The following is a 40706-nucleotide window of genomic DNA, read 5'->3' on the forward strand; positions in this document are numbered from 1 at the left end:
ATACATGGTACGAAGGACGCCCTCGATATGCAAACGTGAATTCACTGTCGATTTCACTTGTTCGATGGTTGATAACAACGCAGCCAATCCTTCCAAAGCATAGTATTCACACTGCATGGGTATCAAAACGGAGTCAGCAGCGACAAAGGCGTTAATGGTTAATGTATTCAAAGCAGGAGGGCAGTCAATTAAAATAAAATCATAATTGGACTGGATGGGTTGTAATGCTTTGAATAAGAAAGTTTCCCGATGATTGCGCTCCATCAGGCTGACTTCTGCAACAGTCAAATCTTCGTTACCGGGAATTAAATCATATCCGCAAGTTGTAGCAAGGCATGCCTGCTCAGCCAGGCAATCGCGTAACAAGACATCGTTGGTTGTGTGAACCAACTGCCTTTTATCTACCCCACTACCCATCGTTGCATTACCCTGAGGATCTAAATCGATCAGCAAAACTTGCTGTTTGGATGCGGCAAGAGATGCAGATAAATTGATGGCCGTGGTTGTTTTACCTACTCCACCTTTTTGGTTGGCAATGGCTATGACTTTCGCCATAATTATTCCTTGTTCGTGTTGTTAATAAGCACGCAGCAACGCTCTCCTTCGATACCCGGGACAGCATATCTCTCAACTCGATATGTTTGATGAATCGGGACCAATTCAGTATCCGGAAACCGCCCTTTCATGGCTAACCACAAACCATCCTGAGCGACAAGATGTTGAGTCCATTTTATCATTTGTTCGAGACTGCTAAATGCTCTGCTTATTACTGTATCAAAACCTTGGTTTGGGTGGTAGTTCTCTACTCGAATTTGTATTGGTTCAATGTTCTTTATATTGAGTTGACGTTTTACTTCATTGAGAAAGCTAATTTTTTTCCCATTACTGTCCAATAATACAAATTGTAAGTCAGGTTTGGCAATAGCCAAAGGGATGCCAGGTAAACCCGGGCCAGTACCCACATCGATAATATGATTTCCCTTTATCCATGGTAAAATAGCCAGACTGTCGAACAGGTGCTTGTTGACCATGGTTTCAATATCACGTATTGCAGTGAGATTATATGTTTTATTCCATTTATTGAGCAGGAGCAAAAAATCCAGCAAGAGATCGCCGATGGAATCGAGTTTAAACTCGGCTAAACCCTTTTCAAGCAATGATCTTGTTTTCGTATTATCTATCATACTGGAAGCCGGCTCTTTTTCAGGTGAACAAGTAAAAGAGAGAGGGCCGCAGGGGTTACGCCAGAAATCCGCCCAGCTTGAGCCAAGGAAGTTGGTTTAATTCGGTTTAGTTTTTGAATGACTTCACTTGATAAACCTACAACGTCATTATAATCCAAAGTCTCTGGGAGCAGGGTATTTTCATGCTTGCGCAATTTCTCAATTTCTTGTTGCTGCCTGTCGATGTACCCGGCATATTTATTCTGAATTTCAATTTGCTCTGTTATTTCTTGCGGCAACTCAGGCAAATTCAAATCATCCATCATTAAAAGATGCTGATAATTTATCTCTGGTCGTTTTAAAAATTCAACGGCACGGCAATCGTGTTGCATTGGATTAAGCAAAGTCTCTTTAAACAAATCATTATGATGAACCCTCACCCAGCTGTTGTGTAACAAAGCTTGAGTTGATTCAATCGCTTCACGTTTTTTGGAAAAGCTGTCCCACCGTTCATCACCTACCAGGCCAAGCTGTCGGCCTTTCTCAGTCAGTCTTAAATCGGCATTATCTTCACGTAATAGCAAACGATACTCTGCTCTTGAGGTAAACATTCTATAGGGTTCTTGCGTTCCGCAAGTGATCAAATCATCGATAAGTACACCTATGTAGGCCTCATCTCTGCGTGGGCACCACAACGCTTGATCTTTGATTTGCAGGGCAGCATTCATGCCCGCAATAATTCCTTGTGCTGCCGCTTCCTCATATCCGGTTGTGCCATTGATTTGTCCGGCAAAAAACAAATTAGGAATGGCTTTGGTTTGCAAAAATGAGGTTAATCCACGTGGGTCAAAATAATCATACTCGATGGCGTACCCTGGTCTGGTGATGTGGGCATTTTCAAAACCCTTAATGGTGCGCACAAATTGCACTTGTACCTCGAAGGGGAGACTGGTAGAAATTCCATTAGGGTATATTTCTTCCGTTGTCAGACCTTCCGGTTCAACAAAAATCTGGTGAGATGTTTTATCAGCAAACCGAACAATTTTGTCTTCTATCGAGGGGCAATAACGAGGGCCAACTCCTTCAATGACTCCCGCATACATTGGCGATTTATCCAAATTATTTCTTATTATGTCATGAGTGGCTTCTGTGGTATGTGTAATGTGGCATGGAACTTGTTGAGGATGGTCTTTTGCCGTTCCCAAGTAGGAAAACACTGGAACCGGGGTATCACCTGGTTGTTCTACCATCTGGCTAAAATCAATGGTTCGTCTGTCAATTCGAGGAGGCGTTCCTGTTTTCAAACGTCCTACTGGTAAATCCAAATCGCGCAAGCTTTTAGATAACGCAATGGAAGGGGGATCCCCGGCTCTGCCTCCTGCGTATTGGTTCATACCGACATGAATCTTGCCACCCAGAAAAGTCCCTACCGTTAATACAACAGCGCGTGCTTTGAGCGTGAGCCCCATTTGGGTTACAACACCTGTAACCAAACCGCCTTCAATTTTCAAATCATCAACGGCTTGTTGAAATATGGTTAAATTAGCCTGTGATTGCAATTGTGTGCGAATGGCTTTTCTATACAAAACACGATCCGCTTGTGCGCGTGTGGCTCGAACTGCAGGCCCTTTTGAGGCATTAAGAATTCGAAATTGAATCCCAGCCTGATCGGCGGCTTTAGCCATTGCTCCATCAAGGGCATCAATTTCTTTAACCAGGTGCCCTTTACCAATGCCGCCTATGGCTGGATTGCAGGACATTTGTCCAAGCAAGTCTATGTTATGGGTCAATAACAAGGTTTTTACACCCAGGCGTGCTGCTGCAAGTGCCGCTTCTGTACCAGCATGCCCTCCGCCAACGACTATGACATCATATAATTGTTCAAGATTCATGTTTAACCATTAGTTATGCCAAAATTCTAAATTGGATTTTTGGATTTTCTGCAAAACGATCCAAGCCAACATATAAAAAAATGTGCAATTATACACTTTTTTGGCAATTGTCCCAAGATGTAATGAAGATTATGCGCTGGGATTATTTTTACTACTTAACAACAGGGGTTCACTGCTTGTGTCATCCAGCAGGTCGAGCCTGTCCTTTTCTTCTTCCTGTGTTTTTGCAGCGACGGCATCTAAAAGTGGTTTTTTCTCTTTAGGTTGAAAGAAACTTTGTTTTGCTTTGGAAGGCTTATTCCAATTATCCGGGTCTTTACAAAAAGCCTCATATTCTTTTTCATTAAAGGCTTTGACTTCATTTTTCGCGGGTTTGAAAGCAGCGTTGATCATTAAGTTGGTCGCCAAGGCAACACCAATTGTGGCGCCCAGGACGGCAAATCCAATTCCTAACGGTAAAAAAACGAAGCTGGCAAAAACAACGGCTGGTATAAACGATTCCAAAATCACCGAGCGTAGCAAATGCATGGTTTGAAAAACAACCATCTGCTTCTGGTATTCTGTTTCTGCCTTTAATTTTTTGATTTCCAGGAAGAGAAATTTTTTTTCATTATCATCCAAAGCGGGATTTTTTTCCAATAAGAGTTTAAATAACTCAACCTTATCATCATAGCCCTTTTTCGCTTCCTTGGCGGAGCAATGTGCTTTATAGACTTCCATACCGCCTTTCACGCCATTGTAAATTACTGTGAAAGCCAGGCAAAGCACAGCGCCTGTTATAGTGATTGCCAGTAAAGCCGGTCCGGAGATAGGGAAGAAAGGGGCGGCCAGTAATGCAAAAGCGAGCATGAGTCCGACAGCGTAAGCTATGCCTGCATATAAACTGACTTTTTGCAGGTCCCAATTTCTTTCAGATTCTTTTTGCGCTCGCATTAAACCTTGTAATTGCAATTCGTATTCTTGGATTATTCTAAGCTTTTCATGCTCTTTTCCTGGTTCTTCTTCTGCCTTGCTGATTAATCGCTTTAATTTTTTAATGTCTTCCTCATACGCTAACATTTCTTTGTAGTGGCGCGTTTTTTGCTCTTCGTAATCCCAAATGGCCAGGCTGATGTCAAAGACCAGCAGTGCTAAAGTCAATACATCACCCCAGGTTCCAAGAGCTCCTTTGCCAGTAAGCCAGAAAAAGCAAATCAAGTTTCCTGTTGCCCAGATAGAATCATTGAGCAAGGTAAATTTTCTTTGATCCCACTGGGTAAGGAATCGTTCTGTCCACGGTGTCTTTTTTTCCCTTTCGCTCATCCATGGGCCACTAATCGTGTGTTTGAGTAGCAAAAACATATTGAGGGAAAAGCGAAAATAATACAAAGCCCAACTCAGGGTACCTGTATAGGGATCAGGGGCTTTGACTACCTGGGTTGCCTGGCCGACATTAAAAAAGTCATCCGGTAATGCAGCGAGTATCACTTTAAGCAAGCTGGATGCCCAAACCCAATACAAACGCTTTTCATTAAACCAGCCCATCGATTCTTTGATGGTTTTGGTTTTGCGATCCATGGAATCGACTATCATTTCTGCCAATTCTTTACCCAGAAAAATGCTCAAGTATTTTACTGGATAGCCATCGCTGGCATAGCCATGCTCTGGCGAGGGGGCTCTTTTTTGTTCTTTGCAGACTTGATGATAATTAAGGTAGTCTAGCAGTTCTTCACATCGTTTAATGTGCTGCGTGTATGTTTTTATGTTTTCATATTTCTGATGTTCTTCTTCGTATTTTTTTTGCGTGAGTAAAAGCAAGTAGGCGACTTGCAAATCTCGTATTAGTTTCTTCTTGTCTTCTTCACTCATATAACGAAGCATGACTTCATCAGTATTTTCTATAATGGGCAGATAAAAACTCAGTGGTGCTAGAAAATCTCCTCCTTTGGCTTTGCTATTGTATTCAAGAAGTTCTTCTACTTTGTCTTCATAGCGTAGTTCAGATTTCTCATCAGTTTTGAGGGTTTTCAAGTAAGATTGAAGAATTAAACTACTGGTTGCCATAAAGTCATCTCTTTTTTAATTTTTGTTAATTACCTATATAAATGATACTATAAAAAGTAAATTTGTTCTTTTTTATAGCATAGTATTTATTTTGGGTACAAGATGAGTGCGATTGGCTTTACAGTATTGATACTAAAATTTGCAGGAATAGGGGTAAGGCGAGTTGCGGGTTATACAAGAGATCCAATCATGATGAGCTGAATCAAGAGGACTATTTTGGATAGAAATCACTCTGCCAGTTCAACTTCCTTCCTTAAATAAATATCATCAAAGCGTTTGATGTCGTCTTCACCCAGATAGGAGCCGCTCTGTACTTCGATAACATAAAGTGGTTCATTATGCGGATTACTTAATCGATGTAATGCGTTTTTCGGAATATAGGTGGATTGGTTTTTTGATAATCGGAATGTATTGTTTCCATTAACTACCTCTGCTTCACCGCCAACGATAACCCAATGTTCTGCACGATGCTGATGTGTTTGTAAAGAGAGTTTTGCACCAGGTTTAACCATAAGGCGTTTTACTTTAAATGAGGTGCCTTCAGCCAGTATTTCATAATATCCCCATGGTCTGGGAACACGTTGGTGATCTTGAGTTAAATGAGGATGATCTTTACGTAAGGAGTGAACCAAATCTTTCACTTGTTGCGAATAGCGTTTATCGGCAACTAATACGGCATCACTGGTTGCAACGATAATTTGGTCCTGAATTCCAACGGTTGTGACTAACAACTCTTCACTATTAATGAGACAATTGTGACTGTCTTGAGCGATGACATTTCCAATGAGAGTATTGCCTTGCTCATCTTGTTTGTTCGCGTCAGCAACAGCAGTCCAGCAGCCCAGATCACTCCATTGTATGGAAATGGGTATTACAACGGCCTTATCTGTTTTTTCCATGATGGCATAGTCAATAGACTCCTCTTTACATTGAGAAAAACAATCCAGATCAAGACGCAAAAAATCATGATGATGTTGGGCAAGGGTCAGTGCTTGTTGACTGAATTGGTAGATTTCGGCTTCAAATTGTTCTAACTCCTCAAGATATACCCCTGCACGACAAATGAACATGCCGCTATTCCAAAAATAATTCCCTTTACTCACAAATTGCGCTGCAGTTTGAGCGTCTGGTTTTTCTCTAAAACTCAAAACTTGCTTTATATCATTGGACAGAGTATTGCCGGCCTCAATATAACCATACCCGGTTTTGGGGCTATCAGGCGTTATGCCAAATGTCACTATCGCTTTGTTTTCTGAAGCAAATTGTCCTCCTTCTAACATGGCTGCCAGCCATGTGTCGTCATCAGCTATCCAGTGATCCGAGGGTAAGACCAGCATGACGGCATCCTTTCCTACTGTATTTGCTAAATAATGAGCTGCACAAGCTATCGCCGGAGCTGTATTTCTTGCACAAGGCTCAAGCAAGTAAGTGGTTTGCACGTTAAAATCTTGCAATTGATCCTGGCAGATAAAGTAATGAGCGTCATTACTCACGATAATGGTTTGATGACCAGGCAATCCCATTGCTCTTTTCATGGTTTGTTGAATTAAAGACAATTCGCCATTTAATTTTAAAAATTGCTTAGGAAAATTTTGTCTTGATAAAGGCCATAGTCGAGTGCCAGAGCCCCCGGCTAGAATTATTGGATAAAGAGGAGTCGTCATCACATTCCATATTGTGGCATAATTGGCCTGCATTTTAGCAGGAATTTTTAAGAGCAAGCAATTGTTCCAATTTTTTGAGGTTTTGCATTATGAAAAAAGCTGTCGTTTTGCTTTCTGGCGGTTTAGATTCAACGACTTGTCTCGCGTTGGCTAAATCTCAGGGGTTTGCTTGTTATGCATTAAGTTTTTCATACGGCCAGAGGCATTCCGCAGAACTGTGTGCCGCAACTCGAATAGCGAAACATATGGATGTGGCTGAACACAAAATAGTTACACTGGATACCGCTTTATTTGGTGGATCCGCTTTGACTGATTCATCTATTGAAGTACCTGAATTCAAAGAAAGTACGGAAATACCAGTCACCTATGTTCCTGCCCGTAATACTATTTTTTTGGCTATGGCTTTAGGTTATGCCGAATCGATTGATGCCAGAGATATCTTTATTGGTGCCAGTTCTGTTGATTATTCTCATTATCCTGATTGTCGCCCGGAGTTTATTCAATCTTTTCAGATTCTGGCAAATTTGGCGACGAAAGCAGGGATTGAAGGCGATCACTTTACTATTAATGCTCCTCTGCAACATCTCAGTAAAGTCCAGACTATTCAATTAGGTATCGAGCTTGGTGTTGATTACGGATTAACTGTTTCCTGTTATCAAGCGAATGAAGCAGGAGAAGCTTGTGGGCAGTGTGACAGTTGTACTTTTAGAAAGCGGGGTTTTAAGAGTGCAGGAGTAGACGATCCTACTCCATATCAAAAACATGTTCATATTTAACCCATACAGTTAAATTAATGATATAATCCCTGAAATTTTGGTTTGGAGTTTTTTATGTGGGATAAAATCAAAGAATGGTATAAAAATAACAAGAGCTATTTGACAATGCTCTTGATTGGGTCGGCGTTTGTTGGCCTGGGTGTTACATTCCTTGCTCTGCTCTTCCCCCCAGTTTTGGCGGCATTTGCAAGCATAAGTATTTTTGGAGTGGCGCCATTGGCATTTTTAACGTCATTGCATCTTCCACTCGCCGTGCTGGCCCTTGGCTGTATTGTTACTGGCGCTGCTTTTGGAGCAATTTTAGGAGGCTTGGTGGCATGGAAACAATCTATTAGTATTGCCAGGCATGTGTATTCATACTTTGATCATAAGCAGGATCATCAAGTCGAGATCAGTGAAGAAGATACCTACCGTTATTTAATGGATCATTTGGAGGGAGAACCTGGCGAATCCTTTGAAGCCGAGGTGGATGAAGAATTTAATGATTATACATCTTCTGATTCTACCGAAGACAGGGCAAATCCATTGAGTGTTTCAACAGATTCAAACCCTCATGCTCTTGATGGGGGCTATGAAATGAGAGAACTTAGAATATAAAATTTGTGAATTTTATTGTAATCGCAGCAAGAACTTTATTGGGATGAAGACAATAAAATGAACTTACTTTACACTTTTGTAACAACATATTGCACACAATTAATTCACATTTAGGAAAGGGGTTGCTACAATCTGCTCCGATTTATAACCTTGGAGTAAAAACATGACATTGAAACAATTTGCAACTGGCGTATTTTATTTGCCAGCAGCCGTTTTTTCTGGTTTAACTAACCTATTTTTAGGTTCTTATGCAAAAGACAAACGCGGTAACTACATTCAAGATGAAGATGGCAACTATGTAAGAAACCGTGGTTTGATTGGTTTGACTCTGGATGCTGTTAAGTATTTGGGAACCAGTGTTGCCAATTTCATTTCTAATCACCAAAAAGCAATTTCAGTGGCATTTTGGTCTTCTTTAGTTGTTGCAGGCGTTGCTGCTTTAACTGTTGCTTTCTGGCCTGCTGCTTTGGCTGCTGTAGTTAACTTCTCTGTTTTTGGAGTATCAATCGCTTCCGTAGTTGGTACTGGCTACGCTGCTCAAGTTGCTGCTACAGCTGGTGTTGCTGCTGCTTTAACCACTGCTGGTGTTTATGTTGGTGCTACCGTTGTTAATGCTTTCAACGCATTAAGAGAGTGCATTTCAAATCTGCGCAGCAAGAAACCTTCAAGCAACCCAGAGTTTACACCGGTTAACGATGAGACCTTTGATGAAGGACGTAGAAACCAATTCAGTGGTTTGAACAAAGGTTCTGAGCAACAAGCTCCAAAACTTTCCAGCTCAAGCTCTGAAGACGAAGAGCCTGTTCATACTTCTACAGTATTTGTACAACCTAAGGATGTTGCTCCTGAAGTGGTTGAAAACCCAACTTCTACCATATCTCTCACTGGCTCCAAGTAATATCAAAATATTACAAGCAAGTGGTAATTAAAAAACGCGGCTAAGGCCGCGTTTTTTTATGTTTCGCCCCAGCGTTTCACCAACCCACAATCCAAATCAAATAAATCGAGTACTCTCCCAACGGTATCATTGATTAAGTCGTCTATGTTTTGCGGATGATTATAAAAAGCGGGCACTGGAGGGCAGATAATGCCTCCCATTTGTGTAATACAGACCATATTGTTCAGATGAACAAGATGCAAAGGCGTTTCCCTCGGCAAGAGCACCAGTTTTCTGCGTTCTTTAAGAACGACATCAGCGGCTCTGGTTAACAGGTTGCTACTGATTCCATGCGCAATTTCGCCTAAGGTTTTCATGGAACAAGGCGCAATGATCATACCCAAAGTTTTAAATGAGCCACTGGCAATGGATGCGGTCAGATCAGTGCAGGGATGGTAAACGTCTGCTAAAGCTTTGAGTTCGGCAGCACTCATATCTGTTTCATAAGCACGGGTCAGTTGCCCTGCTTTACTAATGACTAAATGCGTTTCTATGGGTAATTTTTGCAAGACTTGTAATAGTCTAATCCCATAGATTATGCCCGATGAGCCACTGATGCCTATGATGAGTCTTGGATGGTTGGCCATGTCTGTTCACTCGTTGAAAATTTAATTTGATCAGGACTTATAAACTCACCCAATCACTTTATTAAAAAATGTTTTTAATTAGGTCATTTAGTATATCTAATCTCCCTCATTAAAAACACTTTTTGCCTTTACCTTGAGGTTTTTCCTAGTCTTTTTGATATTAGCAAATTATAAGAGAATAAGTAGTAATAAAATTACCAGATCGTTCCAGCAAAATTTAACTCCCATAGATAATCACTAATAAAAACCTGTTTTCTGTTGCAGCATTTCAATTGCCTTTGCGCTATAATTAGTCGCTTTATTATCGGTGATGAGTATTCTATAACTATGACTAGTGAACGAAAAATGTTGGTGACCAGTGCCCTGCCTTATGCCAACGGGCATTTGCATTTGGGGCATTTGGTAGAGCATATTCAAACAGATATCTGGGTTCGTACTCACAAAATGTTGGGTATTCAGTGTATTAGCGTTTGTGGGGATGACGCACATGGAACTCCCATTATGCTCAAGGCCGAGCAGCTGGGAATTACTCCAGAGGCTTTAACTGCCGAAATCAAATTAAGTCACGAAAAGGATTTTAAAGCGTTCGCTATTGATTATGATTATTACCACACCACGCATTCACCTGAAAATCAGGCATTGGCGACTACCATATTTGAACGTTTGCAGGCTGGCGGTGATATAGTCAAGAAAACAATCCGCCAGTTTTATGATCCCGTAAAGCAAATGTTTTTGCCGGACAGGTATGTGAAGGGAACTTGCCCCAAATGTGCTGCTGTCGATCAGTATGGCGATAATTGCGAGGTTTGTGGCGCCACTTATTCGCCGACGGATTTGATTAACCCTGTTTCTGTTATATCGGGAGCCAGCCCTGTAGAAAAGGAATCAGAGCATTATTTTTTTGATTTGCCGCGTTACGAAGAGTTACTTAAGGATTGGACAAGAAAGGGGCATTTACAAACCGAAGTAACGAATAAACTCAGCGAATGGTTTGAGGCGGGTTTAAAGCAATGGGATATTTCTCGCGATGCTCCCTATTTTGGTTTCCCTATTCCCGGTGTTCCGGATAAATACTTTTACGTTTGGTTAGATGCTCCCATAGGCTATATGGCAAGCTTTAAAAAGTATTGCGATGAGCGTGGCGTTTCTTTTGATGAGTTTTGGGATAAGGCTTCAAAAACAGAATTATATCATTTTGTAGGCAAGGATATTGTGTATTTTCATGCTTTGTTCTGGCCAGCTATGTTAGCTGCCAGCGGTTTCAGAACACCTACTGCCGTGTATACCCATGGGTTTTTAACGGTTGAGGGGCAGAAGATGTCCAAATCGCGCGGTACTTTTATCGAAGCGCGAGCTTATCTGGCTCATTTGCATCCTGAATATCTGCGTTATTATTTCGCTGCCAAATTGAATGGACGGGTAGATGATTTGGATTTGAATTTTGATGATTTTGTCAATAGAGTGAATGCCGATCTAGTCGGGAAGGTAGTGAATATTGCAAGTCGATGCGCTGGATTTATTAATAAGCGCTTTGATAATCGTTTGAGTCAAGAGTTAAGTGATCCGAAACTATACAAAGAGTTATTGGGCGCTAGAGAGTCAGTGATTGACGCATTTGTTTCAAGAGATTATGCACGGGCGATACGACAAATCATGGATTGTGCCGACAAAGTCAATCAATACATCGATGCCAATAAACCCTGGGTATTGGCTAAAGATGAAAGTAAATTAGAGGAGGTCCATGCCATATGCACAATGGGAATCAATTTATTCCGCATTTTAATAACCTATTTAAAACCAGTTTTGCCGATGATGGCCAAAGCGTCAGAAGAATTTTTAAATTCCGAACCTTTAGACTGGAATTCTGTCGATAAACCTTTGCTAAATCACCATATCAATATCTTTAAACCTTTGATGGTCAGGGTAGAAAAAGAAAAAATTGAAGCGATGTTGGTGCAAAGTAAAGAGTCCCTGACGACTACCCCAGCAAAAGAAAATACCTCAGTTGAAGCCGATAACTTAATCAGTATCGAGGACTTTGCCAAAGTGGATTTACGCATTGCAAAAATTGTCAATGCAGAGCCTGTGGAAGGCGCTGATAAATTAATGCGCTTGAGTTTAGACTTGGGTGATACTCAAAAGCAGGTTTTTGCCGGAATAAAAAAGGCTTATGATGCCGAAGAATTGATTGGGCGTTTAACCGTCATGGTTGCTAATCTGGAGCCCCGCACTATGCGTTTTGGCGTTTCTGAAGGCATGGTATTGGCGGCAGGGGATGGCCAGGGAATTTATTTACTACAACCTGATGCAGGAGCGCTTCCTGGTATGAAGGTGAAGTAATGGCCTCTGTTAAAGAAATTGATGCGTTATTGCCGCAAACCCAATGTGGGGAATGTGGGTATGCAGGTTGTTTGCCTTATGCTGAAGCGCTTGCCCAAGGGGTGGCTCCTATTAATAAATGTCCCCCTGGTGGTGTAGAAACTGTAAAAGCTTTGGGAAAATTACTGCATGTTGATTCCTCTCCTTATTTGAAGGAAGCAATAGAAAGCACTCGAGCTCCCTCAGTTGCTGTTATCAACGAGGAAGAATGCATCGGTTGCACTAAATGCATCAAAGCATGCCCTGTGGATGCAATTATTGGTAGTGGTAAATTAATGCACGCCATTATTACTCATGAGTGTACCGGATGCGGTTTGTGTGTGGATCCTTGTCCTGTTGATTGCATCGAGATGGTTAGTTTGCCTGCTGCTGGATATGATAAGGATTTGGCCCGTGAACGTTATAATGCCAAACAAATGCGCCAGTTGCGTGATGAGCATGAAAAACAGCAATTATACAGGGAAAGAAAGAAGCTTTCAGCACATCCGCAAGATCATACTCAAGACGTACAAGCAAAACAAAGTTATATTCTTCAGGCTCTGGCTCGGGTGAAAGCGAAAAAAACCTATGAATAAAGAAAAGGCGCAAGAAATTTTCAAACGTTTGCAAAAACAAAACCCTCATCCTACAACTGAATTGAAATATAGCACCCCTTTTGAGCTATTAATTGCCGTCATGCTTTCTGCCCAGGCAACAGACGTCAGTGTAAACAAAGCAACAGCTCAACTATTCCGGGTAGCCAATACCCCACAAGCCTTACTGGATTTGGGATTAGACAGGTTAAAAGAGTACATTAAATCCATAGGTCTTTATAACAGCAAAGCACAAAATATCATGAAAACCTGTGAAATACTGATTGGTCAGCATGAAGGACAAGTTCCTAAGCAGAGAGAGGCGTTGGAAGCGTTGCCTGGTGTGGGCCGAAAAACTGCAAATGTGGTTTTGAATACGGCATTTGGTCAGCCAACTATAGCTGTTGATACGCATATTTTCAGAGTAGCTAACCGGATTGGTATAGCGAAGGGTAATACGCCTCTGGCAGTTGAGCAGGAGTTGCTAAAAAAGGTACCTCATGACTTTTTACATGATGCTCATCACTGGTTAATATTACATGGCCGTTATGTCTGTACAGCACGTAAACCACATTGCAAGACTTGTATCATTGAAGATCTTTGCGAATATACAAACAAGAATTTGCTTTAAGATGAAGTTCATAATGAAGCAAAGTTAAAACACAAAAGTTCAATTCACTATCAGCTCTTATAAAAAATTTCAATAAAGTTCAAGAAAAGTGCTCTTTCCCTCTGGTATTTCCCAATTTTTACTCATAAAATGAAATTCCGCTGTTGCAGGAGAGCATTATGAAGTGGTTTTCATCGGTGGTAAACGGAGTCAAAACAATTGGGTCAAGTCTGTGGGAAGGTTCAAAATGGGTTTGGAACAACGCCTCATTGTCAAAAATCACGACTGGTGTATTTAGCTATACCGCCAATACAACTTTTCAAGTTTTAGAGCAGGCAATAGCGTTACGTGATGCAGTCCCTACCTTGGTCAACAATCCTCAAGCAAAGAAAATTGCCTATGGAATGGGTTATATTCTTGTTAACGATGTTTTGCCATTAGTTGCTTTAAATTTTGCAAACAATACGGCACAAAATTATTTCGGAGAGGGTTATGATGAGGATGCTTCATGGTATGCCCCTTATTCTCTTTTTTTATCGGGATTAGCTCTAACGAATTATCTGGTCAAAGCATACACCTGGCGGCAAGGAGTCCAAACGGTAGCCCACGTTGCGGTTCTTGACTCATTAGGGCCTTCCTCATTTAATTCAAATAAAAAATCACTTCCTCCTTCAATCTGTGATGAATTGGATTGTAACTATAAACGTAAAATTAAAGGTTGGGGAAGAGAGCCTCTTGTTTTAATGGGTAATGATGCGCTGACTTATGGGGTTAGCCTAATCCCTTATGTAGGTGAGCCTCTCTCAAAAGTATTAAGAGTGTATTTCAATGGCCGCTATATTATTCGTTTAACCACACCAGAGCTGTGTGAGCGTCATAAATATTTGGCCATGAAACCAGAGTCTGTTTTAGGATTTGGGTTAACCTTTGAAGCGACAAGTATGTTAATGGATAAGGCATTGGAGTCCACTGTAGGCATGCCCCCGTTTTTATATTACAGAGCCTTGCGCCATTTATTGCTACTGTTGCATATTAATGTTGCTGCGCATATGGAGTTACCCAAATCAGGTTTGAAAGACAAAGCCTCGTCTTTTGATCCGTTTAATGTTTATGAACGCGTCAATCGCTTTGTAGCGGATGTCATATTTTCAGGTTTAATTAAAAGGATACCCATTGATTTCAAACCGGATAAAGATGCTGAGCCGTTAATTCCATTATCTCCCGCTCTAAAATTTGGCACTATGGTGTTGAATATGGATTTGGAGAAGGAAAAGAAAACAGCTCCCGGGTTTTTTAGCAAAGCCATAGATAAAGCGTATGTTTTGGTTTTGCCCCCTGTTTTTCGAGGTGCTAACGGTTTAATCAATGATCCAATTGTATTTATGTATTGGCCTACTATACGTTCAGGAGCTATTTCTGCTGTTGAATTTGTTGAGGGAGTTGGGAAAACCAAAACTATGGCTACTTTGGCATGGGCACCGAAAACTGTTGCAGCCGCTATCAATCTCAAATTTGGAATCCCTAAAAAAGTAACACGCTTTGTTTTAATGTTAAGCAAAGAAGAAGACTTCTGGAATCTGGCTACAGCATTCAAATTGTGGTTTGAGAGACACAATATCAAAGGCGAACCAAAATTAATTACAGGTTCCAATCTGGCTTTGAATGGGGTGACACCTCTTCAGCCTACTCCCGTATCTGTTGAAAAGGAACCCATAGTTTCTCCCCATCTACTAATTACGGAAAAAGATACTAAGGAAGTAGTGCCAGCAAAAAGCCTGATTCCTGTTCGATCCCAACCTCAGACTGGAGTTGTAGTGACGATTAGCCCTGATAGTTTATTTTCAACCAGGAGACGTCGGGTTAATCCAGAACAAGAAAAAGTTGCGATAACAGAACTGAGCATTACTAAATAAATTTTAGAGGCTTTTCTGACAAGAGGGCAACAGAAGTGTGTTGCCCGGTAAAGACCCTACCCAGTTCTATCGATGATATTATGCAGGTTGTAAATGGGGCGCTTGCCGCCACTTAAAATAATTTTTTTCGTTTAAAAAAATACAGCATGAGTATCGCCAGAAGTACCATGGTAACCAGAATCATAGGGTAACCGTATCGCCAATCCAGCTCAGGCATAAATTTAAAATTCATTCCATAAACCCCGGCAATAAAACTTAAAGGAATAAAAATACTGGCAAACAAGGTCAGAATTTTCATGGATTCATTCATGCGATTATTTATAGTAGACAGGTAAATTTCCAGCATACTTGCCGACATTTCTCTATGCAAATCGATCGATTCTACCAGGCGAATGCAATGATCATATAAGTCCCGGAAGTAAAGATTATACTTTTTATTGATTAACCCCCCATCGTCTGTAAGCAACAAATGGACAATATCTCTCAAAGGAGGAATGATTTTTCTGAGGGTAATGGTTCTTCTTTTGATGGTGTATAACGCTTGTAACCGAATCGTTTCTGGTTTATTAATTAATTGATCTTCCAAGGTTTCAAGCAGTTGGGCTGAAGTTTCGACAAAGTTGAAATAATCATCAACAATATAGTCCATGATCAGATAGGTCAAATAATCACTTCCATATTCTCTGGTTAACGAGTGCTCTCCACTAAGGCGTTGATAAATGGAGGATAAATTATATTTTTCAGATTCTCTGAATGTGAGTAAAAGTTTTTGCTTGATGATTAAACAGAACTGTTCTGTATTGTAAGATAAGTGATCGGGAGGGGATTGTAATAATTTAAAAACAACAAAAATATAATCGTCTACAATATCCAGTTTGGGTCTTTGTCTGGTATTAAGCAAATCCTCGATAACCAAGGGGTGTATGTTGTATTCTGAGCAAATTTTAGTAATTTTCTCGATGTCTGCAAGACCTGAAATATCTATCCAAATATTATGTCCAGCCTCATAGGCCTCTTTCACTTGTCGGGTATCGAAGGAATCTAAACGCTTATAATTCTTTTTGTCATAAATATGTATCGTTATTTGAGTTGGTTGCGGTGGGTGTTCGCCTATATATACGGCAGTTCCCGGTAATAGTCCCGCTTTTGCTGAAGCCTTTGTTTTATGAGTATTCATGAAGTTATCTCAGCTTATTTATTTTCTTATTAACTTATCATTTAGTCATCGTTTAAGTCGACAGTTGACGACTCTCGTTTATCTTGCTATGCAAAGGGCTATAATGCTATATTTGCGACCTGATTAGCTTAATAAAGGGCAATTATTATTTGAAGCTTATAGGGATGTTGTTAATACTTGCATGTAAATCATAAAGAATTAGCCCCCTATAGTCAGTCTCTATCAATAAGGCAGAATGAGTTGTTATATACTATGGAAGCTCTTGTCGTATGAATCAATCGTTATCACCCCAACAATCTCCCGGGTTTCTATTCATCGCAGTGAGTATGATAACTTGCCTGATATTATTAATTAACGTTTCTTTTAAAATTATTCTACTCGGGGGGCTGGTATTTGCAATAAACAGTTTGATTTGCCCCCTTATTGCAGCCTTATTTTTATTCGCATTGAGAAATTGTACCTTCAAAGAACAACGTCATTTACTTAATATTTGTTTGATGACCTTATATATGTTTTGTATTGGGGTTTATGTGCTTGTCAATTTACCTGCTGCTGAATACATGCATGATAATCCGGCATATCAAGTTATTTTTGAAGAAATTCCCAAGAAATTTTTTGCTACAACTATTGCTTTTGCACTCAGTTTCTATTTGCCTCATTTATTGTTTTGCACTAAAAATGACAGGGTTTTATCAACTCCAAAGCAATGCGTGTTATTAGCTTTGCTGGGGGGAGTAAGTTTTTTTTGCCTGGATTTTTATCTATTATTTTCTGCTCCACATGCTCACAGTTTCAAGCAAATTTTCATCGATTCATTCATGATCTCGTCTCTTTTGCTCCTAATTATTGGCGTAGTTTATTTAACATTTTTATTGAATGACAAACAACATAAGGGCAAAGCATTAATTGAAACCACAGAACTAACGTTTTTTCCAATTTATCAATATTTGATTTGCTTCGCTGTGACCGTGATGTTGGTGTGTTTGGCCTGTGAGTATCGAATCATCGCGATCAATAAAGACTTGGTTTTATCGGCCAGCTGTATTTTCTTTCCAATTACTATCATTATCAGTTCTATAGTTGGCGAATTGTGGGGTTACCAGGCCAACTTGAAATTAGCATTGGCTCTTCTTGCGGCACAATTTATTTTTGACATGTTATTGATGGGGAGTGTTGCACTACCTTCTCCTCCTTTTTTTAATTTGAATCCTTTTTATCATTACATCATGCCACGCAGGTTATCTGCTGCATCGTTGTCATTGTTTGTCACTTTTCTTGGTAATGCAATGTTATTGCATTATTTAAAGTATTCAAAATGGAAAATTAACCGATCCTTGCGAATATTAATCGCTAATATATCAGTCAACTCGTTATTATGCCTGGTTGACTACAGTTTGCTTTATGGCGGTATTTATCCTTACGAACAAATTATTAATTTAGCGGTGAGTGTTTGGCAATACAAACTATTGACAGCGTTAATTGCTCTCCCGGTCATTTTATGGATGTGCAAGATTTTAGAAAGAAATTATTCATTAGTTGCGCAAACAGAGAGGAATTAAATAAACAAATTTAATCGTTCATTCTCTTATATTTTTTGAAGGAATGAGATATACACTAATAGATTAAGTAAGGTAAGTGGGGCTCCCACAAGTATAAACTCCAGAAATCCAAAACCTCTGATACCACGTTTTTCACTATTTTGAATAATAATAATGTTACTTGCTGCCCCCAGGATAGAGAGATTACCGGCAATAGTACTTCCCGCAGCTAGGCTCAGCAGGGTTATACTGGAATGATTATGACTCATCAATAAAGGCAAATATATTGTTACTAATGGGACATTAGAGATCAATTGGCTCAGGGCGATACTCATTATAAAAATCACTACGATGTGGCTGACATCAATATGAGAATCACTTATTCCGGTTTGGAAAAAGCCGCTATCCCATACGCTTTGCATTAAAATAAAGGTGCTCGCAAAAAAAACTAAAGTTCCCCAATCCAGTCTTTTTATATAATTCCATCGATGCTTGCTAAACCAAATTGGTGCAGACGACAAGAGTGCAATATAACTAAAATTGAGCTGAAATTCTGAATAATGCAGAAAATCCGTCAAGATTTTGATCATAGTCAGAACTAACATCATGAGCAAGCTCATTTTAACTAAAGTAAGATTGCTACGGTCATTTATCAAAGGGAGGACTGGTTTTTTAATAGGTTCTTTTAATTCATTTCTGTATAAAAAAAGAATAAAAAAATAAACTATACCCAGATTTAACAAAGTAGGTACAGCCAAGTGTTTGAAAAACTCAAAAAATGGCGAAGCCATCTCTCCTTTAATAGCAATCAATAAATTCTGTGGATTGCCTATGGGACTCATGGTGCTTCCAATAGTAATTGAAAATGCCAATGCCAACAGCAGGGGTTTAATTAAATTTTTGTGTGACTGACACAGGTGTAAAATGATAGGTGTACCTATAATGGCAATGGTATCATTCATTAACAACGCGGAGCTTAAACCCAGAATAAAAACAATCAGCATTAACGTTTGTTTTCCATTATTCGCGTAATAAAAAATTTGATCGGTCAGAAAAGCGAGGTAGCCGCTTTCCTCTGCGGCTTGCGAAATGAAAAAAACGCCAAACAAATAAAGCATGACATCTGGTTCAATGGCAGTAAAAGCGCGTGATGGTGTTATCTGTTGGCAGAGCAAAACAGCAATGGCTCCTGTTGCCATAATTGCCCAAATTGGAATGATAACTCTGACAACCTGGCGCAAAACAATGGCAATAAGGATAATCAGAAGAATGATGACAGCAGAAGGCATTTCTGTCCTCTTTTATTTAATCCCTCTCCCTTTTTACCGGCCTTTTCCAGCCGTAGATGGTTTTTTGTCGTGATTCGGTTAATGTTAACTCATCGGGCGGCACATTCCGGCGTATGGTGCTCCCTGCTCCTATTGTTGCGTTAGCGCCCACGGTAACTGGAGCAACTAATTGAGTATCTGACCCAATAAAAACACCATCTTCGATAATTGTTTGATGCTTATTAACCCCATCGTAATTACAAGTAATGGTTCCAGCGCCAACGTTTACATTTTTTCCTAACAGGACGTCCCCTAAGTAACTGAGATGACTGGCTTTCGTGCCTTCATCAAAAATCGCTTTTTTAGTTTCAACAAAATTGCCGATTTTACAATGGGAAGCTAATTGCGTCCCTGAGCGCAAGCGGGCAAAAGGGCCGATGTGGCAGTCGTTTGCAATGTGGCAGCCTTCCAGTACGCTATTAGCGTAAACTTCACATCCATCGCCTAATGTGACATTAGTCAGACTGCAGTTTGGGCCAATTTTACAGCCATTACCTAAAACTACCTTGCCTGTAAAAATGCAGTTAATGTCGATATAGACGTCTTTGCCACAATATAATTCTCCTCTCAAATCAAAGCGGTTGGCATCAGCCAGGGTCACGCCTTTTTCCATGAGTTGATTGGCTGCTCTTTGCTGCCAGATGCGCTCAAGTTGCTGAAGTTGTTGGCGATTATTAATGCCCTGCACCTCAAAGCTGTTCTTGGCGGTTAATGACGTAATGGGTGTTTTATTTTGTATAGCCAATGAGATAATTTCAGTTAAATAATATTCGCCTTGTGCGTTACTATTACTTAGTTGAGGCAACCATTTCTTCAGATTATTTGCCAAAGTGCAACACACCCCGGAATAAATTTCTTTTATATTCTTTACTTGCTCATTTGCATCCTTTTCTTCTACAATGCTATAAATTTCACCTTGGTTGTTTCTGATAATACGCCCAAGACCGCTTGGATTTTCCAGTTCTGCAACCAGGAGTGCTAAAACAGAATGATCTGGGTTTTGACGTTGGCTGCATTCAATTAGCGATTGAAGAGTTCCCACTTGAATCATGGGAACATCGGCAGATAAAACCAGAACGTATGCATCGTCAGGGATATGGGGCATGGCTTGCAAAACAGCATGGCCAGTCCCTAGTTGCTCTGCCTGATGCACCCAATGAACAGGTAAGTTGGAGAGTGAACTTTTAATTTGTTCACCACCATGACCATAAATGACATGAATTGCATCGGGATTTAGTTGCTGAGCGGTTTCCACGACGTGGATTAACAGCGGTTTGCCAGCCAGGTGGTGAAGAACTTTGGGCGTGTCCGAATACATTCTTTTACCTTGCCCTGCAGCTAAAATAATAATTTGTAAATTCATGAGATTTGTGTTTTCCTAAGTTAAATATCATAATCGGTGCTGATTTAAACAGTCTGCCCCAATGTTATGAATGATGTAAAGAGCTATATGATAAATAAGTTGCAGTTAAAGGAGTAGAGCAATGAATATATTTCTAAAGGTTTTAAAGAAATTAATGAAGGAAAAATTGAGTGAGTTATCCGCCAATTTGAAATGGAAGTCAGAAACCATTGGGTATAATACCAAATTATCAATCGATCAAAAGAATGTCATTGATAAACTCGAAGAAAGTATCGTTCTTTTTAAAGATTCAGGTAATGACGAAGCGGATTTGCTGTCAATCAATGCATTGATAGATACTGCCAGAATACAAATTCAATCCATAAGAGAATCCTATGGTGAGCCGAGAGATAAAGGGGAATCTGTAACCTGTCTCAATAATTTGAAAAATCATTCCAACGATTTTCTTGGCAAACTAAAGAAATTTGATTTTGACCTGTTAAATAAAGCTTATACAGAAACACCTGAAAACATTGTCTATTACCATGCCGCTATCTATCTGGGAGATGAAATTTTTAGCCCCAGAACAGGGATCGATTACGAAATCCGCACCAAAAAAGAAGTGCAATTGGCAGTAAGGCTGCAGGCATTAAGTGAGCGAATTAATCCAAGCCACAATTTGGAAGAACAAAGAAAAAGAGCGTTGCAAGTGTTGCAAGATCTTGCTCAGGACAATCAAAACGCTATCAAGAAAGATAAAGGTTTTTCTCTTCCTGGTTTAAGCTTTTGGGGTGTTTCAGTAGTTACACCATCGGATTGGTTTAGCTCAGGAGAAGGGCGGTTTGGCGTTGAATTTAATACGGCGGTTCGCACCATTCAGGGAATGACTGAAAGCCAGTTTGAAAGACCGACAGTAAAACAAACAACGGCAAAGCAAGAAGAGACCAAACCATCCGATGTAAAAAAAACAGAGGCAACAGACGAGGAGGATGAAGAACATTCATCTGAAAATACTCATACATTGTAAGTTACTTTCAATGGGTGTATTTTGATTTCTCTGCCTCGAACGCATACGAGAGGTCTCCAAAAGATATTTTCTGTTGGAGCAAGGAGATCCCTCGTTCTTAAATCTGCAGTTCACCACACAAATTGGTTTCAATCAGTTTTTTGATTTCAGGGATTTCCAGATTCTTGCTTAATAAATACAGCAATTTGCAATGAGCCGCCTCAGGTGTCATATCATGACCGCTAATCAAGCCTGCTTCTTTTAAAGTATGTCCTGTTGCGTATTGATTCATTTCCACTTTCCCCTGGTGGCATTGGGTGCAATTAATAATAATAACCCCCCTGCCGCAAGCCTCCTTAAGCAAACTTAAAAATCTTGGATCATTGTTCTGGGCATTACCTGCCCCATAGGTTTCAAGGATTAAACCTCGTAAAGGTTGATTTAAAATGTATTCAAGAACGTCAGAGGCAAAGCCTGGGAACAGGCGGAAGTTTGCGATAAAGTGAGGAGTAATGGTTTGTAGATGGAACGGTGCTTTGGGGCGTGGCAATAAACGGTGTTGATGTAACTCGATATCGATACCAATCGATGCCAAGGGTGGGTAGTTGGGCGAATCAAAAGCATTGAAGCGTTGAGCACTAATCTTTTGGGTGCGGTTACCTCGAAACAAATGTTGGTTGAAATAGATGCATACTTCATGGATAGGTTGATGAGCACAAAGCCACAGGGAGGTAATGAGATTATCTGTTGCATCATTACGAATCTCGGATAAAGGAATCTGTGAACCAGTGACTATGACGGGTTTTCCCAAATACTCCAACATAAATGACAAAGCGGAAGCAGTGTAAGCCATGGTATCAGTGCCATGTAATACAACAAATCCGTCAAACTGTTCATATTCGTGAGCAATATCTCTGGCAATCCTGTTCCATTCCGTGACGGTCATATTAGAGGAATCAAGTAGCGGCTGATATTCTTTGATAACGTAGTCAGGCATGTCTTGATGTTTTAGAGCAGGAATATCTGCCAACGCTTTTTGAATGAATCCCGGTGAAGGCTCATAACCATGCGATGTTTTTATGCTACTGATTGTGCCGCCAGTATTGATAATTAAAACTCGTTTTTTCATGCGGATTTATAATCAATGATTTATTATTGTTTCGATAAGTATAGCGAAAACTTGGCTATACCAATAACAACTAATTTCAAGACTTGCGAAAAGCCCCAATCTCTTTGGTAAAAAAGTGTTTAATTCGGTCATTTAGTTTATCGAAACTCCCTCGTTAAAAACATTAAAGTTACCTGTCTCCAAGGTATTGAGAGTCATTATAATGAGTAATTTTTGTTCTATAATAAATCAAAAAATGCAATATAAAAACAGGGAATAAATTAGTCCAAATAATATTTACAGATTTAATTGTAAGCTCTTGTACTTTGTGGAAAAATCAAGTTATTAAGGGTTTATTCTAAGCAGTGACATCATGGTTATCGATCGTGCCGGATATCGCTTGAATGTAGGTATTATACTCGTCAACGATTCCGATAGAGTTTTTTGGGGGAGACGAAGCGGGCATGACGCTTGGCAATTCCCGCAAGGTGGATTGGCACCAGGCGAGACGGCCATGCAAGCAATGTATCGTGAATTGCATGAAGAAGTGGGGTTAGATAAAGGTGATGTTGAAATATTGGGTTCGACCAGGCGTTGGCTAAAGTATCGACTTCCGAAGCAATATTTGCGTCATGGCAGTGAGCCTTTGGTGATTGGCCAGAAACAAAAATGGTATTTGTTAAAGCTTGTAACAAGCGAGCAAAAAGTCAGATTGGATTTGAGTGATTCTCCCGAATTCGATAGCTGGCGGTGGGTGGATTTTCATGAGCCTGAGCAACAAGTTATTTTCTTTAAGAGGCAGGTTTATATTCAAGCGTTAAAAGAATTAGAACCTTTGTTAAAAAAAGAACGCCGTACCCCTTATGGCTTAAAACGTAAAAGAGGTAATCAAAGAGCTTAGATGCTTAAAATACTTAAACGGATAGTACAAGATGTTACCGCTGCCAGTGATTTGAAAGAAGCACTTGGCATTTTGGTGCAACGTATTAATACAGCCATTAATGCAGAGGCTGTTTCCGTTTATCTTATTGATAATAAAAATGCTGAATACGTATTGATAGCCACGGAAGGTTTGAACAAGCAGGCAGAGTTTAGAGTCAGAATTGCTCTTGATTGCGGCCTTATCGGGTTGATAGGACGAAGAGAGGAACCTATCAATATAGAAAATGCTCCCTCTCATCCAGATTTTTATCATAATCCATTAATTGGTGAAGATCACCTGAACGCTTTTTTAGGCGTCCCTATTATTCAACATAGAAAATTATACGGTGTTTTAGTTGTACAACAGCTTGAACAGCGTCATTTTGATGATGCCGAAGAATCATTTCTTATTACCTTGGCGGCTCAATTAGGCGGGATTATTGCTCATGCAGAGGCAACAGGTGAATTGGCCGAGTTAACACAACCTAAAAAGGGTATAGGAGTCGACAAGGTAGAAGCGGCTTATACTGCACTGACTGGAATAGGCAGTGTTCCTGGTATAGGAATTGGTACTGCCGTGGTTGTGTACCCGCCTGCGGATATTGATGCTGTCCCTCGTAATCCGGTTGAGGAATTGGAAGATGAAATCAATGCGTTTTATGAAGCTTTGGAAACGACAAGAGATGATATCAGGCGTTTAAGTAAACGCATGAAAGAAACTGTTGCTGAGGAAGAGCATGCTTTATTCGATGTGTATTTAAGAATTTTGGATAGGGATAGCTTGGGTGCTGAAGTAGAGCATGTGATTCGTGAAGAGAAAATCAGCGCTCAAGCTGCCCTGGCTACAGTGATCAAGAAACACGTGCAGCAATTTGAAAGCATGGGCGATGATTATCTGCGCGAACGAGCCAGCGATTTCCGTGATTTGGGCCGAAGAGTTTTGGCGGAATTACAACGTACCCAAAGAGAAGAAATTGTTTATCCGAAGAGAACCATTTTAATAGGAGAAGAAATTACTGCTGCCGCTCTGGCAGAAGTTCCAGAAGGGCAATTGGCTGGTGTCGTTTCAGCTAAAGGCTCCAATAACTCCCACGTTGCTATTTTAGCGAGAGCTCTCGGTGTACCTACTGTGATGGGGTTGAGAGGATTAAAAGTAGAATTGGTATCGCGTCGGGCTTTGATTGTTGATGGCTATTATGGGCATGTTTATATCTCTCCTTCCAAATCATTATTAGCGGAATTTAAGCAATTAGCTCAAGAAGAACAGGAATTAAACCAAAGCCTGGTAAGCTTGCGTGATAAACCAGCTGAAACTACTGATAACTACAGAGTCTCTTTGCAAGTCAATACCGGATTGGCAATGGATGCCGGTTTATCAATGAGTGTTGGCGCTGAAGGAGTTGGTTTATACCGTTCAGAAGTACCATTTATGAGTCGAGATCGATTCCCTTCAGAAGATGAGCAGACCATTATTTACAGACAGACTCTCAAGGCCTTTGCTCCACGTTTGGTAACTATGCGTACCCTGGATATTGGTGGAGACAAAATTCTACCTTATTTTCCAGTTGAAGAGGAAAACCCTTATTTAGGATGGCGTGGAATAAGGATAACTCTTGATCATCCAGATGTCTTCCTGATTCAGGTTCGTGCCATGATGCGTGCTAGTGAGGAACTGGATAATTTACGTATCATGTTGCCTATGGTCACAACACTTAGCGAAGTAGAGGAAGCCGTTTATTTGATTGAACAGGCATTTGAAGAGCTGGTGGAAGAGGGGTGCGAAATAGTAAAACCCAAAATTGGTGTGATGATTGAAGTGCCTGCCGCTGCTTATCTGGCAAGAGAAATGGCGAAACGAGTGGATTTTATTTCGGTGGGTAGTAACGATCTTACTCAATATTTATTGGCTGTGGATAGAAATAACGCCCGAGTTGCCGCACTTTATGATCCTTTGCATCCAGCCATGTTGCGTACATTGCTAAAAATAGTCGAAGGAGGGCATGCGGCTGGTGTTGAGGTGAGTATTTGTGGCGAAATGGCCAGCGATCCTTTAGCGGTGATCTTGTTAATTGCTATGGGTTTTGACACCTTAAGCATGAATTCCGCCAGTTTACCCAGGGTGAAATGGGTTATTCGTAATTTTGCTATCGCGAATGCCCGTAAAATTCTGGCAGAAGTTTTGGAATTTGAACATCCTGCTGAAATACGATTTCATTTGCAAAAGGCTCTAGAAGAGGAAGGATTAGGGGGATTAATCAGAGCAGGAAAGTCATGATATCCGGTGAGTTACTGATTAATGGAGTGATTTACATCATTATTGGTGCTTTTGCAGGAATAATGGCGGGTGCTCTGGGCGTTGGTGGCGGGCTTATTGTGGTACCAGGACTCGTCTATATTTTTCAACACTCGCAGGTGATTCCAGAAGATATCCTTATGCATGTCGCTGCAGGTTGTTCACTGGCGGTGATGATTTTTACTTCTTATGCATCCTTAAAAGCACATAATAAAATGGATGAGATACTCTTACCCCTTTTTAAGAAGTTATGTCCGGGTTTGGTTCTTGGTACTATTTTAGGTTCCATAATGGCTTCTTTTATTCCAACCCATTTATTGAAAATAATATTTGGACTGTTCTTGCTTGGCGTAGCTATGAAAATGCTTCTTGATGTCCGAGTGAGCCACACTGATAAATTTCCGGGATATTGGCTCAATACTTTAGTCAGTAGTTCAATAGGTTCGATATCCGGTTTATTAGGGGTTGGAGGAGGAGTCATCATTATCCCTTATCTGACCTATTGTGGAGTTCCAGTCAGAAAAATTGCTGCAGTATCCAATTTGGGCACTTTTGCAGTTGGTCTAGTGGGTACAATTATGTTTATGGTTACTGGCACATTAGACATGACAAAAATATCGTATTCCACAGGATATATATATTGGCCAGCAGTTTTAGGGGTAGCAATTCCAAGTAGTTTGATTGCACCATTTGGGGCGAAATTAAATTATCTTTTACCCGTAAATTATTTAAGATATGGATTTATCGTGATTTTAATTACCACCGCAATTCATATGTTTTTGTGAAAGGAATTTGAATAACCATGCTCACCTATCCAAATATTAATCCAATTGCTTTTTCTTTAGGGCCATTAAAAGTTCATTGGTATGGTTTGATGTATTTAATCGGTTTTGTTGGCGCCTGGCTACTGGGTTATTGGCGCATCAAACATTATAAATTGAACTGGAATAACGACCAGTTAAGTGATTTGATCTTTTATAGTGCCCTTGGTGTTATTCTTGGGGGACGAGTAGGTTACATGTTGTTTTATGACTTTCAGGAGTTTATCCACCACCCCTGGGTATTATTTAAAATATGGGAAGGAGGGATGTCTTTCCATGGTGGTTTGCTTGGAGTGGTAATTGCCGCCTGGCTCTTTTGCCGTAAATACGGAAAAACTTTCTTGGAGGTTGGAGACTTTGTCGCCCCTCTAGTCCCTTTAGGTTTAGCGGCAGGTCGCCTGGGAAATTTCATTAATGGGGAATTATGGGGGCGTGTCACTGATGTTCCGTGGGGTATGATATATCCTCATGTCGATGATCAACCAAGACACCCCTCTCAATTGTATGAATTTGGTTTGGAAGGGGTCGCTTTATTTATTTTGATTTGGTGTTATGCGTCAAAGCCGAGACAACAAGGGAGAGTGAGCGCTTTATTTTTAATGGGATACGCGATTTGCAGGTTAATTGCTGAAAGCTTTAGGCAACCTGATTCGCAATTAGGTTTTGTGGCATTTGGCTGGCTGACAATGGGGCAGGTTTTATCCATCCCTATGTTATTAATTGGAATTTGGTTATGGTGGGCTAAGCGATGAAAACATATTTGCAATTGTTGGAGCATATTTTACAACATGGGGTAGAAAAATCGGATAGAACCGGTACTGGAACATTATCTGTATTTGGGTATCAAATGCGTTTTGATTTGGCCAAGGGATTCCCGCTTGTTACCACTAAAAAACTGCATACGAGAAGTATTGTTCATGAATTACTCTGGTTTTTGCGTGGTGATACCAATATCTCTTATCTTAAGGAAAACGGGGTAACGATTTGGGATGAATGGGCAGATAATAATGGTGATTTGGGGCCTGTCTATGGAAAGCAATGGAGAAGTTGGCCAACTGGGGATGGACGCACCATTGATCAATTAAGTGAAGTAGTGCAACAAATAAAGAGTAATCCTGACTCTCGTCGCTTGATTGTAAGCGCCTGGAATGTGGGTGAATTGGATAAAATGGCTTTAATGCCTTGCCATGCCTTGTTTCAATTTTATGTTGCAAATAACAAGCTATCTTGTCAATTGTATCAACGCTCAGCCGATGTGTTTTTGGGAGTTCCTTTCAATATCGCTTCTTATTCATTACTTACTCATATGGTCGCTCAGCAATGTAATTTGGATGTGGCTGAATTTATATGGACCGGGGGAGATTGTCACTTGTATCTTAATCATTTGGAGCAAGCGCAGACTCAATTAACAAGAGAACCTTTGCCATTACCCACATTAACCATTAAAAGAAAACCGGCTTCTTTATTTGATTATGCTTATGAGGATTTTGAGTTTGTGAATTACCAATCACATCCGGCAATTAAAGCCCCTATCGCCGTTTGATAATTGGCATAATTGGATTTTTATTGCCACTTGTGTTTTAATATTGCCTCATTTGTTTATGAGGGGCTCATTTCTGTGAAAAAAATTATGGTGTTTGTATTGCTGGCTATGGTTTGTAGTGCAGGTTTTACCAGTAAATTGAGTAAATTTCTGAATAAAATGGATGCTGAGCAAAAACAAAGAGACGCTCAGGAATTGCAGCAGGATATGAACTTTGGGGATTATGCTTTTCGTTTGAAAGAGCGTTATGTTGACGATCGCGGTCAGCGTTGTCGTGAGTACGAGTTCAGAGGACGCTCCAACCCCTATCGACATGGTTATTTTACAGTGTGTGATGAGCGTTGATTTTACTCTCTCTGTCTATTGATTTATCGTCCGCTCCCTTATGGTCGCGGCTCGGTTGGATTGATAATTCGAGCTGCGACCATAAGGAGGCGGGTTATCTCAATAAGCCCTACACTAAATTCCTAATAATATCGGGCAAAGGCACGGATTTGTTTTGGGTATAATCAACCCAAACTATTTTGCTTATTCCTTGCGCCATAAGAACTTCTTCCTGATACAAATCATGATCCATAATCATACTGGAATTGCCAAGACTATGTGCCTTACTGTGTATGGTTACAGTGGCAGGATAAACGATTGGTTTCAGAAAGGTACAAGCCACATGGATGACAACAGGACCTGTTTGACCTGTCATTTTGATGTCAAGCTCCCGGAGCCAATCAATCCGGGCTTCCTGAAAATAGTCAAAATAGCGAGCATTGTTAACATGTCCTAATGCATCCATATCGCCCCAGGCGATATCAAAAGTTTTTTTATGTATTATTTTGTTTATTTCAGTCATGATAAGTCCATAGGATCAACATCCACATTCCAGCGGATGCCATTACTTAATTTGTTCATTGTTAACCACTCTCTTAATTGCGTCAATGAACTTTTTAGAACTTTTCTTGAAGGGGATTTAATTAATAGTTGCATCCTATGCTGGTTAGCTTTTCGTGGCAAAGGAGCTGGTGCTGGACCCAGTACAGTGAGAGGGTGAATCTGAATTTGATCTTTGGTTGCTTTTAGGAATTGATCCACCTTGTTGACGGTTTTGCCCTGAGCTCTGATGACCGCTAAAAACTGAAAAGGTGGCATTTCAGCCTCTTGTCTTGAAATTAATAAAGCGTTCGCAAATTCATCATACCCATGCTGAATGAGTAGATTAAGCAGGGGATGATCAGGTAAATAAGTTTGAATCAATACTTGCCCGGGATGTTCTGCTCGCCCTGCTCGTCCAGATACTTGAGTTAATAATTGCCCCAAATGTTCAATAGCCCGGAAATCCTGGTTGTAAAAGCCTGCATCAGCATCTACGACAACGACCAGGGATAGACGGGGGAAATGGTGTCCCTTGGCTAGCATTTGAGTGCCTATGATCAGCTGAGCTTCCCCTTTATTAATTTTGTCCAAATGGCTGTTTAGAGAATTTTTTTTACGAACCTCATCTCGGTCAATTCGTAAAACATTCGTATCTGGAAACTGATGGCTTAAAAACTCATAAATTCTCTGGGTGCCAGATCCTACGGGGATTAATTCCTTGCTTTGGCAGTTATTGCAAAACAAGGGTATTCTTTGGGTTAATCCGCAATGATGACAAATCATTTGTCCTGCTTGTTTATGCAGGGTTAAATGACTATCGCATGCTTTGCAATCAACCATCCATCCGCACTGATGGCAAAGTAAGACAGGGGCAAAGCCACGTCGATTAATGAAAACAAGTACCTGGTTTTGCTGCAGCAAATGATTTTCTATGATTTTAAGGGTTGGGAGAGCCAAGCCATGCTGCACCATTTGCGATCGTAAATCAATCAGTTGATAGTGTAATGGTGTAGTGGAGGCAGCTTTATGCGTTAAGCGTAATAAATTATATTTTTTTTGTTTGCAGTTGTGGATGGTTTCCAGACTGGGAGTGGCTGTACCAAGAATGATAGGAATATTGGCAAGATGAGCACGCATTAAAGCAGTATCACGCGCAGAATAACGCACTCCTTCCATTTGTTTGAGCGAACTGTCATGCTCTTCATCGATGATAATTAAACCGAGATTGGGCAGAGGGGTAAAAACGGCAGAACGAGTTCCAATCACCATTTTAACTTTGTTTTCTTTTGCCAGCTGCCAGGCAATTTGCCTTTCTGATTCATTCAAATTGGAATGTAATACGGCTATGGGCTGATCAAAGCGGGCTGTAAAACGGGATAAAAGCTGAGGGGTTAACCCGATTTCAGGTACCAACACCAATATTTGTTTGCCTTGCTCCAATATTTTGGCAATGACATGCAAATAAACTTCTGTTTTACCACTTCCGGTAACGCCTTGCAGTAAAAAGCATTGGTAATGATGGATATGTTCTAAAATGGAAGCTACGGCAACGGCTTGTTCAGGATTTAATGTTAATGGTGGGCTGAGTTTTTCAGGAATTTTGGTTGGCAAAGTCACTTGCTGTGACAGGTTAATGGCTTGACAAGCAAGTAGTGCCGCAATTTGAGCTCCGTTGTAGCCATGCTGTTTTAGGGTCTGTTTGGAAACGCCATCCTGGTGCCTGCTTAAAAAATCAATCAATTCATGTTGTTTTTTTGCTTTTTTCGAGATTAATGTTTTAGCATTTTCAGCAGAGAGATTCAATTGATAAACATCTTCTGTAGGTAGCGAGCAGGGTAAACCCTGACGATATTTTTTTGGTATTACCAAAGGAATGACTTCAGATAATGGTGACTGATAATAACTTCCTACCCATAGACAAAGCTCTAAGAGAGCATCAGGAATTAGAGGTTTCTCATCGATTATTGAAATGATTTGCTTTAACGAATGGTCCGTTTGTTGGCTACAGATTTTATTGATTACAATGCCCACTCGGGTTTGATTGCGAAAAGGAACCCATACTCTTCCGCCAATGCATGGAGTTAAATCCAGGGCTTCGTAATCAAAACAATCTCGATTGGTATGGGGGATACAAACTTGATAAATATCGTTCATTTAACTTCTAAGCCATTCATGACTCGCTGATTGGCCGGGCGCGGAAAACACTTTGACTACAACTTTTTCGATACGATGTTTATCTAACTCCTCTTTTTCTTTAATCAGCTCATTAACAAACCAGCGTGATAATTCTTCGACGGTTATGTTAGTTAAGGGCATCAAGGTGACATCTTCTTTAAGGAACGGGATTTTTTTCTTATTAAAGATGAAATAGTAATATTCTTCGTCTTCCGAGTATTCTAAAAAAGGTGAAAATTGTGGCATAAGAAAAGTTTGATTTAAGTAGCGGCATAATTTATGAATCCGCTCTTTGTAATAACGGTAATCAAAAGTCATACCATTTTCTTCTACCCAGGTAGTTAGAGCCAAATAAACAGAATACATATGACCATGCAAAGGCTCTCTTTCTGTTGCCGAAAAGATGGTGGTATGCCCGGCAGAAAACTTCATGGATTCTTTCTGTAATTCCACAGTAGTCAGGTATTTTTTCATCATTATAAATTCACTCGCTTATCATTTATCAGAAAACCATTTAAATCAATTTCCAGATCTTTGGTTAACGCAATGACTTTGAATAGCTCTCCCATTTCACTCGGTTGAGTTAACTGTTTAATGGCCTGTTTGGCCGCGAATAATTCCTGTTCATCATCAAGAGTATGGATTAAGCTTAGCAAACCGTTCGCCAGCAAAAAAGAGGCTTGATTAGTATACCCTGCAATATGAAATCCCGCCTGGTGCCCTGCCTCAGCAACATGAGTAAAATCAACATGTGCGGTGATATCTTGTTCTCCCGGGTTAAGTAAAGGATTGGGATGAGAATAATGTTGATAATGACACATTAACGTGCCTTGATTACGATCAGGGTGATAGTATTCATGGCGAGGGAAGCCATAATCAATAATAAACAAAGCCCCTTTTTTCAACATATGACTGCAATTCAACAGCCAATCATCAAGAAACAAATTAGCCTCAGTAAGGTAAGGATAATCCAGTGGTGGTAAACGATTTTTGATATAGGCCAATAGTCGTTGATTTTGTGTTGGCTTGAAGATTTCTGCTAATTGATCCTGTGCATCCAAAGTGACATAGCTTTCCAGGATTTCTGTTTCAGATTGCATAAAGCGATAAACTGGCATGGCATCCAGTACTTCATTCGCTATTATTACTCCATTAAAAGGAATGTTTGGCCATTTGTCCAGCCAGCGAATCAAGCCCGCCAATTGCGGGATTTTTTGCTCAATCAATTCTTGTTGGCGATGACGCAAGTTAGCACTTACTTCCAGTATGCAATACGATTCAGGCAAGCATTGTAATTGTTCCAAATGAGTTAATGTATCAATACAGAGCTTTCCAGTTCCGGCCCCAAACTCGAATAGTACGGGGGAGTCCAGCAAGGGAAGAATTTGTTGGAATTGGTTGGCTAAAGTTTTGCCATACAAGGAGGTTAGTTCAGGAGCAGTGATAAAATCACCCTGCTTTCCTAATTTTTGCAGTCCTGAAGTATAATAGCCTTCATAGGGGGCATAGAGTGCTTGCTGCATAAAGTCTATAAAAGGGATTTCTTTTTGCAGCTTTAACTGGTTTATTAGAGTTTGTTTTAAATTCATAATCACTTAAACTATCGTTAGACTTCTTTTAAAACTCGCTGTAACAAGAGGGTGCGAGGAGAAACAAAGAAAATACTGAAGTGTACACAATAATACTTGAGGATTCGAGCATCCTGGCTGATTACTTTTTGCAGTGAGGTTGCGAAAGGAGTCTGTTACCATATGGGGAACGTACCTTGAATCAGACAAACACGCAAGAAGCCAAGGTTGCTTTAGTGACTGGAGGCGCTAAACGAATCGGCGCAGCAATTGTTAAAAAATTACATCTCTCGGGATATCAGGTAGCCATCCATTGTCGTTCTGCTTTGCATGAAGCCGATATTCTGGCCAAAGATTTGAATCGGTTGCGTACGAATAGCGCCATTGTCATGCAAAAAGAATTAACTGAGCCTGATGCAGCAGAAGAGATCATATCCAAAGTGAAACATTGGGCCGGTCGTTTGGATTTGCTAGTGAATAATGCTTCTGTTTTTAAACGAACGGATTGCCATTTATTGAATGAGGCAGACTGGCAATACCTCTTTGCAGTGAATGTCCAGGCTCCCTTCCTGCTAAGTATTGCCGCTCGTCCTTTACTAGCCCAGTCTAAGGGTTCCATTATTAATATAACGGATATTCATGCAGATAAACCACTTAAAGGGTATTCAGTATATTGTCAAACTAAAGCCGCACTGGAGATGCAAACGAAGTCGCTTGCTCGGGAGTTGGCGCCGGAAGTAAGGGTCAATGCCGTCGCACCTGGCGCCATTGCCTGGCCTGAGAATGACAATAGTTTAACTGCAGAAGCACAACAAAAAATTATCGAGAAAACACCGTTAAAAAGCCATGGCAAACCCGATTTTATCGCTCAGGCTGTCCTTACTCTGGCTGAAAATTCATTTATCACAGGCCAGACATTAAAAGTAGATGGAGGTAGAAGTTTGACAAGCTAGAGTTGTATACTGGATTTCATTGCAAACAATCAATTTACTGTATAGGGATTACTATTATGTCGAAATGGATTTTATTATCTGGTTCCTTGTTTTTATGCTTATTCTCTTTAAGTGTTAACTCCAGTTCTTTTGATAAAGAGCAATTAGTGCAAAGATGCCAGATTCTTCATGAGGAATTAAAGGAACTGGAGTCTCACCAGTACAAGGGGGTATGTCGGCATAAACTGGCGTTAGCTGCAAATAAGATATTCTACGCAAAAATTAGAATTGTTTATGAGAATTACAAAGATGCCAAACAAGATCTTTCAGTATCAATGAATAATATGAAATTTGCGGAAGACATTTCCTGTGTTTTTAAGTCAGATATTACCAAGGCCAGAATGGAAGCCCGGGAAATTCAGCGCGAGCTGAACTAAATAACGGAACGTAATGTTTACCAAAATATAAAATAATATAAAACACTCCTCATATCAGGCTGCAACTAATATGGGGAGACCCTATGATCTGCCGCGGCTAAAAAGTCCTTAATTTCCATTAATGAATCTAATTGATAGAACTGTTGCAGTTGTTGTTCGTTCAGTTGCTTTTTGAAGTAATAGCGAACCAGGGACTTACTTTGCAGTACTGCCTTATGCTCGTTTTCAAGGCGTGATAATCCTTCGAGGTGGAGCATAAACAGTTTTAATTTCTCATCAAAAGCGACATCATTTGTTTCCAGATTCAGTAAGTCCTGATAAAGCCAAGGTTTGCCTGTGCCTGCTCGAGAAATCATAAAACCATCGCACACGCTGATTTCCAGGGCCTTTCTTAAACTGGATATATTGCTAATATCACCATTTACAATAACTGGTATATTGACAGCATTCTTGATATTTGCAATTTGCTGCCAATTGCATGGAATATCATAATCTTCTGTCCATCGCCTGCCATGTACTATCAGGGCATGAGCACCAGCGTCCTCTATTTGTTTGGCTAAGGTTAAATCCTTTTCATTGTTTTGAATGCGTATTTTAATAGTCAGCGGAATGCTGATCGCTGCGCGTACCTTAGAGATAATGGCAATCAATTTTTGTGGATCTTCCAATAAGGCGCTACCAGCCCCTTTTTTACGAATTTTGCTTTTAGGGCAGCCGCAATTAATATCAATTAGATCCGCACCCAGTGATTGCAGTTTAGCTGCTGCTTCTGCAAGGACATGTGGCTCACTTCCGGAGATTTGGTAAGCCAGGAGTTTTTCTGTGGGAGCTCTATAAATATACCGGGATTGAGAGGAGTGTTTATGAAGAATGTCGATGGCAGAACACATTTCAGAAACGCAATAAGCAGGCGGTGTATAAATATTGAATAGATCTCTGAAAGGGGCGCAACTGTATCCTGCCAAAGGTCCTTGAATCAGTCGATGAGGAAGTTTTAAAGAGCCGATTTGCAGAGGACTGTTAATAAAAGTGTGCATCAATGAAATTAAAGGATATAATCGCTTTTTATTTTAACATGATTCATCATGAAGAACCAGAAAAAAGGGAGAGGCTTCCATATGGACAGGAGGTATTTGTCACCTTTGGAGCTGCTAGGTATTGCTACGCAACACGCCTATACAGCAGATTATATGTTGCAGCAAATTGCCAATGGAATGTATCGAGGTGGGGAAACCATCGCAGTTTTTTCTCCAATCACTTCACTCATGTACGTTGCTTTTCAGCTAACCTTCAAAGCTTATTGTTTGCATGATCACAGACCAATAAAGGAATATAAAAATCTGATGGAACTGGTTGAGTTGAATAGTCATCTTGGTTTATCCAGCAATGATATTTTTCTTTTAAAAACTTTATCAAGACAGCAAGTGTTTAATAAAGGAGTAGATTACGACCTTTGGGAAAATCAGCAACAATTGCATGTTTTTTGTGAGGAAATTATTTCATTGTATGAGAGAGTGCAGTCGATGATGCCTCTGGAGTTGCAAAGTGACTATCAGGAGTGAGTGGTTGAATTAGCGCCCTGTTAATGTCCGGGCTTAAGTTTTCTTATGTTGTGCATGACCCAGGATGCACCAACCAAGTGTCAAAATGATTTATCTTTATGCAAAACTGACTCATTCTACTTGGCATCCCAGTTGATTCAAGTTAGGATATTATTTTTTTAAAAGGGTAATTGTCATGGAGCAACTAGACGATAAAGTCGCAGATAGTGTGCAGCAAAAAATACTACAGTTAAGTCGTCACCTTAATTCGCGTATTTTGGGTCAAAAAGATTTGATCTCTCGTCTGTTGATTGCTTTGCTAGCAGATGGCCACTTGTTAGTTGAAGGAGCCCCAGGTTTAGCAAAAACCAGAGCAGTTAAAGAGCTGTCAGACGTAGTTGAAGGTGATTTCCATCGGATTCAATTCACCCCCGATCTGCTACCTGGCGATTTAACTGGTACAGACGTCTACCACCCACAAAATGGTTCTTTTGTCTTTCAGCCAGGCCCTATATTCCATCATCTTATCCTGGCAGATGAGATTAACCGTGCCCCTGCCAAAGTACAGTCAGCCCTGCTTGAAGCGATGGCAGAAAGGCAAGTTACTATTGGAGGAAAAACTTATCCTCTACCGGAATTGTTTCTGGTCATGGCAACGCAAAATCCTATAGAACAAGAAGGAACTTATCCCTTACCAGAAGCCCAATTGGACCGATTTTTAATGTATGTGAAAATTAGCTACCCTGATGCAAAAGTAGAGCATGATATTTTAACTTTGGCACGAAAAGAAGCACTGGGTAATGCAACAGAAAATCAAATCAAAGTGACGAAATTATCCCAAAAAACTTTATTTGAAGCCCGAAAGCAGGTATTGAAGGTACATACCAGTGAAGCGCTTGAAAATTATCTGGTGCAGTTGGTAGTTGCTACTCGGAATCCTGGTGTATACAGTGATGAATTGGGACGCTGGTTGCGTTTTGGAGCAAGCCCACGCGCTACTATCGCACTGGATCGTTGTTCCAAGGCTCATGCCTGGCTTGCAGGCAGAGATTATGTGACTCCCGATGATATACATGTTATCGCTCATGATGTACTGCGCCACAGGATTTTGTTAAGTTTTGAAGCTGAAGCAGAGGGCATTAGCAGCGATGACTTTATAGATTCTTTATTACGTTTAGTCGCCATCCCTTAGAGGTTTTTATGACTGACGGAGTTGTAGCTGAATTAAGCGAATTAATCGATTTAAGACGGTATGTTCATTCTGTTCATTATAAGCCGCAAGGAAGGGCGTTGCGTTCTGGAAACCATATTTCCAAATTTCGTGGACGGGGGATGGATTTTGCGGAAGTAAGGAATTATCAGGCTGGTGATGAAATTCGTCATATGGAATGGCGTGTTACTGCCCGTACTGGAAGGCCTCATGTCAAAATTTATCAGGAGGAGCGGGAAAGGCCAGTGGTTCTGCTTGTAGATTTTAACCCTTCCATGATTTTCGGTACCAGGATAGCATTTAAGTCAGTGGTAGCTGCACGATTGGCTTCTCTTTTAGCATGGACAGTGATAAAACAAGGAGATCGTGTAGGAGGATTCTTTTTTTCAGCTACAGAACACAGTGAGTTTATTCCGCGCGGACGAGATTCGGGCGTACTCCCTTTATTGGCTTCTTTAAGTCGATATACCACTCAAACAGAGGCTCAGCGAGAAGAAAAGCCACGTATGTTAAGTGATGCCTTAATGAGGCTGCGTCGGGTTATTCGGCCTGGAAGTATACTGGTTTTGATAAGCGATTTTTATTCTATGGATGTTGAGTGTGAGAAGCATTTAAATCGTTTACGAGGCCATAATGACATACTGGCCTATCATGTTTGTGACAGAATTGAACTGGCTCCTCCAAAGCCGCAACAATATGCCATTAGCGATGGTAAACAGGAAATCATATTAGACACTGGCCTGGAAACTGTTAGTACAGCTTATCAGCTCTATTGCCAGCAGAGAATTGAGCAGTTAAATGATCAATTTAAGCGGTTGCAAATTCAGTATGTCCAGGTGACTGCTGATATCAATCTTACTCAATTGGTGCGCTTGACCTTTCCCCGGAGGTCTCGTGGCTAAAACAGAACCATTAGCTCAATTACGAGACATTCATTTGCCTGAGCCTGTTGGCTGGTGGCCTCTTGCGCCAGGGTGGTATGGCTTAATGGTTCTTATCGTTGTTTTAGTGGCAGGGGTTGCCTATTTCATTTATAAAAGGCATGTTAACGCATTACCTAAGAAACAAGCCTTAAGTTTATTAAAAATCCACAAAGAACAGTATGAAAAAGATAAAAACACTCAATTGGCCAGTGCCCATGTTTCTGAATTGCTAAAGCGAGTTGCCTTGGTTTATTATCCAAGAGCAGAAGTTGCCAGTATGCATGGTGAAGCTTGGGTTGAATTTTTAAATCAGACTGGCAAGGGGATTGATTTTACCCCGGTTAAATCGATGTTATTGGATTCACCCTATAAAACATCAGATGCACTGAATTTAAATCCTTTATTTACTCGTGCAGAAAAATGGATCAAGCAAAGGGGGGCGCCATGTTCGAATTAGCTACCCCGTGGGCCTTGTTACTCATCCCTGTTCCTCTGTTTCTCTGGTATTTGTTACCGCGGGCAAAAGTAAAATTACCTGCCGCTTTGAAAGTTCCTTTTTTTGAGGTAATGGCAGGTATTGTTGAACAAGAGAAGCGGTTAATCTCGGCCAAATCGTTGCTATTAATTCCTGTTGTAGTTTGGTTATTGCTGGTTATCGCCCTGTCTGGCCCACGCTGGGTTGGTGAGCCAAAACCTGTAACACGGGAAGGATATAATATCATGATGGTATTGGATCTTTCAGGCAGCATGGAAATTACGGATATGTTATTGCATGGCCGACCAGTCAGTCGTTTGCTTGTCGTGAAAAGGGCTGCAGAACAATTTGTTGAAGACAGAGTTGGAGATAGAATTGGTTTGATTCTGTTTGGTACTCGAGCTTATTTGCAAACACCATTAACCTATGACAGGCATAGCGTATTAATGAGAATAGACGATGCAACAGCTGGTCTTGCAGGTAAAACCACTTCTATTGGTGATGCAATAGGTTTAGCGGTCAAAAGGTTACAAGATGTACCCTCCAAAGGAAGGGTTATTATTTTACTGACGGACGGGGCGAACAATTCTGGCGTATTAGCTCCCTTAAAAGCGGCAGAATTAGCCAAGCAAGATGGAATCAAAATTTATACTATAGGTTTAGGCTCGGAAGCAGATCCAAGAGCATTAACCGGTGATTTTTTTGCACCTAACCTTTCCGCGGAACTGGATGAAAAGACCTTGGAAGAAATGGCGAAAATGACAGGTGGTCGTTACTTCAGGGCGACAGATCCTGAGTCTTTACAATCCATATACCAAACCATCAATCAATTAGAAACTGTGAAGCAAGAACAGGCGTCTGTTCGACCTCAAAAAGAATATTATCCCTGGTTCGTTGCTTTTGCCTTGTTGCTATGTTTTTATTGGTTGATTAGCAATGCGGATTTATTTATGTACTTAAGATCTTTTTTAAAAGTGGAGAGGGGCTTAAGTCATGATAGCTGAGTTTCATTTTTTAAGGCCATGGTGGTTGTTGATGATAGTGCCTTTGCTTGTATTGGCAGCAATTTATTGGCAGCAAAAACCAAAATTACATGCCTGGGAAGCGGTATGTGATCCCCATCTTCTGGAGCATTTGTTACAAAGTAAAGGTCAGAGTAAACGTGCCTTATCCTTGCTATTCCTGTTTTTTAGTATTTTATTTATGATTTTGAGCATTTCCGGTCCAACCTGGTATAAATTACCGCAATCCACTTACAAGCCAATTCAACCAAGAATTTTGCTATTGGATATGTCAGACAAAATGATGCTCGGGGATTTATCGCCAAATCGCCTCAGTCGGGCCAAATTCAAATTACATGATTTATTTACCCGGAAGGATATAGGGCAGTTTGGTTTGATTGTTTTTACAGGTGAGCCTTTTGTTGTATCCCCGTTAACAGACGATGGTCAAACGATATCTTCCTTATTGTCAACTTTGACACCTGATATCATGCCTGTTGGCGGGTATAATTTGGACAGTGCTTTGCAGGAGGCTAGCCAATTAATTAAGCAAGCAGGTTATGAGCATGGTGAAATTTTAGTTTTAACCGCTGAAACACCATCCTCTAGCGCTATTGAAAAAGCTAAGAAGCTGGCAGAATCAGGTATTTTTTCTTCAATTATGCCAATCAGAGCTGATGAAAATTTGAACCCCTTGTTTCAGCGCTTCGCCAATGCGGGAGATGGATACTTGTTGGTATACTCACCAGATTCAAGTGATTTGGAAAGGTGGTTGAGCGCCTCTCAAGGTAAGGAAAAGTTTGCTCTTGAAAAAAATGACGACATTCCATTATGGCGTGATGAAGGCCGTTGGTTTTTAATTCCCGCATTGCTTTTATTATTACCCGTATTTCAGCGAGGTTGGATGCAAAGGGTGACCGTATGATGTGGCGGGTTTTAGCTATTGTGGCAGTTTCATTCATATCGAATCAGCTTAAGGCATTTAGTTGGTCTGATTTATGGTTTACTCCCGATCAACAAGCTCAACATTTGATGGAAAAGGGGCAATTTGCAAAAGCTAAAGATATTTTTGAGCGCAATGATTGGGCTGCAAGTGCTGCATACAGAGCTGGGGATTACGAGCGGGCCGCGAAATTATTTAATGAGTTAAAAACAGAACAGGGCTACTATAATCAGGGAAATGCTTTAGCGCACTTGGGAAAATATGAGGAAGCAATACGAGCATACGATAAAGCCTTGGCATTGAATCCAAATAATCAGGATGCCCTATATAATCGAAAATTAATCAGCGAATTGTTGAAGAAAGATAAAGAAAAGAAGAAAAACCAGGATCAGCAAAATCAGGGCAAGCAGAACCAAGATCAACA

At 40.5% G+C, this 40706-nt stretch carries 39 protein-coding genes (1 of these 39 only partly in view); 24 read left to right on the forward strand and 15 right to left on the reverse strand.

Features of this window, described 5'->3' with window-relative positions:
* The 5 genes from CC34_RS0111875 to CC34_RS0111895 all read right to left on the reverse strand — a co-directional run.
* A protein-coding gene (locus tag CC34_RS0111875) for a ParA family protein (RefSeq protein WP_010948577.1) crosses the window boundary here: on the reverse strand, window positions 1-555 show its 5' portion. The gene continues 216 nt to the left of window position 1, outside the view; 555 of the gene's 771 nt are visible here — the first part of the coding sequence; it begins with the start codon at window positions 553-555; its stop codon lies off the left edge, out of view.
* Between the two features lie 2 nt (window positions 556-557).
* On the reverse strand, window positions 558-1184 hold the full coding sequence (rsmG, locus tag CC34_RS0111880) for a 16S rRNA (guanine(527)-N(7))-methyltransferase RsmG (protein ID WP_028379551.1): 627 nt from the start codon (window positions 1182-1184) through the stop codon (window positions 558-560).
* Complete coding sequence (gene mnmG / locus CC34_RS0111885) at window positions 1181-3055, reverse strand: tRNA uridine-5-carboxymethylaminomethyl(34) synthesis enzyme MnmG (protein ID WP_027228712.1); 1875 nt, start codon at window positions 3053-3055, stop codon at window positions 1181-1183. The genes rsmG and mnmG overlap by 4 nt, the downstream gene beginning before the upstream one ends.
* Window positions 3056-3184: 129 nt before the next feature.
* Window positions 3185-5098 carry a lpg2888 family Dot/Icm T4SS effector gene (locus tag CC34_RS0111890; protein WP_028379552.1) on the reverse strand — a complete coding sequence of 638 codons (1914 nt, stop codon included), beginning with the start codon at window positions 5096-5098 and terminating at the stop codon, window positions 3185-3187.
* 227 nt (window positions 5099-5325) lie between these two features.
* Window positions 5326-6762, reverse strand: coding sequence for a mannose-1-phosphate guanylyltransferase/mannose-6-phosphate isomerase (locus tag CC34_RS0111895; RefSeq protein WP_028379553.1), 1437 nt, complete (start codon window positions 6760-6762; stop codon window positions 5326-5328).
* Window positions 6763-6851: 89 nt separating this feature from the next.
* On the opposite strand from CC34_RS0111895, the gene queC reads away from it, so the two are divergent.
* The 3 genes from queC (at window position 6852) to CC34_RS0111910 (ending at window position 9033) form a co-directional block, all read left to right on the forward strand.
* Window positions 6852-7538, forward strand: coding sequence for a 7-cyano-7-deazaguanine synthase QueC (gene queC, locus CC34_RS0111900; RefSeq protein WP_028379554.1), 687 nt, complete (start codon window positions 6852-6854; stop codon window positions 7536-7538).
* Window positions 7539-7580: 42 nt separating this feature from the next.
* Window positions 7581-8135 (forward strand): LapA family protein, encoded by a 555-nt coding sequence (locus CC34_RS0111905; protein ID WP_080272304.1) that lies wholly within the window; start codon window positions 7581-7583, stop codon window positions 8133-8135.
* Between the two features lie 163 nt (window positions 8136-8298).
* Complete coding sequence (locus tag CC34_RS0111910; protein WP_027228717.1) at window positions 8299-9033, forward strand: hypothetical protein; 735 nt, start codon at window positions 8299-8301, stop codon at window positions 9031-9033.
* Between the two features lie 56 nt (window positions 9034-9089).
* Here CC34_RS0111910 and CC34_RS0111915 read toward each other — a convergent pair whose 3' ends face one another.
* Window positions 9090-9659, reverse strand: coding sequence for a UbiX family flavin prenyltransferase (locus CC34_RS0111915; protein ID WP_028379555.1), 570 nt, complete (start codon window positions 9657-9659; stop codon window positions 9090-9092).
* Between the two features lie 327 nt (window positions 9660-9986).
* Between CC34_RS0111915 and metG the strand changes: the two genes are divergently transcribed.
* The 4 genes from metG to CC34_RS0111935 all read left to right on the forward strand — a co-directional run bounded on the left by metG (window position 9987) and on the right by CC34_RS0111935 (window position 15133).
* Complete coding sequence (gene metG / locus CC34_RS0111920; protein ID WP_028379556.1) at window positions 9987-11999, forward strand: methionine--tRNA ligase; 2013 nt, start codon at window positions 9987-9989, stop codon at window positions 11997-11999.
* Window positions 11999-12613 carry an RnfABCDGE type electron transport complex subunit B gene (locus CC34_RS0111925; RefSeq protein WP_027228720.1) on the forward strand — a complete coding sequence of 205 codons (615 nt, stop codon included), beginning with the start codon at window positions 11999-12001 and terminating at the stop codon, window positions 12611-12613. Before metG ends, CC34_RS0111925 begins: the two co-directional genes overlap by 1 nt.
* Window positions 12606-13241 (forward strand): endonuclease III, encoded by a 636-nt coding sequence (nth, locus tag CC34_RS0111930; RefSeq protein WP_028379557.1) that lies wholly within the window; start codon window positions 12606-12608, stop codon window positions 13239-13241. Before CC34_RS0111925 ends, nth begins: the two co-directional genes overlap by 8 nt.
* A gap of 140 nt (window positions 13242-13381) precedes the next feature.
* Window positions 13382-15133 (forward strand): lpg2879 family Dot/Icm T4SS effector, encoded by a 1752-nt coding sequence (locus CC34_RS0111935; protein WP_080274219.1) that lies wholly within the window; start codon window positions 13382-13384, stop codon window positions 15131-15133.
* Between the two features lie 112 nt (window positions 15134-15245).
* On the opposite strand, the gene corA is transcribed toward CC34_RS0111935, so the two are convergent.
* Window positions 15246-16310 carry a magnesium/cobalt transporter CorA gene (corA, locus tag CC34_RS0111940; protein WP_027228723.1) on the reverse strand — a complete coding sequence of 355 codons (1065 nt, stop codon included), beginning with the start codon at window positions 16308-16310 and terminating at the stop codon, window positions 15246-15248.
* Window positions 16311-16579: 269 nt separating this feature from the next.
* Here corA and CC34_RS0111945 point away from each other — a divergent pair, with 269 nt between their 5' ends.
* Window positions 16580-17869: a VUT family protein gene (locus CC34_RS0111945; protein WP_028379559.1), complete on the forward strand. Its 1290-nt coding sequence runs from the start codon at window positions 16580-16582 to the stop codon at window positions 17867-17869.
* Window positions 17870-17895: 26 nt separating this feature from the next.
* Here CC34_RS0111945 and CC34_RS0111950 read toward each other — a convergent pair whose 3' ends face one another.
* Together CC34_RS0111950 and glmU are read right to left on the reverse strand one after the other, a co-directional pair.
* Complete coding sequence (locus CC34_RS0111950) at window positions 17896-19137, reverse strand: anion transporter (protein ID WP_028379560.1); 1242 nt, start codon at window positions 19135-19137, stop codon at window positions 17896-17898.
* A gap of 16 nt (window positions 19138-19153) precedes the next feature.
* Complete coding sequence (gene glmU, locus CC34_RS0111955) at window positions 19154-20539, reverse strand: bifunctional UDP-N-acetylglucosamine diphosphorylase/glucosamine-1-phosphate N-acetyltransferase GlmU (RefSeq protein WP_028379561.1); 1386 nt, start codon at window positions 20537-20539, stop codon at window positions 19154-19156.
* 121 nt (window positions 20540-20660) lie between these two features.
* Here glmU and CC34_RS0111960 point away from each other — a divergent pair, with 121 nt between their 5' ends.
* On the forward strand, window positions 20661-21545 hold the full coding sequence (locus tag CC34_RS0111960) for a lpg2874 family Dot/Icm T4SS effector (protein ID WP_014844918.1): 885 nt from the start codon (window positions 20661-20663) through the stop codon (window positions 21543-21545).
* A gap of 97 nt (window positions 21546-21642) precedes the next feature.
* Here CC34_RS0111960 and ansA read toward each other — a convergent pair whose 3' ends face one another.
* Complete coding sequence (gene ansA, locus CC34_RS0111965; RefSeq protein WP_011216707.1) at window positions 21643-22653, reverse strand: asparaginase; 1011 nt, start codon at window positions 22651-22653, stop codon at window positions 21643-21645.
* Window positions 22654-23005: 352 nt separating this feature from the next.
* Between ansA and CC34_RS0111970 the strand changes: the two genes are divergently transcribed.
* The 6 genes from CC34_RS0111970 to CC34_RS0111995 all read left to right on the forward strand — a co-directional run bounded on the left by CC34_RS0111970 (window position 23006) and on the right by CC34_RS0111995 (window position 28555).
* The gene (locus CC34_RS0111970; RefSeq protein ID WP_010948558.1) at window positions 23006-23533 is read left to right on the forward strand and encodes an RNA pyrophosphohydrolase; all 528 of its coding nucleotides are present in this window, start codon (window positions 23006-23008) and stop codon (window positions 23531-23533) included.
* A complete protein-coding gene (ptsP, locus tag CC34_RS0111975) occupies window positions 23534-25828 on the forward strand; it encodes a phosphoenolpyruvate--protein phosphotransferase (RefSeq protein ID WP_011947751.1) in 2295 nt (764 codons plus the stop codon).
* On the forward strand, window positions 25825-26631 hold the full coding sequence (locus CC34_RS0111980) for a sulfite exporter TauE/SafE family protein (protein WP_028379562.1): 807 nt from the start codon (window positions 25825-25827) through the stop codon (window positions 26629-26631). The genes ptsP and CC34_RS0111980 overlap by 4 nt, the downstream gene beginning before the upstream one ends.
* Before the next feature lie 17 nt (window positions 26632-26648).
* Window positions 26649-27419, forward strand: coding sequence for a prolipoprotein diacylglyceryl transferase (gene lgt, locus CC34_RS0111985; RefSeq protein WP_010948555.1), 771 nt, complete (start codon window positions 26649-26651; stop codon window positions 27417-27419).
* Window positions 27416-28210, forward strand: coding sequence for a thymidylate synthase (gene thyA, locus CC34_RS0111990; protein ID WP_028379563.1), 795 nt, complete (start codon window positions 27416-27418; stop codon window positions 28208-28210). Before lgt ends, thyA begins: the two co-directional genes overlap by 4 nt.
* A gap of 75 nt (window positions 28211-28285) precedes the next feature.
* Window positions 28286-28555 (forward strand): hypothetical protein, encoded by a 270-nt coding sequence (locus CC34_RS0111995; RefSeq protein ID WP_028379564.1) that lies wholly within the window; start codon window positions 28286-28288, stop codon window positions 28553-28555.
* A gap of 109 nt (window positions 28556-28664) precedes the next feature.
* Here the strand turns inward: CC34_RS0111995 and CC34_RS0112000 are convergent, their stop codons facing one another.
* The 4 genes from CC34_RS0112000 to CC34_RS0112015 are packed head-to-tail and all read right to left on the reverse strand — an operon-like array spanning window position 28665 to window position 32841.
* Entirely contained in the window at window positions 28665-29057 is a 393-nt protein-coding gene (locus CC34_RS0112000) for an acyl-CoA thioesterase (RefSeq protein ID WP_027228733.1), read from the reverse strand.
* Window positions 29054-31231 carry a primosomal protein N' gene (locus tag CC34_RS0112005; protein WP_027228734.1) on the reverse strand — a complete coding sequence of 726 codons (2178 nt, stop codon included), beginning with the start codon at window positions 31229-31231 and terminating at the stop codon, window positions 29054-29056. Before CC34_RS0112005 ends, CC34_RS0112000 begins: the two co-directional genes overlap by 4 nt.
* Window positions 31232-31726, reverse strand: a complete 495-nt coding sequence (locus CC34_RS0112010) for a 6-pyruvoyl trahydropterin synthase family protein (RefSeq protein ID WP_011216699.1) — start codon at window positions 31724-31726, stop codon at window positions 31232-31234.
* A gap of 2 nt (window positions 31727-31728) precedes the next feature.
* On the reverse strand, window positions 31729-32841 hold the full coding sequence (locus tag CC34_RS0112015; RefSeq protein ID WP_028379565.1) for a class I SAM-dependent methyltransferase: 1113 nt from the start codon (window positions 32839-32841) through the stop codon (window positions 31729-31731).
* A 176-nt stretch (window positions 32842-33017) separates the two neighbouring features.
* Between CC34_RS0112015 and CC34_RS0112020 the strand changes: the two genes are divergently transcribed.
* Together CC34_RS0112020 and CC34_RS0112025 are read left to right on the forward strand one after the other, a co-directional pair.
* Window positions 33018-33773 (forward strand): pteridine reductase, encoded by a 756-nt coding sequence (locus CC34_RS0112020; RefSeq protein ID WP_028379566.1) that lies wholly within the window; start codon window positions 33018-33020, stop codon window positions 33771-33773.
* A gap of 56 nt (window positions 33774-33829) precedes the next feature.
* A complete protein-coding gene (locus CC34_RS0112025) occupies window positions 33830-34189 on the forward strand; it encodes a hypothetical protein (protein WP_028379567.1) in 360 nt (119 codons plus the stop codon).
* Between the two features lie 65 nt (window positions 34190-34254).
* Here the strand turns inward: CC34_RS0112025 and CC34_RS0112030 are convergent, their stop codons facing one another.
* A complete protein-coding gene (locus CC34_RS0112030; RefSeq protein WP_028379568.1) occupies window positions 34255-35226 on the reverse strand; it encodes a tRNA dihydrouridine synthase in 972 nt (323 codons plus the stop codon).
* 81 nt (window positions 35227-35307) lie between these two features.
* Here CC34_RS0112030 and CC34_RS0112035 point away from each other — a divergent pair, with 81 nt between their 5' ends.
* The 7 genes from CC34_RS0112035 to CC34_RS1000000117550 all read left to right on the forward strand — a co-directional run.
* Window positions 35308-35751, forward strand: coding sequence for a hypothetical protein (locus tag CC34_RS0112035; RefSeq protein WP_011216694.1), 444 nt, complete (start codon window positions 35308-35310; stop codon window positions 35749-35751).
* A 175-nt stretch (window positions 35752-35926) separates the two neighbouring features.
* Window positions 35927-36922, forward strand: coding sequence for an AAA family ATPase (locus CC34_RS0112040; protein WP_027228740.1), 996 nt, complete (start codon window positions 35927-35929; stop codon window positions 36920-36922).
* 8 nt (window positions 36923-36930) lie between these two features.
* Window positions 36931-37842, forward strand: a complete 912-nt coding sequence (locus CC34_RS0112045; protein WP_028379569.1) for a DUF58 domain-containing protein — start codon at window positions 36931-36933, stop codon at window positions 37840-37842.
* Window positions 37835-38320, forward strand: coding sequence for a DUF4381 domain-containing protein (locus CC34_RS0112050; protein WP_028379570.1), 486 nt, complete (start codon window positions 37835-37837; stop codon window positions 38318-38320). Before CC34_RS0112045 ends, CC34_RS0112050 begins: the two co-directional genes overlap by 8 nt.
* Window positions 38308-39342 carry a vWA domain-containing protein gene (locus CC34_RS0112055; protein ID WP_028379571.1) on the forward strand — a complete coding sequence of 345 codons (1035 nt, stop codon included), beginning with the start codon at window positions 38308-38310 and terminating at the stop codon, window positions 39340-39342. The genes CC34_RS0112050 and CC34_RS0112055 overlap by 13 nt, the downstream gene beginning before the upstream one ends.
* Window positions 39332-40264: a vWA domain-containing protein gene (locus CC34_RS0112060; protein WP_028379572.1), complete on the forward strand. Its 933-nt coding sequence runs from the start codon at window positions 39332-39334 to the stop codon at window positions 40262-40264. Before CC34_RS0112055 ends, CC34_RS0112060 begins: the two co-directional genes overlap by 11 nt.
* Window positions 40261-40706 (forward strand): tetratricopeptide repeat protein (locus CC34_RS1000000117550; RefSeq protein ID WP_231957891.1); only part of this gene is annotated, 446 nt, incomplete at its 3' end. The genes CC34_RS0112060 and CC34_RS1000000117550, both read left to right, overlap by 4 nt.

This window comes from Legionella pneumophila subsp. fraseri, assembly GCF_000586315.1.
GTDB classification, from domain to species: Bacteria; Pseudomonadota; Gammaproteobacteria; order Legionellales; family Legionellaceae; genus Legionella; species Legionella pneumophila_B.

Bases quoted from the DNA above. Each gene is read 5' to 3' on its own strand.
- rsmG (WP_028379551.1), bottom strand. From the start codon at position 1,184: ATGATAGATAATACGAAAACAAGATCATTGCTTGAAAAGGGTTTAGCC.
- mnmG (WP_027228712.1), bottom strand. From the start codon at position 3,055: ATGAATCTTGAACAATTATATGATGTCATAGTCGTTGGCGGAGGGCAT.
- CC34_RS0111890 (WP_028379552.1), bottom strand. From the start codon at position 5,098: ATGGCAACCAGTAGTTTAATTCTTCAATCTTACTTGAAAACCCTCAAA.
- CC34_RS0111895 (WP_028379553.1), bottom strand. From the start codon at position 6,762: ATGACGACTCCTCTTTATCCAATAATTCTAGCCGGGGGCTCTGGCACT.
- queC (WP_028379554.1), top strand. From the start codon at position 6,852: ATGAAAAAAGCTGTCGTTTTGCTTTCTGGCGGTTTAGATTCAACGACT.
- CC34_RS0111910 (WP_027228717.1), top strand. From the start codon at position 8,299: ATGACATTGAAACAATTTGCAACTGGCGTATTTTATTTGCCAGCAGCC.
- CC34_RS0111915 (WP_028379555.1), bottom strand. From the start codon at position 9,659: ATGGCCAACCATCCAAGACTCATCATAGGCATCAGTGGCTCATCGGGC.
- metG (WP_028379556.1), top strand. From the start codon at position 9,987: ATGACTAGTGAACGAAAAATGTTGGTGACCAGTGCCCTGCCTTATGCC.
- CC34_RS0111925 (WP_027228720.1), top strand. From the start codon at position 11,999: ATGGCCTCTGTTAAAGAAATTGATGCGTTATTGCCGCAAACCCAATGT.
- nth (WP_028379557.1), top strand. From the start codon at position 12,606: ATGAATAAAGAAAAGGCGCAAGAAATTTTCAAACGTTTGCAAAAACAA.
- corA (WP_027228723.1), bottom strand. From the start codon at position 16,310: ATGAATACTCATAAAACAAAGGCTTCAGCAAAAGCGGGACTATTACCG.
- CC34_RS0111945 (WP_028379559.1), top strand. From the start codon at position 16,580: ATGAATCAATCGTTATCACCCCAACAATCTCCCGGGTTTCTATTCATC.
- CC34_RS0111950 (WP_028379560.1), bottom strand. From the start codon at position 19,137: ATGCCTTCTGCTGTCATCATTCTTCTGATTATCCTTATTGCCATTGTT.
- glmU (WP_028379561.1), bottom strand. From the start codon at position 20,539: ATGAATTTACAAATTATTATTTTAGCTGCAGGGCAAGGTAAAAGAATG.
- CC34_RS0111960 (WP_014844918.1), top strand. From the start codon at position 20,661: ATGAATATATTTCTAAAGGTTTTAAAGAAATTAATGAAGGAAAAATTG.
- ansA (WP_011216707.1), bottom strand. From the start codon at position 22,653: ATGAAAAAACGAGTTTTAATTATCAATACTGGCGGCACAATCAGTAGC.
- CC34_RS0111970 (WP_010948558.1), top strand. From the start codon at position 23,006: ATGGTTATCGATCGTGCCGGATATCGCTTGAATGTAGGTATTATACTC.
- ptsP (WP_011947751.1), top strand. From the start codon at position 23,534: ATGCTTAAAATACTTAAACGGATAGTACAAGATGTTACCGCTGCCAGT.
- CC34_RS0111980 (WP_028379562.1), top strand. From the start codon at position 25,825: ATGATATCCGGTGAGTTACTGATTAATGGAGTGATTTACATCATTATT.
- lgt (WP_010948555.1), top strand. From the start codon at position 26,649: ATGCTCACCTATCCAAATATTAATCCAATTGCTTTTTCTTTAGGGCCA.
- thyA (WP_028379563.1), top strand. From the start codon at position 27,416: ATGAAAACATATTTGCAATTGTTGGAGCATATTTTACAACATGGGGTA.
- CC34_RS0112000 (WP_027228733.1), bottom strand. From the start codon at position 29,057: ATGACTGAAATAAACAAAATAATACATAAAAAAACTTTTGATATCGCC.
- CC34_RS0112005 (WP_027228734.1), bottom strand. From the start codon at position 31,231: ATGAACGATATTTATCAAGTTTGTATCCCCCATACCAATCGAGATTGT.
- CC34_RS0112010 (WP_011216699.1), bottom strand. From the start codon at position 31,726: ATGAAAAAATACCTGACTACTGTGGAATTACAGAAAGAATCCATGAAG.
- CC34_RS0112015 (WP_028379565.1), bottom strand. From the start codon at position 32,841: ATGAATTTAAAACAAACTCTAATAAACCAGTTAAAGCTGCAAAAAGAA.
- CC34_RS0112025 (WP_028379567.1), top strand. From the start codon at position 33,830: ATGTCGAAATGGATTTTATTATCTGGTTCCTTGTTTTTATGCTTATTC.
- CC34_RS0112030 (WP_028379568.1), bottom strand. From the start codon at position 35,226: ATGCACACTTTTATTAACAGTCCTCTGCAAATCGGCTCTTTAAAACTT.
- CC34_RS0112035 (WP_011216694.1), top strand. From the start codon at position 35,308: ATGGACAGGAGGTATTTGTCACCTTTGGAGCTGCTAGGTATTGCTACG.
- CC34_RS0112040 (WP_027228740.1), top strand. From the start codon at position 35,927: ATGGAGCAACTAGACGATAAAGTCGCAGATAGTGTGCAGCAAAAAATA.
- CC34_RS0112045 (WP_028379569.1), top strand. From the start codon at position 36,931: ATGACTGACGGAGTTGTAGCTGAATTAAGCGAATTAATCGATTTAAGA.
- CC34_RS0112055 (WP_028379571.1), top strand. From the start codon at position 38,308: ATGTTCGAATTAGCTACCCCGTGGGCCTTGTTACTCATCCCTGTTCCT.
- CC34_RS0112060 (WP_028379572.1), top strand. From the start codon at position 39,332: ATGATAGCTGAGTTTCATTTTTTAAGGCCATGGTGGTTGTTGATGATA.